This window comes from Pseudomonas sp. IT-P2 (assembly GCF_949767575.1).
Taxonomy (GTDB): Bacteria; Pseudomonadota; Gammaproteobacteria; order Pseudomonadales; family Pseudomonadaceae; genus Aquipseudomonas; species Aquipseudomonas pharyngis.
This window is the reverse complement of sequence record NZ_CATKQA010000033.1, coordinates 282057-337483: the sequence shown is the minus strand read 5'-3', so window position 1 is coordinate 337483 and position 55427 is coordinate 282057. Positions and strand designations below refer to the sequence as shown.

58 protein-coding genes (2 of these 58 cut by a window edge) are annotated in these 55427 nt (G+C 60.5%); 3 read left to right on the top strand and 55 right to left on the bottom strand.

The window, feature by feature from the left end; all coding sequences use genetic code 11:
• The 32 genes from ACM6JM_RS17665 to ACM6JM_RS17510 all read right to left on the bottom strand — a co-directional run.
• Positions 1–355, bottom strand: partial view of a phage tail protein gene (locus tag ACM6JM_RS17665; protein ID WP_103386534.1) — the 5' end (the start) only. The gene continues 683 nt to the left of window position 1, outside the view; 355 of the gene's 1038 nt are visible here — the first part of the coding sequence; its start codon is at positions 353–355; its stop codon lies off the left edge, out of view.
• A gap of 127 nt (positions 356–482) precedes the next feature.
• Entirely contained in the window at positions 483–998 is a 516-nt protein-coding gene (locus ACM6JM_RS17660; protein ID WP_103386535.1) for a phage tail protein, read from the bottom strand.
• Positions 995–2146, bottom strand: a complete 1152-nt coding sequence (locus ACM6JM_RS17655) for a phage tail protein (RefSeq protein ID WP_085612321.1) — start codon at positions 2144–2146, stop codon at positions 995–997. Before ACM6JM_RS17655 ends, ACM6JM_RS17660 begins: the two co-directional genes overlap by 4 nt.
• Positions 2147–2157: 11 nt before the next feature.
• Positions 2158–2757 carry a YmfQ family protein gene (locus ACM6JM_RS17650; protein ID WP_011332730.1) on the bottom strand — a complete coding sequence of 200 codons (600 nt, stop codon included), beginning with the start codon at positions 2755–2757 and terminating at the stop codon, positions 2158–2160.
• Positions 2745–3788, bottom strand: a complete 1044-nt coding sequence (locus tag ACM6JM_RS17645; RefSeq protein WP_414882267.1) for a baseplate J/gp47 family protein — start codon at positions 3786–3788, stop codon at positions 2745–2747. The genes ACM6JM_RS17650 and ACM6JM_RS17645 overlap by 13 nt, the downstream gene beginning before the upstream one ends.
• A complete protein-coding gene (locus ACM6JM_RS17640) occupies positions 3778–4176 on the bottom strand; it encodes a phage GP46 family protein (RefSeq protein ID WP_007954906.1) in 399 nt (132 codons plus the stop codon). The genes ACM6JM_RS17645 and ACM6JM_RS17640 overlap by 11 nt, the downstream gene beginning before the upstream one ends.
• Complete coding sequence (locus ACM6JM_RS17635; RefSeq protein ID WP_414882266.1) at positions 4176–4685, bottom strand: phage baseplate assembly protein V; 510 nt, start codon at positions 4683–4685, stop codon at positions 4176–4178. Before ACM6JM_RS17635 ends, ACM6JM_RS17640 begins: the two co-directional genes overlap by 1 nt.
• A gap of 27 nt (positions 4686–4712) precedes the next feature.
• Positions 4713–5756, bottom strand: coding sequence for a phage baseplate assembly protein (locus ACM6JM_RS17630; protein ID WP_414882265.1), 1044 nt, complete (start codon positions 5754–5756; stop codon positions 4713–4715).
• Positions 5757–5759: 3 nt separating this feature from the next.
• Positions 5760–6995 carry a DNA circularization protein gene (locus ACM6JM_RS17625; protein WP_039771262.1) on the bottom strand — a complete coding sequence of 412 codons (1236 nt, stop codon included), beginning with the start codon at positions 6993–6995 and terminating at the stop codon, positions 5760–5762.
• Complete coding sequence (locus ACM6JM_RS17620) at positions 6982–8877, bottom strand: phage tail protein (RefSeq protein WP_414882264.1); 1896 nt, start codon at positions 8875–8877, stop codon at positions 6982–6984. The genes ACM6JM_RS17625 and ACM6JM_RS17620 overlap by 14 nt, the downstream gene beginning before the upstream one ends.
• 130 nt (positions 8878–9007) lie before the next feature.
• Positions 9008–9304: a phage tail assembly protein gene (locus ACM6JM_RS17615; protein ID WP_003222226.1), complete on the bottom strand. Its 297-nt coding sequence runs from the start codon at positions 9302–9304 to the stop codon at positions 9008–9010.
• A complete protein-coding gene (locus tag ACM6JM_RS17610) occupies positions 9301–9648 on the bottom strand; it encodes a phage tail tube protein (RefSeq protein ID WP_007908779.1) in 348 nt (115 codons plus the stop codon). The genes ACM6JM_RS17615 and ACM6JM_RS17610 overlap by 4 nt, the downstream gene beginning before the upstream one ends.
• A 67-nt stretch (positions 9649–9715) precedes the next feature.
• Complete coding sequence (locus ACM6JM_RS17605) at positions 9716–11212, bottom strand: phage tail sheath subtilisin-like domain-containing protein (RefSeq protein WP_103386539.1); 1497 nt, start codon at positions 11210–11212, stop codon at positions 9716–9718.
• Positions 11212–11391 carry a DUF2635 domain-containing protein gene (locus ACM6JM_RS17600; RefSeq protein ID WP_039771254.1) on the bottom strand — a complete coding sequence of 60 codons (180 nt, stop codon included), beginning with the start codon at positions 11389–11391 and terminating at the stop codon, positions 11212–11214. Before ACM6JM_RS17600 ends, ACM6JM_RS17605 begins: the two co-directional genes overlap by 1 nt.
• On the bottom strand, positions 11388–11972 hold the full coding sequence (locus ACM6JM_RS17595) for a hypothetical protein (protein WP_039771252.1): 585 nt from the start codon (positions 11970–11972) through the stop codon (positions 11388–11390). The genes ACM6JM_RS17600 and ACM6JM_RS17595 overlap by 4 nt, the downstream gene beginning before the upstream one ends.
• 61 nt (positions 11973–12033) lie before the next feature.
• Positions 12034–13062 carry a phage late control D family protein gene (locus ACM6JM_RS17590; RefSeq protein ID WP_414882263.1) on the bottom strand — a complete coding sequence of 343 codons (1029 nt, stop codon included), beginning with the start codon at positions 13060–13062 and terminating at the stop codon, positions 12034–12036.
• Positions 13063–13071: 9 nt separating this feature from the next.
• The gene (locus tag ACM6JM_RS17585; protein WP_007954888.1) at positions 13072–13284 is read right to left on the bottom strand and encodes a tail protein X; all 213 of its coding nucleotides are present in this window, start codon (positions 13282–13284) and stop codon (positions 13072–13074) included.
• On the bottom strand, positions 13277–13660 hold the full coding sequence (locus ACM6JM_RS17580) for a phage tail protein (RefSeq protein ID WP_210711086.1): 384 nt from the start codon (positions 13658–13660) through the stop codon (positions 13277–13279). The genes ACM6JM_RS17585 and ACM6JM_RS17580 overlap by 8 nt, the downstream gene beginning before the upstream one ends.
• Positions 13657–15900 carry a phage tail tape measure protein gene (locus tag ACM6JM_RS17575; protein WP_414882262.1) on the bottom strand — a complete coding sequence of 748 codons (2244 nt, stop codon included), beginning with the start codon at positions 15898–15900 and terminating at the stop codon, positions 13657–13659. Before ACM6JM_RS17575 ends, ACM6JM_RS17580 begins: the two co-directional genes overlap by 4 nt.
• Positions 15901–16028: 128 nt before the next feature.
• On the bottom strand, positions 16029–16610 hold the full coding sequence (locus ACM6JM_RS17570) for a phage tail assembly protein (protein ID WP_102686571.1): 582 nt from the start codon (positions 16608–16610) through the stop codon (positions 16029–16031).
• Positions 16611–16710: 100 nt separating this feature from the next.
• A complete protein-coding gene (locus ACM6JM_RS17565) occupies positions 16711–17217 on the bottom strand; it encodes a phage major tail tube protein (RefSeq protein ID WP_064379035.1) in 507 nt (168 codons plus the stop codon).
• Positions 17217–18383: a hypothetical protein gene (locus ACM6JM_RS17560; RefSeq protein WP_064379034.1), complete on the bottom strand. Its 1167-nt coding sequence runs from the start codon at positions 18381–18383 to the stop codon at positions 17217–17219. Before ACM6JM_RS17560 ends, ACM6JM_RS17565 begins: the two co-directional genes overlap by 1 nt.
• 2 nt (positions 18384–18385) lie before the next feature.
• Positions 18386–18571: a hypothetical protein gene (locus tag ACM6JM_RS17555; protein WP_064593825.1), complete on the bottom strand. Its 186-nt coding sequence runs from the start codon at positions 18569–18571 to the stop codon at positions 18386–18388.
• Between the two features lie 113 nt (positions 18572–18684).
• Positions 18685–19215, bottom strand: coding sequence for a DUF4376 domain-containing protein (locus ACM6JM_RS17550; RefSeq protein WP_414882261.1), 531 nt, complete (start codon positions 19213–19215; stop codon positions 18685–18687).
• 9 nt (positions 19216–19224) lie between these two features.
• Positions 19225–21672 (bottom strand): phage tail protein, encoded by a 2448-nt coding sequence (locus ACM6JM_RS17545; protein WP_414882260.1) that lies wholly within the window; start codon positions 21670–21672, stop codon positions 19225–19227.
• Positions 21673–22308: a phage tail protein I gene (locus ACM6JM_RS17540; protein WP_414882259.1), complete on the bottom strand. Its 636-nt coding sequence runs from the start codon at positions 22306–22308 to the stop codon at positions 21673–21675. It abuts the gene before it with no gap.
• A complete protein-coding gene (locus ACM6JM_RS17535) occupies positions 22305–23300 on the bottom strand; it encodes a baseplate J/gp47 family protein (protein ID WP_414882258.1) in 996 nt (331 codons plus the stop codon). Before ACM6JM_RS17535 ends, ACM6JM_RS17540 begins: the two co-directional genes overlap by 4 nt.
• A complete protein-coding gene (locus ACM6JM_RS17530; RefSeq protein ID WP_007954853.1) occupies positions 23297–23629 on the bottom strand; it encodes a hypothetical protein in 333 nt (110 codons plus the stop codon). Before ACM6JM_RS17530 ends, ACM6JM_RS17535 begins: the two co-directional genes overlap by 4 nt.
• Before the next feature lie 14 nt (positions 23630–23643).
• Positions 23644–24252: a phage baseplate assembly protein V gene (locus ACM6JM_RS17525; protein ID WP_414882257.1), complete on the bottom strand. Its 609-nt coding sequence runs from the start codon at positions 24250–24252 to the stop codon at positions 23644–23646.
• A gap of 3 nt (positions 24253–24255) precedes the next feature.
• A complete protein-coding gene (locus ACM6JM_RS17520; protein WP_039771228.1) occupies positions 24256–24777 on the bottom strand; it encodes a hypothetical protein in 522 nt (173 codons plus the stop codon).
• 73 nt (positions 24778–24850) lie between these two features.
• Positions 24851–25189 (bottom strand): phage holin family protein, encoded by a 339-nt coding sequence (locus tag ACM6JM_RS17515; protein WP_039771226.1) that lies wholly within the window; start codon positions 25187–25189, stop codon positions 24851–24853.
• Between the two features lie 522 nt (positions 25190–25711).
• Positions 25712–26446: a helix-turn-helix transcriptional regulator gene (locus ACM6JM_RS17510; protein WP_085666844.1), complete on the bottom strand. Its 735-nt coding sequence runs from the start codon at positions 26444–26446 to the stop codon at positions 25712–25714.
• 209 nt (positions 26447–26655) lie between these two features.
• Here ACM6JM_RS17510 and mutS point away from each other — a divergent pair, with 209 nt between their 5' ends.
• On the top strand, positions 26656–29238 hold the full coding sequence (mutS, locus tag ACM6JM_RS17505; RefSeq protein ID WP_414882256.1) for a DNA mismatch repair protein MutS: 2583 nt from the start codon (positions 26656–26658) through the stop codon (positions 29236–29238).
• A 163-nt stretch (positions 29239–29401) separates the two neighbouring features.
• Complete coding sequence (fdxA, locus tag ACM6JM_RS17500; protein WP_007908827.1) at positions 29402–29725, top strand: ferredoxin FdxA; 324 nt, start codon at positions 29402–29404, stop codon at positions 29723–29725.
• A 512-nt stretch (positions 29726–30237) separates the two neighbouring features.
• Here fdxA and rpoS read toward each other — a convergent pair.
• From rpoS to ACM6JM_RS17460, 8 genes are all read right to left on the bottom strand, one after another.
• Positions 30238–31245 (bottom strand): RNA polymerase sigma factor RpoS, encoded by a 1008-nt coding sequence (rpoS, locus tag ACM6JM_RS17495; protein WP_007954831.1) that lies wholly within the window; start codon positions 31243–31245, stop codon positions 30238–30240.
• A 106-nt stretch (positions 31246–31351) separates the two neighbouring features.
• Positions 31352–32233 carry a peptidoglycan DD-metalloendopeptidase family protein gene (locus ACM6JM_RS17490; RefSeq protein ID WP_039769692.1) on the bottom strand — a complete coding sequence of 294 codons (882 nt, stop codon included), beginning with the start codon at positions 32231–32233 and terminating at the stop codon, positions 31352–31354.
• A 211-nt stretch (positions 32234–32444) separates the two neighbouring features.
• A complete protein-coding gene (locus ACM6JM_RS17485) occupies positions 32445–33080 on the bottom strand; it encodes a protein-L-isoaspartate(D-aspartate) O-methyltransferase (RefSeq protein ID WP_170844894.1) in 636 nt (211 codons plus the stop codon).
• A gap of 41 nt (positions 33081–33121) precedes the next feature.
• Positions 33122–33871, bottom strand: coding sequence for a 5'/3'-nucleotidase SurE (gene surE, locus ACM6JM_RS17480; RefSeq protein WP_096819612.1), 750 nt, complete (start codon positions 33869–33871; stop codon positions 33122–33124).
• On the bottom strand, positions 33859–34917 hold the full coding sequence (gene truD / locus ACM6JM_RS17475) for a tRNA pseudouridine(13) synthase TruD (RefSeq protein WP_103386551.1): 1059 nt from the start codon (positions 34915–34917) through the stop codon (positions 33859–33861). Before truD ends, surE begins: the two co-directional genes overlap by 13 nt.
• Positions 34914–35387 carry a 2-C-methyl-D-erythritol 2,4-cyclodiphosphate synthase gene (gene ispF / locus ACM6JM_RS17470; RefSeq protein WP_007954821.1) on the bottom strand — a complete coding sequence of 158 codons (474 nt, stop codon included), beginning with the start codon at positions 35385–35387 and terminating at the stop codon, positions 34914–34916. Before ispF ends, truD begins: the two co-directional genes overlap by 4 nt.
• Before the next feature lie 299 nt (positions 35388–35686).
• Positions 35687–36541 (bottom strand): S-formylglutathione hydrolase, encoded by an 855-nt coding sequence (fghA, locus tag ACM6JM_RS17465; RefSeq protein ID WP_414882255.1) that lies wholly within the window; start codon positions 36539–36541, stop codon positions 35687–35689.
• 55 nt (positions 36542–36596) lie between these two features.
• Positions 36597–37709: an S-(hydroxymethyl)glutathione dehydrogenase/class III alcohol dehydrogenase gene (locus ACM6JM_RS17460; protein ID WP_103386552.1), complete on the bottom strand. Its 1113-nt coding sequence runs from the start codon at positions 37707–37709 to the stop codon at positions 36597–36599.
• A gap of 116 nt (positions 37710–37825) precedes the next feature.
• Between ACM6JM_RS17460 and ACM6JM_RS17455 the strand changes: the two genes are divergently transcribed.
• Complete coding sequence (locus ACM6JM_RS17455) at positions 37826–38722, top strand: LysR substrate-binding domain-containing protein (RefSeq protein ID WP_007954817.1); 897 nt, start codon at positions 37826–37828, stop codon at positions 38720–38722.
• Here the strand turns inward: ACM6JM_RS17455 and ispD are convergent.
• The 15 genes from ispD to bamA all read right to left on the bottom strand — a co-directional run.
• Positions 38719–39426, bottom strand: a complete 708-nt coding sequence (gene ispD / locus ACM6JM_RS17450) for a 2-C-methyl-D-erythritol 4-phosphate cytidylyltransferase (protein ID WP_085666847.1) — start codon at positions 39424–39426, stop codon at positions 38719–38721. The two genes, ACM6JM_RS17455 and ispD, sit on opposite strands and share 4 nt — an antisense overlap.
• Positions 39423–39701, bottom strand: coding sequence for a cell division protein FtsB (ftsB, locus tag ACM6JM_RS17445; RefSeq protein ID WP_003222158.1), 279 nt, complete (start codon positions 39699–39701; stop codon positions 39423–39425). The genes ispD and ftsB overlap by 4 nt, the downstream gene beginning before the upstream one ends.
• Positions 39702–39872: 171 nt before the next feature.
• On the bottom strand, positions 39873–41162 hold the full coding sequence (gene eno, locus ACM6JM_RS17440) for a phosphopyruvate hydratase (protein WP_007954808.1): 1290 nt from the start codon (positions 41160–41162) through the stop codon (positions 39873–39875).
• A gap of 156 nt (positions 41163–41318) precedes the next feature.
• The gene (gene kdsA / locus ACM6JM_RS17435) at positions 41319–42164 is read right to left on the bottom strand and encodes a 3-deoxy-8-phosphooctulonate synthase (protein ID WP_007954807.1); all 846 of its coding nucleotides are present in this window, start codon (positions 42162–42164) and stop codon (positions 41319–41321) included.
• Positions 42165–42169: 5 nt separating this feature from the next.
• Entirely contained in the window at positions 42170–43801 is a 1632-nt protein-coding gene (locus ACM6JM_RS17430; protein ID WP_011332696.1) for a CTP synthase, read from the bottom strand.
• A gap of 274 nt (positions 43802–44075) precedes the next feature.
• Entirely contained in the window at positions 44076–45404 is a 1329-nt protein-coding gene (tilS, locus tag ACM6JM_RS17425) for a tRNA lysidine(34) synthetase TilS (protein WP_414882254.1), read from the bottom strand.
• 146 nt (positions 45405–45550) lie between these two features.
• Positions 45551–46498 (bottom strand): acetyl-CoA carboxylase carboxyltransferase subunit alpha, encoded by a 948-nt coding sequence (locus ACM6JM_RS17420; RefSeq protein WP_011332694.1) that lies wholly within the window; start codon positions 46496–46498, stop codon positions 45551–45553.
• A 139-nt stretch (positions 46499–46637) separates the two neighbouring features.
• Positions 46638–50159 carry a DNA polymerase III subunit alpha gene (gene dnaE / locus ACM6JM_RS17415; RefSeq protein WP_085748115.1) on the bottom strand — a complete coding sequence of 1174 codons (3522 nt, stop codon included), beginning with the start codon at positions 50157–50159 and terminating at the stop codon, positions 46638–46640.
• A 76-nt stretch (positions 50160–50235) separates the two neighbouring features.
• A complete protein-coding gene (gene rnhB / locus ACM6JM_RS17410; protein ID WP_039769682.1) occupies positions 50236–50862 on the bottom strand; it encodes a ribonuclease HII in 627 nt (208 codons plus the stop codon).
• An 11-nt stretch (positions 50863–50873) separates the two neighbouring features.
• Complete coding sequence (gene lpxB / locus ACM6JM_RS17405; protein ID WP_414882253.1) at positions 50874–52004, bottom strand: lipid-A-disaccharide synthase; 1131 nt, start codon at positions 52002–52004, stop codon at positions 50874–50876.
• A gap of 2 nt (positions 52005–52006) precedes the next feature.
• Positions 52007–52783, bottom strand: a complete 777-nt coding sequence (lpxA, locus tag ACM6JM_RS17400) for an acyl-ACP--UDP-N-acetylglucosamine O-acyltransferase (protein ID WP_039769679.1) — start codon at positions 52781–52783, stop codon at positions 52007–52009.
• Positions 52780–53220, bottom strand: coding sequence for a 3-hydroxyacyl-ACP dehydratase FabZ (gene fabZ / locus ACM6JM_RS17395; RefSeq protein ID WP_003222142.1), 441 nt, complete (start codon positions 53218–53220; stop codon positions 52780–52782). The genes lpxA and fabZ overlap by 4 nt, the downstream gene beginning before the upstream one ends.
• A gap of 106 nt (positions 53221–53326) precedes the next feature.
• Positions 53327–54382 carry a UDP-3-O-(3-hydroxymyristoyl)glucosamine N-acyltransferase gene (lpxD, locus tag ACM6JM_RS17390; protein WP_039769677.1) on the bottom strand — a complete coding sequence of 352 codons (1056 nt, stop codon included), beginning with the start codon at positions 54380–54382 and terminating at the stop codon, positions 53327–53329.
• A gap of 3 nt (positions 54383–54385) precedes the next feature.
• The gene (locus ACM6JM_RS17385) at positions 54386–54889 is read right to left on the bottom strand and encodes an OmpH family outer membrane protein (protein WP_003222140.1); all 504 of its coding nucleotides are present in this window, start codon (positions 54887–54889) and stop codon (positions 54386–54388) included.
• 45 nt (positions 54890–54934) lie between these two features.
• Positions 54935–55427 carry the final stretch of an outer membrane protein assembly factor BamA gene (bamA, locus tag ACM6JM_RS17380; protein ID WP_074691300.1) on the bottom strand. 1898 nt of this gene lie beyond the right edge of the window, so only the last 493 of its 2391 coding nucleotides appear in the window; its start codon lies beyond the right edge, outside the window; its stop codon occupies positions 54935–54937.

The window sequence follows — 55427 nt, the reverse complement described above, 5'->3', positions numbered from 1 at the left end:
CCCCCAATGTGAGGTTCGCCGGCGGCAGGCTGATGGTGGTCGCACCGCTGCTCGCGTTGACCAGCAGCAGTCCGAGCTCATTTGCCGCCAGCGCTTTGGAGGCCGATACGCTGGTGACAGATGTTGCCATCGGGCTGGCCAATGCCAACAGCGATTGCAAGGCTTTGAGTAATTGCTGGTTGTCACCTTCAGCAGGAGTCAGTCCCGCTCCAGTGACAACGTTGAGGATTTCCTCTGTGACCGCATTGCCCCACACCGCCGGAATCAACGACCCGGGCGTTCCCGCCACCGGGTTTTCATCGACGAAGCGGCCATCGACCAGGCCGACGCTGGGGACACTTTTTGGGTAATCCATGGGTGCTCGTTCCTCTGTAATGACAAATGAAACGTGGCCGCGCGCAAGCTTTCGCCGCGACGCAGACGTCTCTGTTCCTGAAAATAAAAAGCCCACAATGAAGTGGGCTTGGGTGATGCGATTGCGGTTACGAGGCCGGGTTGGCGGTCAGTTCACGAATGGCCTGCAGCGCCTCATCGGCGGCAGCTCGGGCCTGATCCATCTGACCTTTGCCTGCGCAAGCACGAATCTGGGTCTTGGCCTTCAGGCGCAAGGTGCGCAGGGTCAGCAGGCTGTCGCTGAGCTGGGCGGCCTTGTCCAGAATCTGCTCGGCCGACTGCTTCGCCGAACGGCCCTTGGCAACCCACGCGGCGACGGACAGCGGTACTTCCTTTTTCGGGTAGCCGGCGTCCTGGAAGGCCTGAGCGTCAATGGCAGCCTGGGCGTATTCCAGGGCTTTGAGCGGATCGCCGGCCAAAGTCGTGCGCGCACTGTCGGCGACGGCATCGACCCCGGCGCACAGGCGTTCGGTTTCCTGCTGCTCCAGTAACGCGGCTTTGTCAGCGCTGGCAAGCCATTGCTCACCGTCCCAGTCATGGGCGGCAGAAGGTGGTACCGGACGCAAGCCGTCTTCGAATTGATGCAGTTCCTGAATGATGTTCATCGGATCAACTCCCAAGACAAATGCACATTCACGGCCGCCGTGAAATTGACTGCTATGCCGTTCGAATAATCGGTTTGAGAAAAACTTTTGATCCCCATCCCGAATAGCAATTCGTCACTGGCGGCATTCCCTGCGTTCCAGGTGTGCTCGGCTTGGTACACCTGCCACAGCGAACGCAGTTCCGAGTGATCGAAACCGGCCGTCAACGTTGAAAGCGTGGTGTCGTTGACGACGTTACTGGTGAAGATTCCCACCGATGCGCCTGCCGTTCCCCAACCGTCCCAATTATTGGACGTACTGATAGTCGGATTGAGGAAACAGTAATTCCCTCCCAGCCAGCCGCCCGGTGCAAACGACACATCAGTGATAGCCGTCGGGTGTGGGGTCGGATTCCCGACCACCAGACGCGCTGTTCGCGCATGAGGGTCAAGCGGCAGATAGACCACGCCATTGCCATTGACCACTTGAGTCCAGGACAACCGGTTACGGTTGTAGATCTGCCGGACAATCGGCACAGATCCTGGACCCGCCGTGACTACCCACGCGAGACAGATATCCAGCGGTGTCGACTGGAACCCACCCCCCGCCGCACCATTGACCGTCCCCTTCAAGCCATCAGGGCTGGCGTCATAAATCGTCCCGCGCTGCATGTAAAACGTCAGCGCACCACCCACCACCTGCGCTCGCAGAAAGTAACCCGAACTCGGCAACAGATCGGCGCTGCTCCAGGCCTGAGTGGTGAACGTTCGCGAGCGTCCCAACTGCCCCGCCACCACTTCCTGACCGATGCTGACGTAAACACCCGCCGGCACCGACACTCGCCCGCCACTGGTCGATGCGGCCGCTGGCGTAATCGGCATCCGTGCATCCGTCGTGGCAACTGTTGGCAACGGCAACGCTGCCAAAGGCAACGCCAGATCCTGATTCCAGCCCTTGGCCGAAACGCTCTGAATCGCCTGCAACAACTGATCGTATTTCTTCTCGTCCGGGGTCAGATCCCCAGCCTTGATCACATTGATGATTTCTTGCGTAACGCCGTTGCCCCAGTCAGCGGGGATCAGCGACCCCGGCGTCCCGGTCAACGGGTTTTCATCGATAAATTTCCCGTTCACCAGACCGGCGCTGGGGACACTCTTCGGATAATCCATTGCGCTATTCCCTAGTCATAGTTGATGTGCACCTTGGTATGCGCCGGTGCCGCCCGATGAATCAGGCACTCCAGCGCCGAGCCCGGATTCACGCCGAAGCGTTCGCCCCAGTAACTCGCGCCATAACGCCGGCCGAGCAGCAAGCGGCCGCCAGTGTTGAGCGTCCACATGAACTGCGCTTCCCAGGTGCCCCAATGCGCTGCGCCGAAACGCGAACGGCCCATGCGCGGGGCTTCGAGTTCGGTGATGGTGGCGTTGGGGTAACCCTGGCTTTTGGCGATTTCCAGGTAGTAGCCGACGGCCTGGCTGCCGACCGCCAGCAAGCGGCGGCGCACGGCGAGGCGACGGTCGTCGAACAGCGGCGTGGCGCCGAGGCACGGGTCGGGCAGGTTCATCACCTGTTCCCAGTCCGGTACCAGTTCGCTGACGCCGGCCGGGTCCATCTCGTTGAGCAGGTCGGCGGCGCGGGCGTCGAGGCGCGCCAGTTCGACGGCGACGCCTTGCAGCACTTCCTCAAGCTCCGGCACGCGCTCCGGATCCCACGCCGGACCGCTCGGCAGCAAGGCGCGCAGTTGCGCCTGGTATTGCGCGGCGGTTCTTATGGCAGCCATACGCAACCCCCGAAGGTGAGCAGTTCGCTGTCACCCGCGACCACGTTCGCCACCGGCGCCGACAGCACGTGATCGGTTTCACCCGCCGCGCTGCTGATCGCTTCGCGGATGTGGCTGATCAACAGATCCTCGCCCAGGTCGGCTTCGCGGTTATGCAGATCGCGCAGTTGGGTTTCGACGGCGGCGCGCACGGCGGTGGTGTCGGGGGTCAGCTTCAGTTGATAGGTCACCGGCTTCTGCACCGGCGGACGTACATGCACTTCGGCGGTCACCGGGCGCAACGGCTCAATGTAGGCCTGCACTTCGGCCAGTTGATCGGCATTCGGCACCGGTTGCGGATCGTCGTCGCGCATGATGTACACGCCGACGGTGCCCGGCCCGAGGAAGCCGCCTCGGCACCAGGCACGAGTCACGCCCGGCACTTCCAGCGCCCAGGTCTCGTAGTCGCTGGCCGAACCGCCGTGGGGGATCACGCGATAGGAACGAATGACCCGCGAGCGCAACGACTCCAGGCTTTCCCGCGCCACGCCGCCGTTCAGTCCCGGCGCCAGCACCACAAAACTGTTGCCGACTACGCCGGTGATCGGCTGCACCGGCGTCAGCGCCAGCCCGGCCTCGGCATTGCCCAGGCTGCCGGCCTCCAGCGCGGCGATGCTGGTGCTGTTGACGCCATTGACGGTGGTGCGGGTGGCGGTGACTTTGAAGGTGCGACCGTCACTCGACTGCAGCAACGTATCGGCGTCCAGCACCGCACCCGCCGTGGCGCTGAAGCTGACTGTGCCGGTGGCGACCTGCGCCGGTTTGCGCGGCTGGTTCAGGCGCAGTGCGGCGATGCGTTCCAGGGTCGATTCATCGGCGGTGTCGGGCAGGATCTGCTCGGCAATCCAGTCGAGGTAGCCGTACAGACCATAAGCGGCGCCGCCGAGTGTGCGGGCCAGGACTTGCGCATCGGACTGGCGCAGCGAATCGCCGGCCAGGTCGCTTTGGGTGCGCTTGATCAGCACCGGCAGCGAAGGGGTTTCAAACGGCATAGATCACCTGCCAACTGTTATCGGGGTTGATGTCCAGGCGCTCGCCGTCGGCCAGGGTCAGGACCGTGCGCAGGTTCAGGCGCTGGGCGTCGAGGCGTTCGCTGATGATGTCGATGGCGCTGCAATGGCCGTCGTCGATCAGCCATTGCAAGGCTTCGCGGGCATAGAACTCGGCGTCCATCTGGGTCTGGCGGGTCAGCTTGACCCGGCGCAACAGCCACAGCCGTGAGCCGATGCGATCGTCAGCCACGGTGGGAAAGGTGTCGCCCCACCAGCCGAAACGCTCCTCGTCGTCGAGGGCATCGTCGTCGGCGGCACGGCGCCAGGTGAACAGGCTGATCAGCACCGCACGGGTCAGCGCGGCGTGGAGGTTCTGACTGAAAAGCATCACTGACCTCCCGCCGGCGCGCCGGTCTGGCCATTGCCGGCCTGCACGCCAACGTGCACGTGTTTGATCTGGCTGATGCCGCCGGCCACCTGATCGCCGGTGGAGACGATCTTGCCGGTCTGGTTGATTACCGGCGTGTCGAAGTTCACCGCGGTGCTGGCGCGGATGTTGAGCGTGGCGGTTTCGATGTCGATGATCCGCCCCCGCTTGAAGTGAATTTTGTCGCCCTCGTCGGTGTAGATCGCCACCTCGCCGGCCGCCAGCGATTGCAGGCGGTAACGGCGGTCGGCGACCACCAGGGCGATGGCGTGGGAACGGTCGCCGCCGAGAAACGTGACGACGCCTTCGGCACCGGCCAGCGGGTGGCTGGTGAAGCCGTAGGGTTCGAAGTGCTCCATGTCGTCGTTCACTTCACCGGCGGTGAGGCGCATTTGCAGCGATTGCAGCTTGGATGCCGAATTGGCGAGCACGACAGTGCCGCGCGCCAGCAGGCGTGTCAGTAGGCTCATAGGGTTTCCTTGGAGGGAGGTGCCGGCTCAGGCTTTTTTCGGTGGGGTCGGATTGGCGTCGAAGGTATGCGGCGGCGCCACTTGCAGCGTGGTCACCGCGCCTTGTGCCGACAGCGAATACGTCACCTTGGAGATCAGCATGTCGCCATCGAAACCGAGTACCGGATCCTTGACCTTCACCAGCGTGTTGTGGCGCCACAGATCGCCGTTGGACTGGCGCCAGCCCTGCACCTGATACGTGGTGGTCAGCGCCCGGCCCATGCGCGTGGCGCTTTCCCACTGGGCCCGCTGCTGGGCCAGTTCGAACGTCAGTTGCGAGCCTTCGTTGATGATCGTGGTGCGCCGACGCTTGAAGCTCAGGTCGGTGGCGCTGGATTCAACCTCGCTGACCGCCGCCCCGCTCTTCTTGTCGTTGCCCTTTTGCTGGCCGATCACCTTGTATTCGGAGAACACCTGGCTGTGATCCATCGGCGCATTGGCCGAGAGAATGTTCTTGCCCAGCTCCAGCGCATCGCTCGCGCGGCCGCCGCTGCCCGGTTTGGCCAGCACCAGCCGACCTTCGGCGTCATCGGTGGAAAACACCCGGTACAGCGAGAGCAGACGGTCGATCGACTGAAACACGGTTTCACCCGGGACGATGGTGTGTTTGCTCAGGCGCGCGGTCTCGGGAATTTCGTTGACCACAAACTGCGAGTATTCCCCGGCCAGGGCCTGGACGATGTTCAACAGCGGCTGTTCCTGCCATTGGCCGGGGATGTTTCGCGCCGCACAATCGACCAGATCCTGGGTCTTGGAACTGCCTTCGATGCTCAGGCTGATCTGCCGCCCGTCATAGCTGATCGGGGCCTTGAACACATAACCGGTGAGCACCAGATCCTGGCCGATCCGCACTTCGCACGGGTCGCCGGCCTTGATCCGCTGATCCACGGTCTGCCCCGGCCATTGCCAGGTGATGTCGAGTTTGAAGGTGCGGAACTGGCGCTCCAGGTCCGCGGTGATCTGCACGCTTTTCCAGCCGCCGTATTCCATGTTGTTGACGGTCAGCGTGACGCGGTTGTCCATCTCACTCATGGCTCACTCCCTGGAAACTTTGACTTCGTTGGGTGGGAAGCTCGGATGAGACAGACCGTTGCGCTGAATGACCTCGGTCACACGGGTGGCGTCGCCAAACTGTTTGTAGGCCACGACCACTGCCGGAAAGGTTTCCTGAAAGGTTTTGCTGACCAGTCGCACACCGGATGAAGCCACGGCCTTGAGGTGCGCGATCAGCGCTTCCTTCACATCGGCGATGGCCTGGTAGTGCGCGGGGTCGGCCTTGTCCTGGGCCTTTTGCAGCGCTTCGTTCAACTCTTTTTGCAGCGTTTGCAGATCGTCGGTGACCGGCACTTCCTGACGCGTGACCGGCTGCTTCGATTGCTGGTCCAGCGAAGGTGTCGAGGTCAGTTTCACCGGCGTCGACGCCACCGGCATCGAGGCCACCCATTGCGCCACTTTGACGATCAGGGTGTCCTGCACCAGGTTGGCCATCGCCTGCGCGGCGGCGTTGGTGTCCTTGCCGGTGGTGATTTTCGGCGCGTCGGCCTTGCGGATGGCTTCGATCTGTTGGGACACGTCGGCAATCACGCCACGGTAGCCCTCCTTCGCGAATGCTTTCAGCTCCTTGATATCGCCGAGCAACCCCTTGAACTCCGCCGCCACTTCTTTGGGCAATTCCTTCACCGCCCTGACCAGCTCGGTGATCTGCTTGTACTGCGCGATCAGCGGCTTCAACTGCTCCTTGATCACGTCGTACACGCCGGTGAGGCTGTTGCGCAGATTGGCGATGCCGATCCGCGCCGCCTTGATCAGGGTCATCGCCTGTTCGAAGCGCGCCACCGCCGAGCCGAGTAAACCTTCGGCCTTGATCAGCAGGACTTTTTGCGTGCTGACCGTCGCCGTCGGAAACGGCAGCGGTCGGTCCGGGTAGAACTTCAGACTGAACGTCACCATCCCGCCGTCCTGGCGGGTATGGGTCATGTCGCACTCGCCGACCTTGACCTGCAAGCGCCCCAGCCACGGATGCACCAGTTCGCCGCTGCCCTGTTCCAGGGCCTGGAGCAGCTTGTCGCGCTGCTCCAGGCAATCGGCACCGATGATGAACGCCGTCAGGTCGTGGGTCTTGGCCTGCTGGCCGAGGTCCTCGAAAAACGGCAGGTCGCGTTGCGGGTATTCGTGCAACTGCCCCTTGCGACCGACCGGGGTTTTCGCCTGGTCGATCCAGAAGCCGACACCGCGAAAGGATGCCGGCAACAAACGGTCACGCCAGTTCATTGGAACCTCCCATGGACAGCGAGCGATAGCCGATGCGCGAATTGAGCGCCAGCCCCGGTTGATTGGTTTGCGGTTGATCGGTGCGCAGCCCCGCCGGTGCGTTTTCGAAGCGCACCGTCAGGCCGCCTTCGAGTTGCGTACGGTTGTTGGCGGCGCTTTGCTGGATCAGTGCGCTGGAAGATTGCGGCAACGAGCCGCCCTGCAACGCACTGCCGCCCTCGGGTTTCGAGCTGGCACCGAAAAATGCCGGCGCCAGTTCACCCTTGCCTTCGGCATTGGTCTGGCGTTGCGCTTCGGTCAGGGTTTCGACCTTGCCGGTGACCTTGGCGATCAGCCCGGCGAAGCCACCGTCGAACAGTTCCTTGATCGGTGCGATGACGGTTTGCAGCTTTTGCCACAGCTCGCCGAACCACCCGACAATCGGCCCCCAGCTCTCAATGAGCTGATCCAGGGGTTTCCATTCAAACAGGCCGTGCAAAAAATCCACGACCGGCGCGGACAGCGCCAGCACAACACCCCACAGCGCCGAGAAAACCTCACCGATGGGCTGCCAGTACTGCGCAATCTGCTCCAGCGGCGACCACTCGAACAGACCGGTGAAAAAGCCTTTGACCTGTTGCACTGACGTTTGCAGTGCCGTCCAGATCGGTTCGAAGAATCCGACAACACCACCCCAGGCGCTGGTGATCATTTCCATCGGGAAAAAATCGAACAGTGCCCGCAACGTATCCCGGGTGCTTTGCACGGCCGATTGCAGCGTCGTCCACACCGGCTGGAAGTACGCAACAACACCGCCCCAAGCGCTGGTGATCATCTGCATCGGCGAGAAGTCGAACAACGACACCAGGAATTCTTTGGCCGGTTGCGCGGCTTTTCGCAGGCTGCTGAACATCGGTTCGAAGAACCGGACCACACCACCCCATGCACTGTCGATCATCTGCATTGGCGAGAAGTCAAACAGGTTTCTGAGGAACGCCATCACCGGCACACTCAAGGCCTTGAGCAGTTCCCAGATCGCCGAAAACAGTCCCGTCAGCGGTCCCCAGTTTTCCAGGATCATGCCGGCGGGCGACCACGAGAAAACCGACTTGAAGAAGTCGATCACCGGCGCGGTCACGACCTTGACCTTGTCCCAGATTCCCGAGAAGAACCCCGTGACCGGTTCCCACAGCGCCGCCAGTGCCTGCAGCGGCCGCCAGTCGAGTACCGAGCGCAACGTCGCCATTGCACTGGCTCCGGCGTTTTTCACGCCCTCCCACAATCCGGTGAAGAACGCGGAAATTGGTGTCCAGTTGGCCACGATCAAACCGGCCGCCAGCGCAACGCCCATGGCGATCAGCATGATCGGGTTGGTCTTGAGCACCATGCTCATGACGTCCATCACCTGGGTCATGCCGGTGACGGCGGTTTGCATGGTGGAAAACGCAATTGCCCCCGCCGCCAGCCCTTCGACCAGTTTCGGGTTGTCGGCCAGCAGGCTGCCGACCTGGGTCAGCATCGGCTCCAGCCCGACGACCAATGCGCCCACCGCCGGCACCAGTGCGGCGTCCACCGCAGCGGATACCTTCTCCATGGATGCGCTGAACACGTTCATGTTCTGCGCGGCGGCTTTGGGCGTGTCCGGCAGGTCGACGGTTTTCGCCGTCTCGCTGACCTCGGCAAGCTTGCCCTGAAACGCCGCAGCCGATTTGATGCCGTCCACGAACGGCGTAATCACGCTGCCGCCCTTGAACAGACCGCTGATGTCCAGTTTGCCGAGGCCGGTCTGTTCGAGGTTTTTCTTGAAGTCATCGACCTTCACTCGCAGGGCGCCGAGTTTGGGTGACAGTTCGTCGATGCCCGTAAGCAGCACCGACGCTTTAGCTTTGGTTTCTTCTGCCATCACTGCACCTGCTGCATCGCATTGATCCGTTGCGCGTGCTCCAGCGATTCGCGAAGCACATCCAGTGGCCTGGCCATCATCTGTTCGGGGTCAACCTTCCAGAACCAGGCCAGGTCATAGGCGACCGAAATCAGGTCGGTGATGGCTCCGACGCCGCACTCATGAAAAAACTCGCAACGGCCCAGCTCAGCGCGTTGAGGTCAGCCAGATCCAGCTGGTTGACCGACGACGGCGGAATGCCGGCGCACACGGCGATGTATTTGGCCGCCACGTCCATGTCGAGGCTGACCTCTTCGCTCTTGTCGATCTTGTACGGCAGCGCCTTGATCGCTCGCACTTCCTGCACCGTCGGACGGCGCAGGACGAGTTCGGTCAGGGGCTCGCCGTGAGCTTCGATCGCAACCTGAAGCTTCACGGCGCCGCTCATTGCCAGGTCCCCTTGATGCCTTCGAATTTCAGTTCGATGGTGGCGTCATCGCCTTTGGAGACGGGCTCTTCGACCAGGTAGGCACCGGCCAGTACGTAGACTTTGCCGTTGCTGAATTCGCAGGTGACGGTGATGTCGGTGCCTTCGATCAGCTTCTTCAGCGGGAAGTCGGCGGTGTGCAGCGCGGTCACCTTGAACGATGGCGCGATGTCGGTTTCCTTATAGAAGCCCGGCACGACGGTTTCGCGTTTGACGGCCATCAGCGGGGCTTCGCAGCCGCCATTGATAGTCAGTTGTGCACCGTCGACTTTGACGTAGCAGGTGCCTGCAATCAGTTGACCCATGGTGTTACTCCCTTCAAATAAAAAGCCCACGCAAGGTGGGCTGAAATCACAGTGTCAGACGAGCCGATCAGGCGACGTCGTCGTACTGCAGGCGGAACTGGTTGAGCAGTGCGAACACGCGCAGACCGTTGATGTAATCCGGCGGGAACAGCACGTTCACGCGGCTCGGGTCCTGCACGTCGCGCTCGACGATCAGGTGCTCGGCGAACAGCTCGGCGTTTTCCACGTGGCCTTCGAGTTCGAGCTTGGCGTACTGGGCGATCAGCTCACCGCGAATGGTCGCCGGGGTGACGATCGGCTGGCCGGCGCCAAAACGGGTGCCGTCGGAAGCCAGTTTGTGGCGACCGTACTTGCTGGTGATCACGCTTTGCAGACGACGCACGATGAACGCCGACTGGTGCATGGTTTCGCTGTCCAGGTACGAGTTGTCAGCCTGGCCGTAGGCGTTTTTCTGGTAGGTGGTAATCGAGCGCTGGATGCGCACGTAGCCGCCTTCGTAGTACGCGGTGGCGATGCCGTAGTTGAGCAGCGACTGACGTTCGGTCAGGGTGAAGCGCTCGCTCGCCGGGGCCGGATCGACGCCCGGCAGACTGCCGCTCTGGGTCGGACGGCTGGCGTCGGCGGAGATGAACACCGCCGTGCGCGCGGCCAGTGCTGCAGCTTGTACCCACACCGGTTGCGGAACGCCCGGTTCCAGCGCCTGAATGGTCATGTGCTGGTCGTTGCGTGCCTGACCGGCTGCCACCAGCGTGCCGACGGTGCCGCGCTTGGCGCTGTAAACGTGACCGAACAGTTGTTTGGCCCACGACCAGCGACCGGTGCTGTCGTCCATGACCGCTTGCCAGGTGTTGAGGGTGGCCAGGTCGGACCATGGCAGTGTGATGAACTCGAACGGCTCATCACCCAGTGCAGCAACCGCTTCAACCTGGTCAGGCACACCGACGCCGCCGGTCATGGCGGTGATTGCGGTGGTCAGGCCGGCCGGGGTTTCTTCACCGTTGCTCTTGCCCAGGCGATTGAATTGCAGGCTGATGTCGTTGCCGCTCTCGCCGGTCCATTTGGCGTTCAGAGTGACGACGCCTTCGGCCGCTGCTGCGCTCACCGGCAGATCGGCGGTGGCGTTGATTTTCTGTGCCAGGGCAGTCGCCGCTTGTGCCGCAGTGGCACCGTTGACCACAGTGGCCTGAACGCGGACGCCGCCGACATACAGGTTGAGCACGCCGGCCTGAGTCGCGGTGCCGGTCAGGGTCAGCACGCCTTTGGCGATGGCGCCGGTGGCGTTGTGCAGCGGCAGGCACCAGATCTCACCGATCGGGTCGGCCTTGCGGAAGGTCTCGTACATCGAGGCGAGCATCGAGCCCTGGCCGCCAATGCTCTTGGCCAGCGCCACGCTGGAGACCAGCACCAGTTTGCCGACTTCGCTCGGAGCGATGTTGTCGTTGACCTGCGCCACGATCAGGCGACGCATGGACGAGGACGCGCTATTGGCGGCCGAGTTGTCCATTTCGGCATAGAACAGCGGTACACGAATGTCCGCAGGGATGTTACTGAATCCGATCGCCATTATTTGGCTCCCTTTTGTTTGGCTGTTGCGGTTTTGAGGGTGATATCGCCGTCGGCCAGACGCCGGCGCCACCAGGCGCTGTCCAGCACTTCACGGCCTTCCAGTGGCAGCAGGTCGCCGGCTTCCGGGTCCGGCACGGCACGGCCAGGGGCCGGCACTACGGTGATGCGGTTGCTCATGGGGTTACGTCTCCAGAGAAAGTCATTTCCACGCGCCCGTCAGGGCCCGGGCGTTTCAGGTTGGGGTCGGCCGGGTCGATCGCATCGACCCGCACGGTGGCCCCGGTAAAGGACGACAAACCGTCCAGTTCGCGTTCGTGCCAACTCTCCGCAGGCTGACTTGGCAGATTGCGGCCCAGCTGGAACTCGGCAAAAAAGCGCAGCCGGTAGAACGCGCGGCTGCTGTTGATCGAGACCGTTTCGCCGCCGTCATAAACGATGGCGCTGTAGTTGGAATCGGGTTTGAAACCCACCAGTGCACGCCACAGTTCGGCGCGCAGGTCGTGCAACAGATCCAGCGCTTTTGTGGCGTCCGTGGCATCGAGTGCCAGGATGATTTCGAAGCGGTCGCGGATCGGTTGGCTGAGGGAGTTCTGTGAAGAGCTGGCGCTGGCTACGTCCGACAGCGGTAAAACATGGGCCGAGGGCATCGGCAGATTCGGGTCGTCTTGCAGCAGCGCCAGGTCGACACCTGTCGCGATATGGCCGGCAAGGCTTGGGCATTGCGCACGCAGCTGCGTGAGGATCGGAGAGATCTTCATGGGGAGCGTTCCAGGATGTGGGAGTGGCCACAGTGATGCGTGTGGCGGTGAGATCGGAGGATCAGTCCTTGGCTTTTGCCTCGGGATCCCGGCCGGTCGCTTCGATCAGGCAGCGATAGCTTTCCTCGCGCTTGCCGCTGGCCGTGACCTTTTCAATCGACCAGCGACCGCGCATGAAGTCCGGCCAGGTATCGTCGAGTACCAGCAGACCTTCGGCTGCCAGCAGTGGATCGCCCGGGCAGGTGACCTTCAGCTTGTATTTCTCGCGCAGCATCTTGCGCACTTCGGCCTCGCCGATGGCTTTGGCTTCTTCTTCGCTGGCCAGTTTCTGGCGAATGACCTTGTAGGGTTCGGAACCGGTGATCACCTCCCGCAGCTTGCCGAGAGCACCGTCCCAGAATGAGGTTTTGCAACCCTGATTCTGGGTGCGGGCGGTTTCTTCCAGCGTGGCGCTGATGAAGGCGTGATCGCCCGGCCGATTGTTTTGGGTCACCGACAGCCTGACGTCCGGTATCACCTGGCCCGACAGGTTTTTGAGCTGCGCCGGTTTCGCCAGTACATAGAGGTCGTTGAACGGTTTGGCCACCGCGTCGTACTTTTTCGCCAGGCGTGTGATGAAGCCCATGTCGGTTTCGTTCGACTGGTCGACATGAGCGATCCTGATCAGCGCCAGTTCGGGATCCACGCGCGGCGAGAATCCGTGTCTCGAGACCAGCTCGCGAAACAGTCCGCCAAGGGTTATAGGGCCATGACTGGCCGTGCGCCGTTCCTTGAATCCGGTGTCGTCCTTGCCGCTGAAAGGCGCGGCGGTCGCGACAAGCGTCAGGCGCAGTGGGAACAGCGTCGGCGTCAGTCGGGTCACCTTGAACTGGCCCTTTTCGACCAGTCCGGTCTCCAGATAGCCCACCCGCAGGCCGATGGTTCCGCCCAGGGTCGGCAAGCCTTCAAGGCCTTCCAGATCGAGCACCAGCGTCAGTTGATCGGACTCCATCCCGGCGGCATCGATGTGTTCCCAACTGATCAGGCGCTGGTTCAGCAGGTCCTTGTTGGCGCCGTAGATTTCAATCGCCGGCGTAAATCCCTGTGCCATGCAGCCTCCTTAATCCCAGGCCAGAACCGGTTTGATTGCAGCCGGTTTCGAGTCGAGCTCCGGCAGCGTCACCCAGACACCTGCCGGCAGGATCGGGCCGTGCTCGGCCAGGGTCGGGTTGAGTGTCCACAGGGCTTCTTCGGCGCTGTCATCGCTGCGACCGGTTTCGCGGTACAGCAACAGATTCACCGAGTCACCGGCCACGCTTCGTACCTTACGCATTGTTGAACTCCGACAATTCGAGGGTCCAGTCGACCACCATCGCCGTACCATCATCGATGATGCAGGTCTGGGTTTCCTGAACCGTGGTAATCCGCCACAAACCCCAGTTGCGGCCGATGCCATCAATCAGCGGCAGCGGCACACGAAGGGCTTGCAGCGCCCGCAGCTCATCCAGCCGATCCATGGCCACCGCGTACATTGATCTGCCGGTGATGGTCAGGGTCTCGGGCTTCTGTCCCGTCTGGTGCGACTTGGGTTTGCTGGTGAGGATCTGCAGCTCCGTCCAGCCGCCATCGGACTTGCGCAGAAAACTGCTGTAGGCAAAACCGCGTGACAGGCCAAAGATGAAACTGCCCAGTGCCATTTGTTGTTTCATGTACCGGCTCCGTCAGTCAGGGCTGCATCACGACGCGTCCCGAGTGGGTTGCCGCCCATCAGCAGCGGCATGAATTGGCCATGGAATTGACCGGAGATTTGTTGCTCGATAATCGAATGAATCTGTTGGGCAGTGTCGGGGGCAGGACAGGTGACCTGGATCAGCGGCGAGAACGAAACACTCTGGTTCTGTGTCTGCGCACTGGAAAGACTTTTGGCAACTTCAGCCGGTGGGGAAAGCTTGTCTTTGTCTGATTCGGGGGCAAGCTTTTCACCCAGCCACGAACCACCCATGCTGCCCGCGGTGCTGCCGATGATGCCGCCCACCAAGCCGCCGATCGCGGTGCCGATAATCGGAACGAAGCTGCCGATCATCGCGCCCGCCACGGCGCCGGCATAGCCGCCCGCCAGGCTTCCGCCCGCCGAACCGATTGCTCCGCCTACCGCTTTGTTGTCGCCATCCTCTACGCCTTTGATCACATCGGGAACCGCAGTGACCAACGTCAAAAGCGCATTGGACTTGGTAAATTCTTTGGCTGCGCTGTTCGCGTCTTTAAAGCGGCTGCCCCATGTCTGAGGCGACGCCTCCACAGTCGCAGCCAACTTCACATCCGCCTTCGCACCGGACTTTGCCTTCCCTCCCTTCTTCTGCTTTTTCGTCTTTTGCTCAGGCGAATTGGCAGAGGCGTTATCGGTAGATCCAGCAGCAACAGGTTTGCCATCGGGTCCAACGCCGGCTGCACGATCCACCACATCGATGATGGGACCCGCCCCCGCCGTCACCAGAAGCTTCGTTGCTGCATTACGCATGGCCGAAGCCATCGCAACCTTGATTTGCGCCCCCCGGGAAACAGCGATCACCCCTGCCAGTGCGAGCAGGGCTGCCGTGGCCTTTGGTTGCTCTTCGGCAAAGCTGCTTATTCCACCGGCTACAACGTCCAGACCGACCACCACACCATCAAACAGATTGGTCAGTGAGCCACCCAGAGCCGTGGTCAATCGGGTCACAGTCCCGTCGAGCGCATTCCATCGCCCTTGCGAAGTCTCACCCAGCTCCGTGGCCGTTTTGGCCACAGAACCGACGTACCCGGGTTTCGATTCCGACTTCGGGTCTTGGCCAGGAACCAGAGAAAACGCCTTCTGCACGTCCTCAGGCTTGTTCAACAATTTAACGATCGCATCATCGTTACCGAAGAGAGCCTTCGTCAGTGACGCCCGCTCTTTCTCGTCTGATTTGCCCTTGAGCGCTTCCAATAACTGATTGATAGTCGCCGGGGCGTCCGTGCGCATTCCGCTGGCCACGGTCTCAGGTGTCAGGCCTTCAACGCCCAACTGTGCCCAGGCAGCGCGCTGCTCTTGTGTCGCTGCCTCGCCCTTGGCCAGTACCGCGGTGAACGCATTCAGCCCGGCACCGGCACTGGCCTTGTCTGCGCCACTGTTGAGAAAAGCGGCGGCAAATGCAGCAATCTGTTCAGGTTTGAGCCCCGTGGCCATCGCTTTTTCGCCGGAGCTCTGAACAACGGAGCCGATGTCGGCGGCTTTGGCATCCAGCCCGCTGTGTCCCAGAAAGTTGGTCGCATCGGCCAACCGCTGGCTTTGCGTGCGATCAAGTTTCATCGCCGACTGCCACGCCAGCATCATTTCGCTAGCCGTTTTTACATCAACACCGAATGCCGAGGCGTTGATGGCGGCGTCGCGAGCAAATCCGGTCAGAGCGTCGGCTTTCGCCTTGCCTTCAAGACCTTCGCCAACACCGGACCTGGCCGCTGCCAGTTGAACCTTCAGCAGATCCACAGCGGTCGCCCCGCTCGGAGCGACCTGCTTGTCACTGGTCATCTTCTGGGTGTCTTGTGACAACGCCCGAAGTTGATCCTTGTCCAGCTTCACGATCTGATTGAGTTCAAGCAGTGCCATTTGGTTGGCCATTGAGGCCTGCATGAACTTGAGCGGTGAGCGTTGCTCTACCTCTGCCTTGAGTTTGGACTTCGACTCGCTCGTCGCAGGTGCTGCAGTGCCAGCCTTGAATAACGACTGTTGGGCGGCCAGCACTTCTCGAAGCTTGACCTGTTCCTGGGTCAGCAATCGGATATCGGCACTGGCCATAGCCAGTGCCAGACTCAAATCCACCAGCGGTGTGCCGAGACTGTCTGGCGCTATCGATCCGCCCGCCAGTCTGGCGTTGCCGAACGCCATGCTTCCAGTCTCGCTGGCGAGCATCGGCGCATACTTCGTATCTGCCATGCCGCTCTACTCCTGTTTCACGCCAAGGCGAGTGATCGCTATGTCGTAGCGGCGCAACGCCTTTTCGGCGTCCCACTCCAGAATTTCCGCCTCACTTACCGGGTAAATGAGCGGCACGATATCGAGGATTACTTCGATGTCGCGTTCTGAAAGAAGGCCGCCGGCTGGTTTAAAAAATCGTCGATGCGCACCTGCAATTGCGTCCAGTCCGGCACGCTCAACAGGGCCAGATCGGGGATCATCAGGCCGGTGCAATGGGCGGTGATGAACTCGGCGCGTTCCTTGGCCGTTTTCAGTTTCTTCATCACTTTGGTGGCCCGCAGCGCCGGCATTTCCAGACTCAGCGAAGTCACGGTGCGGCCGGTGACGGCGAGCGGCAACAGCAGTTGCACCTGATCGGGATCGTCGGACTGTTCCGCGTCTTCGACCTGGTCGAGAAAGAACGACGCCGGACGGGTCGAGAATTCGTGCACGTACTGCGCGATGGTCACGTAGTCCGGGCGCTTGAGCTGGTCGAGTTCCTTGACCGACAAGCCGGTGGCCAGCAGCGCCAGTTCAAAGAACTGGTCGTCTTCATCGTCGCCTGCGCGTTCCAGCGCTTCTTTCTGGGCGGCGTAGAACAGCGGCTTGAGCTGGATCGATTCGATCTGCGAGCCGTCGTCACCGGTGATCGGCGACAGCAGGTCATGCTTGGGTGGCATCCACGACATGTATGAATTCCTTGGTAATTCTTGAGGGGGTGTTGCAGTCCCTTGTGGGAGCGGGGTTTGCCCACTCCCGCAGGGTTTTGTGATTGCCTTTGGCCGAGGCTTACGGCATCAGCACCGCACGACGGGCATCACCGAGGATGTCGACGCCGTTGAGGACGAACTTCTGGGTACGCACGTCGATGTCGATCACCGGAACGCCGTTTTCCAGGCGGGTGTAAGTCCGGCAGGAGAGCTCCAGCGTGGTCTTGGGTTTCTCGCCCATTTTGATCGTGCCCTCATCGAGGATCTTCAGCTTGCCGCCCACGGTGTGGTAGGTGAACCAGGTGTTGCCGTCCTGATCCTGACCGGCTTCGCGCACGTTCAGCAGGATGTCTTCGCCCAGCTTCACACCCAGTGCAAGCATGATTTCCGGGCCGGTGCCCTGCAGGATCAGCTTGGCGCCGAGTGCCTTGGCGCTCTTGGCCATTTCCTCGACGATGAAGCGCCCGCCCGTCATGTTTTCCACATCGAATTCGATCTTCGGCGGGGTGAATTCCTCCACGGTCGCCGACAGCGGCAGGCCTTGCAGGGTGGCCGCGATGGCCTGGCGATTACGGTTGGTAAACATTAGAGAACGTCCTCCAGGAACTGCTCGATGATTTCATCGCGGGCGTTGAGTTGATAAACCATGTGTTCGTTCGGCGCGTAGCGGCCGTAGTCGATGACCACGTACCAGGTGCCGTTCTTGTATTTCTCGACGCTGTTGAGTTCCGGGTGCAGGTACACGCTGCCGCCGGGAATGGTTTCGTCGGCGACCAGGGTCTGCAGCCAGTCGTTGATGCGCTTGACCTCCTGATCCATGAACGACTTGGTCAGGTTCTTGGCCATGGCTTTCTGGCCGGCCTTCACCAGCTTGCGGCTGATCGCGTCTTCCAGACCGACGTAGCTGATGAACTTGCCGGTGATCGAACGGTTGCCCAGCAGCGAGAAGCCGCCAAGGATGGTGCGGGCGTAATAGCTGACGCCGTAGCGGTTGAGCAGATCGCCTTCGGTGGAGGTGTCGAGGATGTTGTATTCAACGACCCGCGACACGTCTTCGGCGTAGGTCACCTGGTTGCCCGGGCTTTCCCACTGCTTGACCTTGGCCAGCGCGGCAATCGCCAGGCTGGATGGCGCGAGGAACACGTTTTTCTTCGCGGCTTTCGAGTACACGGCAGGCATGTTGTGCACCACCAGGCAACGATCGAAACCGAGGTCAGCGCCGCCCAGTTCCTGGCTGTACAGCACCTGATCGGCGACCGAGACGTCCTTGCCGTCCAGCACCACACGGGCCTTGATGCGCTTGCCGAACGAGGCGAACTCGCTGGCCACAGCTTTGGTGCCGGTAAAGCCCGGCGCGCCGATGATGGTCAGGTCTTCAGGGACGCTGCCCAGTGCCGCCAGACCGAGCTTGCGGCCGGTGGCCGGTTCAACACCGCCGATTACCGCGTTGACAGTATCGGCCGGGGTTGCGCCTGCTTCGACGATCACCACGTACACCGGCACCTTGACCACTTTGAGGATCTGGTAAACCGCGTGGTACAGGGTCCCCTCTTCCGAACCGGTCGGATCGAGCAGTGCGTGGGTGGTGAAGCTGTTGATGCGAAACGGTGCGTTACGCGGAATCAGCGGATCGGCTTTCGGCGCGGTGCCGACCAGACCGATGACGTTGTCGCCCAGGCCACCCATGGCCTCGGGGGATTCGGTGGCATTGACGGTAATGCCGTTGTGCTCGAAGTTCAGAACCTCAGCCATAGTCAGTCAGCCTTCTTGGCAGCGGCCTTCACGGCCTTGGTGGTAGTTGTTTTCAGCTCCAGTCGACCGGCGCTGTGCAGCGCACTGGCCTCGACATCGAGCAGATCGAGTTCCTGGCCGACGCTCGACCAGTGCCCACCGCCGGTGGGGAATGGAACGAGCACGGTGTAGGTTTGGCGGGTTGCCATTTTTCGTTTCTCCATAAACGGGAAAGCCCCTCAAAGGGAGGGGCTTGGCGGGTGTTTAACCGGTAAGAAAACGCCCCGACGGTGCGGGGCGCCAATTGAAATTCAAAGGAACGTTATGGCGTCGGGATTGAATCCGGCCAGCCTTGCAGAACCATTTCCTCTGTGCACTCTCCAGCTTCAACGGCTGACAAAAGGACTCGCTCGCGATCAAAACAATCTTGAACATGGGTGCGAACCAATGTCGCCAGCGCAATGAGCCTCGCAGCCTCCAATTCGACAAATCCCTGAGCAAACTTCCAGGCGCACTTGTAGGCCGGGTCGAGTAACGCCGCTATGACTGCACTGGCAATCAACGCTTGGCCGTCTCGTGTGGTATCGGCTGTATAGCCTTCAAAAAGCACACCAGAACTTTCGCGACGATAACGCTCAGCGGCTATCCGCTGTGCAAAATCAACTTTGACCTCAGCAGAAACCCGGGTAAGGACTCCGTCGATCAGGCACCAACGTCCAGCCGTGTCGTTCGCGGATTGCATCCAGAGTTCTTCACTGATGCGCAACGCCCCTTCAGGAATGTCGCAAACGCCCTGAATCAGGCGCTCTTTGATATGCCCGGACGCATCGAATGTCATGTATTTGTTAGTCATGTTTTCCCCTTAGCAACCGACTGCCAGCCATCGAGTAGAAGTACCGGAAGAAGACCGAACCGTAAAACCAGCCTTGTTCAGAGCCCCCATCGCAACGAATCCGACTGACCCGGAACCGGGGGTATAGTCACTGAGCGCGATAGCCGATAGCGCCGCAGAGGGAAACGTGAGAGGAAAAGCGATCGTTTGGTCAGCCGTACTGGAGACGATGGTGTACACCCCCCACTGAATAATGAATCCACCCAGCCAGGACGGAAAAACGCAGTAACCGATGCCGCTTTTCTGAAACTGAAAGCCCCACGTCAATTTTTTCGGCGTGACAATAACGCTGTCATCGGCACCGGCATTGGTTTGTGCCTGGGTGGCGACTTTCGCTGTGCCTTGATTGGTTTCAGAAGCTTGCTGTGCGAGCACGGCAAGCGCTGCGATATCAATATTTCCCTGATTGATCGGCGCGTTCCAGGCCTTGATGCACCACATGACAGCCAGGTTGCGTGGGCGAGTTTCAGTCGCATTGCCGTAGTTATAGGTTCTCACGCTACCTATAGACAACTCAGCGTTATCGCCCCCGAATGTCGACCTTAGAGCCCAATCGGCTGCTGTGTCCTTCAGCACAACGGAAGGAGTTTCTCCATTGGGATCTATTGCCTGTCCACCTCCGGATCCTGTCGGAAGGTAATGACTATGCGCCTTGAGCGTATCCGTCTGATAGCTTCCGGCAGCTCGCCCTGTATCCACCCCTCGCCCATGGTCCCAGCCACGCAGAAACTCACCTCGAGACTCCGGCAAGCGGAAATTGCCGGTGTCCTCATCGCCTTTGTTGAACGTAGTGCCCAGGTACGCGGAGAGATCGGGATAGGTCGAAGTGCTCTGCACACTGCCATTGAGCTCAAGAAAGCCAGGCGGCACGATCCCCGTCGGAAACGCCATGACGGCACCCACCGGAACCGAAGATCCCAGCCGGGAAACCTCCTTCACCAGTGCCGCTACGTCGATGTTTCCCTGATTGATCGGTGCGTTCCAGGCCTTGATGCACCACATGACGGCGAAGTTGCGGGGGCGATTTTCATCCGCCGTGCGGGCCTGTCGAGCGTTATCGAAATTGACGTTGGTGTATGCATCTACAGCAGCCGTAACGCCCTTTGATACTCCCGACTTGCTGCCGGCATATACGCCGTTAAGCGCTTGAGCAAGGCCAGTAGCGTCAGCAGCAGCAATTCCGCCGGTCAAGCGTTGCATCGCATCAAGTTGAGCGGTTCCGAGCGCGCGTCCGGCGTCAACACCCCGCCCATGATCCCAACCGCGCAAGAACTCCCCACGCGCCTCAGGCAAACGGAAATTCCCGAAACCCTCATCCCCCTTGTTGAACTTGCCGCCCAGATAGGCACTCAAGTCCGGGTAAGTCGCGCTGCTCTTGACGCTGTTGTCCAGCTCCAGGAAACCCGGTGGCGGTGTATCAACGGGGAAGGCAACAATCGAACCCACCGGCAACGCCGACGCCTTGGCAATCAGCGCCTCGACTTCAGCTTTGGTGTAGGAGTCCTTGATACCAAAACCGGCCAGCGTGTCCGGATTCGAGCCGGCAGTCGCACGGCCGTATTCGTCGACGCTCAGACTCTTGTAAGTCCCGGCAGCAATCCCGGTACGCCCCGCGAGCATCTTGAATGTCAACGCAGTAGTGCCGAGGGTAATCGGCGCATTTGTGGTCAGATGCCACAGCGAATCACCGTTGAGCGTGCCCTCTTCCACCATCACCGTCAGGCCCGGTGTGACCTTGGCGCTGACGTTGGCATCGTTGGCCCGAACCCAGTCGCCGTTGGCCACGATCCACAGGCCGTTGTCCTTGGCCAGGGTCTGGTTCGGCAGCAACACGCGATCACCGGCAATCACTGCAACACTGTCGATTTGCTGCGCACCGTTCAACACCACGTTGGCGGTGGCGGCGACACGTACCGATTGTTTGCCATCGAGTTTGCCGAGTTCTTCGGCGAGGTAACTCATGACCCAAGCGCGGGTGGCCTTGACCACCGTGTCATCGATCAGCAGCGTCACCAGCGAAGCATTGCTGGTCTCGAAAATCGAGCGGATGTAGAACTCTTTGCCCGAGCCGGAGGTAGCCAGTACCGGTTTGAACGACTCCGGGTATTTGACGATGGCGTAGAGAATCCCGGTGTCGGTCCACAGCCCCGCTTCACGCACATACCAGCCGCCGACGTCCGGCGGGATGGTGACTTCGGCGAGCAGCCAGCTCGGATTCTTCTCGTCCTGGAACAGCGCGTTGAGCGGTCCGCGCCAGACTTCGCGTTTCAGCGCGGTGGCGGTTGCGGCCGGGTTGTAGACCGAGCCACCGCCGTCGCCGACGGAAATCTGCGTCAGCTTGATCGGTACGCCCGCCGCCTTGCAGGCGGTTTCGTAGGCAATCCCTGCGTTGGTGAGCAGGGTGTAATAGTCAGCCATTCAGGCCCCCTGAGGATAAATAGTGGATGTTTCGACGGTGTATAGCGCCGCCGCCATGAAGGCCTCACCGGATGTCTCGAGCCCTTCGAGGAACACCGGATACACCGTGGTCAGCTCACCGCAGAAGGTCGCGGCACCGATGACGTGATTGCCGAAGGCGCTGAGGCCGACCGACACCGACAGCACGTCCCGTTCGCTCTTGGCATCCGCCAGGCGCCGGTCGAGACGGGCGTCGATTTCTTCGCTGTAGGGTTGTTCGGTGAAAGCCCGCACGGAAAAGCTGTAAGGCTCGCCTGGCGGTGTCTGTTCGTACCAGGCGCGGATTTCCGGCCTGAGCTGCAAACCCTTGGCGGCGTTCTCCAACGCCTTGCGAGTGCCGGCCTGGCGCGCGGTGGGCCAGGCCAGTTCGACGGTCAGGCGCTTTTCCGCTTCCGGTGCGTCGGTGCTCCATTCGGCAACCCCACGATCTGCCGCGAGATACGGCAGGAAGGCGACGGGGGTTGAGGCCGGGTTCATCAGTTCTGGAAACGGCGGCGAGATGCGATCAAGCAGTGCGCCGAAGCCGATGTCGAGGGCCCGTTCCAGCGCCGAGCTGTTGGCCGGCAGCAGAGTTGGACGCGGTGTCTGATCGGTCATAGCGTCTGCACCTCGACTTCGACCGCCGTGCAGTACGGCGCTTGAAACGCCGAGCACACAACGGAATCCAGAGGTTCAAGAATCTGTAATTGCACGGCGCCGGCGCTGTGCAGCGTGTAGTCGATCCAGCTCGGATCGACCCGGCCTTCCAGGCGATGGCAACTGTCGGCGTAGGCCTGCAAATGCTGCTGCGCGGCGACTTTGGTCAGGCCCGAATCCGGACCGGAATTGATCTTCGCCACGACGCGGATTTTGTAGCGCTGAATCTCGGCGCCTTTGACTGTGACCTTGTCGGTCTCCGGACAAACATCGGGCCGGGCAAAGTGTTGGCGTACACCTTCGAGCAGCGTCGTGGACGGCGTACCGTCGCCCTCGCGGGCAAGCACGGTGACTTGCACTTCGCCAGGCGCGGTGCGACGACCATTGCCGTCCTTGACCTGCGCGGCGAGGCCGTCCGGGTCGAAGGTGTAGGTGACGTTCACCACACCGGCCTCGGTGGATTCGACTTTCACTGTCGGCCGCTCGCCGAGGGTGAACACCTCGCGGCGATACTGCATCCGGGACCCCGCCGCCGGCGCATGGGGCGCCAGGTAATAGCGCAGCCGGGCGTCATCGTCGCTTTCGTAGATCGCCGGCACCGGCGGGAATGCCGCCGGGTCGCCCGGATCGAGCAACTGTCGCTCCAGGCCCATGTCCGCCAACCGCGCATCAAGGTTGCTGCCGGTGGCCCACCACGCCAGCATCTGCTTGATGCGGGCGTTGTATTTGCGTTCGTGGGTTTGCAGGCGAACGCAGAAAGCTTCGAGCGCCAGGGTCAGCAGTTCGCTTTCGTTTTCCAGGCTGGTCTTGAGTTTTTCCGCGCTCTGCGGCGAGCGCGCGCTGACGTACTCGATGACGAAGATCTTGAACTCGGCGAGCAGATCCTCGAAGGCATCGACCTTGATCAGGGAGGGTTCGGCCAATTGATTCTGGCCGGGGATCAACATGCTCATGTCACGACCTCGAAAGTCTGTTGGCGGTTTTTCCAGGTACCGGCAAACCGCAGCAGCAAACCGGCGCCCTGTCGGGTGGCGACGATCACGCCGGGCTGGAAATCGCCGATGCCGTTTTGCGGGTTGTAGAACGCCTGGGCCGCGTGGCTCTGGGCGAGCAACAGGATGTCGTCGCCCAGGTTCTGCCCCAGCAGCGTGGGGATCAGCGAACCGTACAAGGGCCGTTTTTGCCGGGTGCCCAGCGGCGTGGTCAGGGCCCGGGTCGCGCGCTGCACGAATTGCAGCCAGTCGTCGACCGTGGCCCCGCTGTCTCTATCGATTCCGATCATGGGAAGCTCTTGATTCAGGGGCTGATGACGCGGCCCTGGTGATCCACCAACGGGCCGCTGAAGTGCACGCCCGAGGCGTCGATGGTCAGGCCGGTGGCGCCCAGTTGCAGGTTGATCGCTTGCGGGGTCATCGCCAGCCGTGCCGGCCCGATGCTCAGCTCAAGCGACTCGCGAGAACCGTTGAAGGCGGCCGGGCCGTTTTGCCAATGCAGCGTGTGCGTGGCGTCGTCGTAGCCGCTTTCGCTGCCGTCCTGATGGACGCGACGAGTCAACGTCGGCACCGTCGAGGTCGGTGGAAAACGGTCACTGTTGAGGCCGAACAACGCCACGCTCTGCGCGCCGCTTTCGCCGCTGCCGTAGTTGAACAGCAGACACTGTTCGCCCACCGTCGGGATCCGCGACTCGCTCTGCGCACCGGCGCTGGGGTTGAAGAACTTGATGGCCGGTGTCAGCAATCCGCCATGGCTGACTCTGCAGGTGTTACTGGCGGCATCGACTTCCTGACAGATGCCGATGCGGCAATAACTTTCGGCACGCCGGTGCAGGTCTTCGATTTCCGCTTCCATCTCGGCCAGGCGTTCGATGATCGGGCCCAGCTGCATTCGCAGTAACGCGTCGAACATCGGTCAGGCCTCCAGCGTGGTGTATTGGTCGGGATCGTCGATGTCGCTGACTTCCCAGGTGCGGGCGAATTTCGGTGTACCGAGCGGGTCGTCCAGCAGGGTCGGGCCCAAGTAGAGGGTCTGGTTGAAAGACAATGTCCAGGCTTTGTTCGGCTGGTCGGCGCGGATGAGCAATGACGGCAATCCATCGATGTTCATCGGCAGATCGCATTGATCGCCGGACAGGCCCCAGCGGTTGTCGGTGACCAGATTCTTCAGGGCGGCGATCAGGTCACAGGCGGCAAACGCCGTGGCGGACAGCGCCGGAATGACTTGCAACGACAGCGTCAGCACATGGGCGATGCGCCCATTGGCGGCGCGCTCTCCCGGTGCATTTCGCTCGATGTCGATCAGCACCCAGGCCTTGTCGCCGGGGGCCGTGAAGTCATCGTGACTGCCGACCTGCACGTTCAGCTCGGAGCTGTTGCGCAAGGCTGTCGCCATCGCCATGAACAGTTGCGAAGGCTGCTGGATCGGTGCGGGCATGCTTGACCTCCTTTTTCTGATGTCCACGCGAAGTCCCGCCGCACGGCGTGCAGCGAGACAGGAAAGTGAGGGGTTATTGCGGATCGCGCGGCGGAACTTCGCAGACGCCGATGCGCTTGGCGGCCCAGCGTTCGTAAAGACCGATGGCCACGTCGGCACCGGCCATTGCGGTGAGACAACCAAATGCCCCAGCGGCCCAGATCGACAGCCCGGCGGCATACAGCAGCATGATCGCCGAGACACCGCAGATCATGCAGGCGCCGGAGCGCAAGGCCAGGCGCCGCAACAGTGACCAGCCGCGAGCGCCCTCCTTGTCGGCACGCCACATTTCGCCGGACACCCCGCCCACGACGGCCAGGAGGATGACCAGCCAGATCGGCATGTCCGCCAACGCTTGTTGCTCGTTTGTCATGTCACGCCTCCGTGGGTGATTGATGAGTGATGTGTGTGGGGTTCAATCGATTTCTCTTGAGGTAGGCATTCCAAAAAGCCCGGCAACTCGCCGGGCTTTTCAGTAATGCGCTCCTTCGCCTTCCTTCAATCCTGTGTACGAGAAGGAAGCTGACTTTTCGGCGCTACTGGCGCGGTACGAGTCCATTCAAATTGTTTTTCCGACCGCGGTCCCTGCCCGCCGGATAACTGCTTCTGGTGCTTTACGCTGCACACCCGGGTCAGTTGCCAACCCTCTGAACCGTTGAGGCCGGTTCATCGCTGCCTGTTCTTGTGGAACTAAAGAGCTGTTGTTGCCAGCCGCTTTGTCGAGCGGCTTGGTGGCAAGAATATGCATGGATGCATATACAGTCAATGCGTAAATGCATTTATTTATGCACAAGAAATGCGCGAATGCATGAAAGCCCCGCGATTCAAGGGTTAGCCGGTTTTCTACAGGCGAAAAAAAACCCGCCGAGGCGGGTTTTGTCAGCGAGGAATCCGGTTACCGGGCGTACATGCCCCACCAGAAGACGTGACCGAGGATGACGATCTGCTCTTCCTGCATGTCCTGAAAGCTGTAGTCCTCATCCGGGTGTTCATCGCGGTTGAAGCTGCGCAGACGGATACCGGTAGGCAGGCGATAGAGCTGCTTCACCCGAAGTTGACCGTTGTGGTTGATCGCATAAAGGTCGCCATCAATGATGTCGCCGATCCCGCATTTGCCGGCATTGACCCCGACCGTGGCGCCGTCGCGCAGCACCGGCAACATGCTGTTGCCCCGCACTGTCACGCATTTGGCCTGATCGAACTGCACACCGTTATGGCGCAGGCTGCGCTTGCCGAAGCGCAGGCTGGAGCGTTCGCTCTCTTCGATGACGAATCTTCCTGATCCAGCAGCCAATTCAACCTCGCGAAGAAAGGGCACCGACACCTCGTCGTCATCGACTGGCGTGTCGTCGTCCCACAGGCTTATGTCCTTGAGTTCGGAATGTAACTCGTCGCGTCCGCCGTTGGCGGCGGGCGCAACATCCGCGCGCCCGCGCAACTGATCGGTGCTCACGGCAAAGTACTCGGCGATCTTCGAGATGTGTTTATCCGAAGGATCGACGATCTTCCCGCTGAGAATCCGCGAGAGCGTGGATTGAGGCACGCCGGTGCGACGGTGGAGCTCCGTGGGGGAGATCCCGTGCTGGTCGAGCAGTGCTCTTAAGACGGTAGATACGTTGCGTTTTTGCATAACGCGCATAGTGCTTGAAGTTTTTCGCGAAGACAAATGCTGATTTGCATAAATCGTGCATACTCGAGCTTTTGCGCCATATAGCTGTCACCCGGCCGCGATGCCTGCGTCCGACAGACCGCCCATGGTAACCTTGCGCCCATCGCGGAAAAGCCCGGCCACTGCCGCGCTTTTGCCCCACACCTTTGAACGAGTTGCCTGACAATCCGATGAATAAAGCCGTCTCCGACCTGTCCTCCCACACTCCGATGATGCAGCAGTACTGGCGCCTGAAGAATCAGCACCCGGACCAGCTGATGTTCTACCGCATGGGCGACTTCTACGAGATCTTCTACGAAGACGCGAAGAAGGCGGCCAAGTTGCTGGACATCACCCTGACCGCGCGCGGGCAGTCGGCGGGTCAGGCGATTCCGATGTGCGGGATTCCGTATCACGCGGCGGAAGGTTATCTGGCGAAGCTGGTCAAGCTCGGCGAGTCGGTGGTGATCTGCGAGCAGGTCGGTGATCCGGCCACCAGCAAGGGGCCGGTGGAACGCCAAGTGGTGCGGATCATCACCCCCGGTACGGTCAGCGACGAGGCGTTGCTGGATGAGCGTCGCGATAACCTGATCGCGGCGGTGCTGGGCGATGAGCGCCTGTTCGGCCTGGCTGTGCTGGACATCACCAGCGGCAACTTCACCGTACTGGAGATCAAGGGCTGGGAAAACCTGCTGGCAGAGCTGGAGCGGGTCAATCCGGTTGAGCTGTTGATCCCGGATGACTGGCCAAAGGATTTGCCGGCCGAAAAACGCCGTGGGGTACGTCGCCGTGCACCGTGGGATTTCGAGCGCGACTCGGCGCTGAAAAGTCTCTGTCAGCAATTCTCCACCCAAGACCTCAAAGGCTTCGGCTGCGAAACCCTGACCCTGGCCATCGGCGCCGCCGGTTGCCTGCTGGCGTATGCCAAGGAAACCCAGCGCACCGCCCTGCCCCATCTGCGCAGCCTGCGTCATGAACGGCTGGACGACACCGTGGTGCTGGACGGCGCCAGCCGCCGCAACCTGGAACTCGACACCAACCTGGCGGGTGGCCGCGACAACACCCTGCAATCGGTGGTCGACCGTTGCCAGACCGCCATGGGCAGCCGTTTGCTGACTCGCTGGCTCAACCGTCCGCTGCGCGACCTGACCGTGTTGCTTGCTCGTCAGACCTCGATCACTTGCCTGCTCGACCGCTATCGCTTTGAAAACCTGCAGCCGCAGCTCAAGGAAATCGGCGACATCGAGCGGATTCTGGCGCGGATCGGCCTGCGCAATGCCCGCCCTCGCGACCTCGCCCGCCTGCGTGATGCACTCGGCGCGTTGCCTCAACTGCAAGTGGCAATGGCTGACCTGGAAGCGCCGCACCTGCAACGCCTGGCGGCCACCACCAGCACTTACCCGGAACTGGCGGCGCTGCTGGAAAAAGCCATCATCGACAACCCGCCGGCGGTGATCCGCGACGGCGGCGTGCTGAAAACCGGTTACGACAGCGAACTCGACGAGCTGCAATCGCTGAGCGAGAACGCCGGTCAGTTCCTGATCGATCTGGAAGCCCGGGAAAAGGCCCGCACAGGCCTCGCCAACCTGAAAGTCGGCTACAACCGTATCCACGGTTACTTCATCGAGTTGCCGAGCAAACAGGCTGAATCGGCGCCGGCAGATTACATCCGCCGCCAGACCCTCAAAGGCGCCGAGCGCTTTATCACCCCGGAGCTGAAAGAGTTTGAAGACAAGGCACTGTCGGCCAAAAGCCGTGCCCTGGCCCGCGAGAAGATGCTTTATGAAGCATTGCTGGAAGATCTGATCAGCCAGTTGCCCCCATTGCAGGACACCGCTTCGGCTCTCGCCGAACTGGACGTGCTGAGCAACCTCGCCGAGCGTGCACTGAATCTCGACCTGAATTGCCCGACGTTCGTCAGCGAACCGTGCATGCGTATCACCCAGGGCCGTCACCCGGTGGTCGAGCAAGTGCTGACCACGCCGTTCGTGGCCAACGACCTGAGCCTGGATGACAACACTCGCATGCTGGTGATCACCGGCCCGAACATGGGCGGTAAATCCACCTATATGCGCCAGACTGCACTGATCGTGCTGTTGGCACATATCGGCAGCTTTGTGCCGGCAGCGAGTTGCGAACTGTCGCTGGTGGACCGGATCTTTACCCGGATCGGATCCAGCGATGACCTCGCCGGTGGGCGTTCGACCTTCATGGTGGAAATGAGCGAAACCGCGAACATCCTGCACAACGCCACCGAGCGCAGCCTGGTGCTGATGGACGAAGTCGGTCGCGGCACCAGCACCTTTGACGGTCTGTCCCTGGCGTGGGCGGCGGCGGAGCGTCTGGCGCAATTGCGGGCCTATACTCTGTTTGCGACGCACTATTTCGAACTGACCGTACTGCCGGAAGCCGAACCTCTGGTGGCCAACGTGCACCTCAACGCCACCGAGCACAACGAACGCATCGTGTTCCTGCACCACGTGTTGCCGGGGCCGGCAAGCCAGAGTTATGGCCTTGCGGTTGCGCAGCTGGCCGGTGTGCCAAGCGAAGTGATTGTGCGTGCTCGTGAGCACCTGAGCCGCCTGGAAGATACCGCGCTGCCGCATGAGGCGCCAAAACCGGCCGCCAAGGGCAAACCGGCGACACCGCAGCAGACCGACATGTTTGCCAGCCTCCCGCATCCGGTGCTGGATGAATTGGCCAAACTGGATCTGGATGACGTCACACCGCGTCGTGCACTCGAAATGCTCTATGCACTAAAGAACCGGATCTAAGCACCGACGAACCGGATATAACGCAAACGGCTTCAAGCTGTTAGAATCTCGCGCGGTTTGGGATGCTGCTGGCTAATAGCCTGGCTGGCAGACATCGCTCCCGAACCTGGCGACCCCAACCGTGAAGGGGCAACGCTGCCGCCGCCTGAGGAGAAAATTAGAAATGACCTTCGTCGTCACCGACAACTGCATCAAGTGCAAGTACACCGACTGCGTAGAAGTCTGTCCGGTGGACTGCTTTTACGAAGGCCCGAACTTCCTGGTGATTCACCCGGACGAGTGCATCGACTGCGCCCTGTGCGAACCGGAATGCCCGGCCGTGGCCATTTTCTCCGAGGACGAAGTTCCGGAAGAAATGCAGGAATTCATTCAGCTGAACGTCGAGCTGGCCGAAATCTGGCCGAACATCACCGAGAAGAAAGAATCGCTGCCGGATGCCGAAGAGTGGGATGGCGTCAAAGGCAAGATCAAAGACCTCGAACGCTGATCTGTCCCGCGTTCGAATGAAAAGGCCCCTCGCGGGCCTTTTTGTTTTTGCGGGTTTGGCTTTTCTTCAGGCAAAAAAAGGGGCGGTTTGACCCGCCCACATTTTTTCCCTATTCCCTGTGTTCCTTTTCATCGTCCTGATGAATCGCGTCCTGCGATGTCCATTCCCCTCTTCCTTGAAGGGCGTGTCTATCCGTCGACACAACCCAGATACTAAAGAGTTCCCCGATACGGGCAACCGGTCGGATCCAGTAAAACCTCGTGTCATAAGCATTTAATAATTAAAAATATTCATATAAATCAAAATCTTATAAATGACTCAACAGACCAATGGATGTCTTCCGCAGTGTAAAAATAACGAACACTTACGAAAGAGTAAGCCAGGGCTTACACCGCGAGACTACAAAACCGGGAAATGACGACCGGTCGTCAGATCCCAGGCCGTACTCCAGAGCCGGGCAACAAAAAGCCCCGAACGGGTCGGGGCTTTTTATTGGTTGGCATGCAGAACGCTTACTGGAACAGCGACTCGCTCGACAGACCGTTTTTCTCGAGGATTTCCCGAAGGCGCTTGAGGCCCTCCACCTGGATCTGTCTCACCCGTTCCCGGGTCAGGCCGATCTCCAGACCTACATCTTCCAGCGTGCTGCTCTCGTGACCGCGCAGGCCGAAGCGACGTACCACCACTTCGCGTTGCTTGTCAGTCAGCTCCGAGAGCCACTGATCGATGCTCTGCGACAGGTCGTCATCCTGCAGCAGTTCGCACGGATCGGTCGGACGGTCATCCGTCAGAGTGTCCAGCAGGGTTTTATCCGAATCCGGACCCAGCGAGACGTCGACCGAAGAAACCCGCTCGTTCAGGCCCAGCATGCGCTTGACCTCGCCCACCGGTTTTTCCAGCAGGTTGGCGATTTCTTCGGGTGAAGGTTCGTGGTCGAGCTTTTGCGTCAGCTCCCGTGCAGCCCGCAGGTACACGTTGAGTTCCTTGACCACATGAATCGGCAACCGGATGGTCCGGGTCTGGTTCATGATCGCGCGTTCGATGGTCTGACGGATCCACCAGGTCGCGTAGGTCGAGAAGCGGAAGCCGCGCTCGGGATCGAACTTTTCCACCGCGCGGATCAGTCCGAGGTTGCCCTCTTCGATCAGATCCAGCAGCGACAGCCCCCGATTGACGTAACGCCGGGCGATTTTGACCACCAGCCGCAGGTTACTTTCGATCATGCGCTTGCGCCCGGCAGGATCGCCACTTTGCGACAAGCGCGCAAAATGAACTTCTTCTTCCGGGGAGAGCAGAGGGGAAAAGCCGATTTCGTTGAGGTACAGCTGCGTGGCATCGAGTGCCCGAGTGTAATCGATGTACTTGTGTTGTTTAAGTGAAGCGGAGTGTTTGGATTTGGCACGAACGGAAGGTGGAGCAGCCCCTTCATCATTCGACATCGAATCCGAATCGATGCCGGTCTCCATCAGGAGAACCTCATCGTCGATGTCAAACTCCGGCACTTCTTTACTGAGAGCCATTGTTATAGTCCTTTGGTGAGTTCGACCCCAAGCTCAAGCGACGCCTTTATCCTTGGCAACGCTGGAGCCTGTCCCCTCTACGTGACGGAACAGGCTGGTCTGCAAATCAACGTCTTGGCAGGAACTGCAGCGGATCTACAGGTTTACCTTGTCGGCGAATCTCAAAATGCAGTTTCACCCGGTCTGTACCCGTTGACCCCATTTCGGCAATTGTCTGTCCGACCTTGACCTGCTGCCCCTCCCGTACCAACAGCCGACGGTTGTGTCCGTAAGCACTGACGTAGGTTTCGCTGTGTTTGATGATGACCAATTCGCCGTAGCCCCTTAAGCCACTCCCGGCGTATACCACCGTCCCATCAGACGCAGCTAAAACAGGCTGTCCCAAATCTCCGGCGATATCAATTCCTTTATTCAAACTACCGTTTGAAGAGAATTTTCCAATGAGAATGCCATTAGATGGCCATCCCCAGCCGGTCGGGGCCGGGCCCGCTGGAGGCAGTGGAGCGGGTGTTGGCTTGTTGGCGACGGACGGTACAACCGTCGTCGAAGCCGCACCGGAACCCGTGGTTGTGGTGGTGGTCGTGCCATTTGCCTGGCGCCGGATAACCGTGGTTTTGCTGGACGAAGACGCTGAGGAACCGGAGTTGCTGACGACCGCAGTCGACGTTGAACCGGTACGTCCGTCGAAGCGAATCGTCTGACCCGGATGTATCGTGTATGGCGTAGGAATATTGTTCCGGGCGGCGAGGGCTTTGTAGTCCCAGCCGTAGCGAAAAGCGATGGAAAACAGGGTATCGCCCGGACGGACTACATACTGCCCGGTCGTCACGACCGGACGCTGGGCCACCGTATTGTTGCGATCGACGACCCGAACGTTGCTCGATTTTGTGCTGGAGCAACCGACCAGCAAGGTGCTCAAGACAAGGCCAGTCACCAGGCGCTGAAAGCTCGTGTTACCCATACGCTGCGCAATGACTGTGAGACTCACCCGCCGCTCCCTTTGTGGTGGCTGAAAAATGTGGAATACCGATTCCGGCATGAAACTTCGCAAGTATAACGGGCGCAACCGGCTTTACCTTTATAGAAGCGCTATCGCTCGGCGCACACGTTTGCTTGTAGACGATCCGTCCTGTTTAAACACTCGCTGCCGCTGTAAGACAGGCACGCGCGAAAGGAATTCAGCGGCTTCGAACAAATGCTCAGGCCAGCGGGCCATTAAGCAATGGCACGAAACGCACCGCCCCCAGAACGTGTCGGGAGAAGCCGTTTTCTTCACGCACGATCAGCATCAATTGCTGCACTTCGCCCGAACCGACCGGGATCACCATCCGCCCGCCCGGTGCCAGTTGATCAAGCAAAGCCTGAGGCACATCGGTGGCCACGGCGGTAACGATAATGCCGTTGTACGGCGCCAGCGCCGGCCAGCCTTCCCAGCCATCGCCCCAGCGAAACACCACATTGCGCAGGTTGAGCTCGACCAGGCGTTCCTTGGCCCGATCCTGCAGCACCTTGATGCGCTCCACCGAGAACACCCGCTCGACCAGTTGCGATAGCACCGCTGTCTGGTAACCGGAACCAGTGCCGATCTCCAGCACTTTATCCAGCGGCCCGGCCTCCAGCAGCAGCTCGCTCATGCGCGCCACCATATAAGGCTGGGAAATGGTCTGGTTGTTGCCGATCGGCAGCGCGGTGTCCTCATAGGCCCGGTGCGCCAGCGCTTCATCGACGAACAGGTGCCGCGGGGTGCGACGGATCACTTCCAGCACGCTGGCGTTGGAAACGCCCTCTTCATACAGACGCTGGATCAGGCGCTCACGGGTTCGCTGGGACGTCATCCCGATGCCGCTGCGCAGCCTGTCGTCTTGTTCACGAGCCATTAATTGAGCCCCTCCAGCCAGCCGTCGAGATTTCTGAAGGCATCATTGAAGGTGCGATCGAGCTGCAACGGAGTGATGGATACGTAACCCTGCATCACCGCGTGGAAATCGGTGCCCGGCCCGCCGTCTTCCGCATCACCTGCAGCAGCGATCCAGTAACCGGCCTTGCCGCGCGGATCCACGACCTTCATCGGTGCCGCCGCACGGGCGCGATGGCCGAGACGGGTCAATTGAATGCCGCGAATGTGATCGATCGGCAGATTGGGAATGTTCACGTTCAGCACCGTGCGCGGTGGCAGGTCGAGCCCGGCATGGGCTTCGACCAGTTTGCGCGCAAAGTAGGCGGCCGTAGGCAAGTTGTCGACCTGCCGCGAAGCCAGCGAGAAGGCAAACGACGGGCGCTCGAGAAAGCGGCCCTCGAGGGCGGCTGCCACCGTCCCGGAATACAGCACGTCATCACCCAGGTTGGCGCCCAGGTTGATCCCCGACACCACCATGTCCGGCTCGCGTTCAAGCAAACCGTTGAGGCCCAGATGAACGCAGTCGGTCGGCGTGCCATTGAGGCTGATAAAGCCGTTGGCCAGGTATTGCGGGTGCAATGGACGGTCGAGTGTCAGCGAACTGCTGGCACCACTCTTGTCCTGTTCCGGGGCGATAACCACGCACTCGGTGTAATCCGCCAGCGCAGCATAAAGCGCGGCAAGACCGGGCGCAGTCACCCCATCGTCGTTAGAAATCAGAATACGCATGGGCTGTCCGTCTGCCCCACCGGCACCAGATCAACGAGTTCGCGCACCAATACGGTGGCGAAGCATCCGGCCGGGAGGACGAATTCCAGTTGCAGAATGTCAGGCTCGGGATAATGCCACGTCAACCCGCCAATGGGCAGCCGCAGGATGCGACGTTCGTGGCTCATACCGGCATTAATCAACCAATCGCGCAGATCCGCCTCGCGTGCGGCAATCCCCTGCTCCAGATCATGGACAACCCCGGCCGCCGGCGAGTCACCTTCGCCCCACTGCGGACCGGTCGGGTGCAGGTCGAGAATCGCCAGACGCGGATCACTGCATTCGGCTTCCCCGGCCGGGAAAAAGCTGCGACTATCGGTGAACGCCAGCAGATCGCCGACCTGGGCACGCTGCCAGGTGCCATCGGCGACCCGTGCTGCGAGCACCTGATTGAACAGAAAACTGCGCGCGGTCGACAGCAGTCGCGAACGCACATTGCGCTGCTCCGGCAGCGCCTTGCGCGCAGCCCACGAACGGGCATCGACCACGTTGCCACCGTCATGGCCAAAACGCTGGGCGCCGAAGTAATTCGGAATACCTTGTTTGGCGATCAGTTGCAGGCGCTCATCGATGGCAGCCTTGTCGCCTTTGAACTGGGTCAGGCGCAACGTGAAACCGTTGGCCGAATGCGCGCCACGTTGCAGCTTGCGCTTGTGGCGGGTGGTCTTGAGGATTTTCAGCGTGTCGTTTTCCGCCGCCGACAGATCCGGATCGGCCTTGCCCGGCAATTGCACGCTGAACCACTGACGGGTCAGCGCCTGACGATCCTTCAGACCGGCATAGCTCACCGTACGCAACGGTATACCGGCAGCCTTGGCGATACGGCGTGCAGCCTCTTCGGTATTCAGGCCGCGCTTTTCCACCCAGATCCACAAGTGCTCTCCGTCTCCGCTGAACGGAATGTCGAGCACTTCATCGACCTGAAAATCTTCGGCGATAGCTTTCAGTACCGCGGTGCCGAGGGCGTCACCATAGGCCCGCGGGCCGAGCAGTTGCAGTTCGTTCATGCGCGCAGCAACAAGGCAACGGAATGCACGGCGATGCCTTCTTCGCGACCGACGAAGCCGAGCTTCTCGGTGGTGGTGGCTTTCACGTTCACTTGATCCAGCTCTACTTGCAGATCCGCGGCAATCAGCGCGCGCATCGATTCGATATGGGGGGCCATTTTCGGGGCCTGGGCAACGATGGTGTTGTCGACATTGCCGACCTTCCAGCCCTTGGCGTGGATCAGACTGACCACATGACGCAGCAGCACACGGCTGTCAGCGCCCTTGAATTGCGGGTCGGTGTCCGGGAAATGCTTGCCGATATCACCCAGCGCAGCCGCGCCGAGCAAGGCATCGCTCAAGGCGTGCAGCAGGACGTCACCGTCGGAGTGAGCGAGCAGCCCGAAGCCGTGTGCGATTCGCACGCCGCCCAGAGTAATGAAATCGCCTTCAGCGAAACGGTGCACATCATAGCCGTGGCCAATACGCATAAAAAAACGCCCCGAATTTTGTCAGGGCGTGATTCTACCTGCATTAACCCGGGGGGTGTTCTCAATTAGTTTCCCCTCCGCGTTGTCGCCTTAAAGCGTGCCAGGCAAGGCGCAGGCCGCTGGGAATGGTTGTTCCCTTCCCAAGGCATGCAACGCAGCATGGCACGCTTTAAGGCACAACCCGAAGGGCCGGGCCTGCTGTTTTGCAGGGCTGCGTTGCTCGAAGCTTATTTGGAACAACCAAACCACGCTTCTCGCGCCTTGCCCTGCAAAACAGCAGACCCGGCGCGGAGTGGAAACTAACTGAGAACCCCCCCCAGAGCGCGTGCGTGATGCTGCAAGTGGTCGTCAATGAAGCTGGCGATGAAGAAATAGCTGTGGTCGTAGCCTGGTTGCAGGCGCAACGTCAACGGATGACCCGCTTGTTTTGCGGCTTGTTGCAGGGCTTCCGGTTTGAGTTGGGTGGCGAGGAAATCGTCACGGTCACCCTGATCGACCAGCAATGGCAGTTTCTCGTCCGCTTCGGCGATCAGTGCGCAGGCATCCCACTCGCGCCATTTCGAACGGTCGTCGCCCAGATAGCGGGAGAACGCTTTCTGGCCCCACGGACAATCCATTGGATTGTTGATCGGCGAAAACGCCGACACCGACTGATAACGCCCCGGATTGCGCAACGCACAGACCAGCGCACCGTGACCGCCCATGGAGTGGCCGCTGATGCTGCGCTTGTCCGAGGCCGGGAAATGCGCTTCAACCAGTGAAGGCAATTCCTGCACGACGTAGTCATGCATCCGATAGTGCCGCGACCACGGTTCCTGCGTGGCATTCAGATAAAACCCGGCACCGAGGCCGAAATCCCAAGCGCCATCGGGATCACCCGGAACGTCGGGGCCACGGGGGCTGGTGTCCGGCGCCACGATGATCAGGCCGAGCTCTGCCGCCATGCGCATCGCACCGGCCTTCTGCATGAAGTTCTCGTCCGTGCAGGTCAGGCCCGACAGCCAGTACAGCACCGGCAGCTTGCCGCCCTGCTCTGCCTGCGGCGGCAGGTACACGGCGAACACCATGTCGCAGCCCAGCACTTCGGAACGATGGCGATAGCGCTTGTGCCAACCGCCGAAACTTTTCTGACAGGAGATGTTTTCCAGACTCATGTAGGACTCCTACGCAACCACGGCCGCGCGGTGGCGGCCATGGCATCGGGATTGATCAGAAATGAATGACGGTACGGATGCTCTTGCCTTCATGCATCAGATCGAAGGCCTTGTTGATGTCTTCCAGGCCCATGGTGTGGGTGATGAAAGTATCCAGCGGGATTTCGCCGCTTTGCGCCATGTCGACATAGCTTGGCAACTCGGTACGGCCACGCACGCCACCGAAGGCCGAACCGCGCCAGACGCGACCGGTCACCAGTTGGAACGGACGGGTGGCGATTTCCTGGCCGGCGCCGGCAACACCGATGATCACCGACTCGCCCCAGCCCTTGTGGCAGCACTCGAGGGCTGCGCGCATCAGCTGCACGTTGCCGATGCATTCGAAGGAGAAGTCGACGCCGCCATCGGTCATGTCGACGATCACTTCCTGGATCGGACGATCGAAATCTTTCGGGTTCACGCAGTCGGTGGCCCCCAGTTGTTTGGCGATTTCGAACTTGGCCGGGTTGATGTCAATGGCGATGATGCGCGAGGCCTTGGCCTTTACCGCACCAATCACCGCCGACAGGCCAATGCCGCCGAGGCCGAAAATGGCCACGGTGTCACCCGGCTTGACCTTGGCGGTGTTGATCACCGCACCGATACCGGTAGTCACGCCGCAACCGAGCAGGCAGACCTTTTCCAGCGGCGCATCCTTGGAGATCTTGGCCACGGAGATTTCCGGCAGCACGGTGTATTCGGAAAAGGTCGAAGTACCCATGTAGTGGAAAATCGCTTGGCCCTTGTAGGAAAAGCGCGAAGTGCCGTCCGGCATCAAGCCCTTGCCCTGGGTGGCGCGAATCGCCTGACACAGGTTGGTCTTGCCCGACTTACAGAATTTGCACTGACCGCATTCCGGGGTGTACAGCGGAATCACGTGGTCGCCGACGGCCACGGATGTCACGCCTTCGCCGATCGCTTCAACGATTGCGCCGCCTTCGTGGCCGAGGATCGACGGGAAGATACCTTCCGGGTCAGCGCCGGACAGCGTGTACGCATCGGTATGGCAAACGCCGGAAGCCACCACGCGCAGCAATACTTCACCGGCCTTGGGCATGGCGACATCGACTTCTACGATTTCCAGCGGCTTCTTGGCCTCGAAGGCAACGGCGGCGCGCGACTTGATCATGCTGACTCTCCAGTGAATCCAATGAATAAAAAACCAGACAGTCAGTGTAGTCCAGCGCTGCTTGATGAATAATCCGGGCAAAAGCAAAACATTATTGCCATACAGGGATAATCCCGATGTCCGAAAACCGCTGGGAAGGCATCGACGAGTTCGTCGCTGTTGCCGAATGCAGCCAGTTCACCGCGGCTGCCGAACGCCTCGGCGTTTCTTCCTCGCACATCAGTCGACAAATCGTACGACTGGAAGAGCGTTTGCAGACGCGACTGCTGTATCGCAGTACCCGACGCGTCACGCTGACCGAGGCCGGCCAGACCTTTCTGCAACATTGCCAGCGCTTGCAGGACGGTCGCGAAGAAGCGTTGCGTGCGGTCGGCGACCTGACCAGCGAACCCAAAGGCATGCTGCGCATGACCTGCGCCGTGGCCTATGGCGAGCGCTTCATCGTGCCGCTGGTGACGCGGTTCATGGGGCACTACCCGCAACTGCGCATCGACATTGAACTGACCAACCGCCAACTCGATCTGGTGCACGAAGGCCTGGACCTGGCGATCCGTCTTGGTCGGCTTCAGGATTCACGGCTCGTAGCGACTCGCCTGGCACCGCGGCGCATGTATCTGTGTGCGTCGCCGTCCTACCTGGAACGATACGGGCGCCCACACAGCTTGTCGGAACTGGGTCGGCACAATTGCCTGATCGGCAGCTCGGACATCTGGCAGCTTGAACAAAACGGGCGGGAATTTTCCCAGCGAGTACAAGGAAACTGGCGCTGCAACAGTGGGCAAGCGGTGCTGGATGCCGCACTGCAAGGCGTCGGGCTGTGTCAGTTGCCGGACTATTACGTGCTGGAGCACCTGCACAGCGGTGCGTTGATTTCTTTGCTGGAGGCGCATCAACCGCCGAATACGGCGGTGTGGGCGCTGTATCCGCAGCAGCGGCACTTGTCGCCGAAGGTGCGCAAACTGGTGGATTTTCTCAAGGAAGGTTTGGCCGAACGGCCGGAGTACCGGATTTAACGACGATTGGCCCAGCGCTGGCGCAACCATTCGAGGTCTTCGGGGCGGGTGACTTTCAGGTTGTCCGCACGACCTTCGATCAGGCGCGGCGCCATGCCGGCCCACTCCATCGCCGAGGCTTCATCGGTGATCACAGCATCAGCCACCAGACTGTCCGCCAGTGCGCGGTGCAAGGCACCGAGGCGGAACATCTGCGGCGTGTAGGCCTGCCAGATCACGCTGCGATCCACGGTTTCCACCACACGACCGTGTTTGTCGACCCGCTTCAGGGTGTCCTTCGCCGGTACGGCCAACAGGCCACCGACCGGATCGTTCGCCAGTTCAGTAAGCAATTTGTCGAGATCATCACGGCTCAGGTTCGGTCGTGCCGCATCGTGCACCAGCACCCAATCGTCATCATCGGCACCTTGGGCATGCAGATGCAGCAAGGCGTTAAGCACCGAGCCGGAACGTTCGGCACCACCGTCAACCCGTTGTATTCGCGGATCGCTGGCGCTGGCCAGGTTCGGCCAATAAGGATCATCAACGGCAAGACTGACCACCAGGCCCTTGAGGCTCGGGTGATCGAGGAAACAGCCGAGGCTGTGTTCGAGAATTGTGCGCCCGCCCAGTTGCAGGTATTGCTTGGGACGGTCCGCGGCCATTCGGGCACCGACGCCCGCGGCAGGAATCACGGCCCAGAAGGCCGGCAGGGAATCGATCATTGGGCCAACTGGTAAAGGGTTTCGCCGTCCTTGACCATGCCCAGTTCGTGACGAGCCCGCTCTTCAACGGTCTCCATGCCCTTCTTCAACTCGCTGACTTCAGCGTCCATCACCCGGTTGCGCTCCAACAAGGCTTCGTTCTCGGCGTGTTGATCAGCAATCTGCTGATTCAGTTCGGCGACTTGCGCCAGACTGCCATTGCCCACCCACAGGCGGTACTGCAGACCGGCCAGCAGCAAGAGCAAAACGAGAAACAACCAGTAAGGACTGCGCATCGAATATCAGGTATCCAGTGAAAAAAGACAGCCACGCCAAAACTTTGAAGCATCTGATAGCACGAAGCCTGGAATATCCAGGCTTGTGCATATAAGGCATCAGATTAGTGGCAAATCCATCGCTGTCACGACTTTTCCGACACAATCCGGTGTCTTTTTACCATTTACAACTTAGCCGCGGAACTCGGAGCGACCGTTGTACTTGGCCTTGCCATTCAACTGCTCTTCGATACGCAGCAGTTGGTTGTACTTGGAAACACGGTCGGAACGGCACAGCGAACCGGTCTTGATCTGGCCAGCCGAAGTACCCACGGCCAGGTCGGCAATGGTCGAATCTTCGGTTTCGCCGGAGCGGTGCGAGATCACAGCGGTGTAACCGGCTGCCTTGGCCATCTGGATGGCTTCCAGGGTTTCGGTCAGGGTGCCGATCTGGTTGAACTTGATCAGGATCGAGTTGGCGATCTTTTTATCGATGCCTTCTTTCAGGATCTTGGTGTTGGTCACGAACAGGTCGTCACCGACCAGTTGGGTCTTCTCGCCGATCTTGTCGGTGAGGATCTTCCAGCCAGCCCAGTCGGACTCGTCCAGACCGTCTTCGATCGAGATGATCGGGTAACGCTCGGTCAGACCTTTGAGGTAGTCGGCGAAACCTTCAGCGGTGAACACCTGGCCTTCGCCGGACAGGTTGTACTTGCCGTCTTCGAAGAATTCGCTGGCCGCGCAGTCCAGAGCCAGGGTCACGTCGGTGCCCAGCTTGTAACCGGCGTTGGCGACTGCTTCGGAGATCACTTTCAGTGCGTCTTCGTTGGAAGCCAGGTTCGGCGCGAAACCGCCTTCGTCACCGACGGCAGTGCTCAGGCCACGGGCCTTCAGCACGGCTTTGAGGTGATGGAAAATCTCGGTGCCCATGCGCAGACCTTCCGAGAAGGACTTGGCGCCAACCGGCTGAACCATGAATTCCTGGATGTCGACGTTGTTGTCGGCGTGTTCGCCACCGTTGATGATGTTCATCATCGGAACCGGCATCGAGTAAACACCCGGGGTGCCGTTCAGGTTGGCGATGTGTGCGTACAGCGGCAGGTCCTGATCCTGTGCAGCCGCCTTGGCCGCAGCCAGGGATACGGCGAGGATGGCGTTGGCGCCCAGGGTCGCTTTGTTTTCAGTACCGTCCAGCTTGATCATCGCGTGATCCAGGGCTTTCTGGTCGCTTGGGTCGGTGCCCAGCAGCAGATCGCGGATCGGACCGTTGATGTTCGCTACCGCCTTGAGCACGCCCTTGCCCAGGTAACGGCTCTTGTCGCCATCACGCAGCTCGAGCGCTTCACGCGAGCCAGTGGATGCACCGGACGGCGCACAGGCGCTGCCGATGATGCCGTTGTCGAGAAGCACGTCCGCTTCCACGGTGGGATTGCCACGGGAGTCGAGAACTTCACGACCTTTGATGTCGACGATTTTTGCCATTGTTGTAAACACTCCAAAGTTGACGAAAACGACGCAGCTAGAGGAAATCTTTTGACCGTCGGCAAGTGGTGTGCAGCGGGCAGCTTGCAGACGACAACGCTCATACCCGAGGGCATGAGCGACAAATCGTGCGGTACTTTACCGGAGAATTGAGGTTTACGCGGTTTCTACCGTCGGAAAACTCTTCACCAGTTCGTCCAGGGCTTTGAGCTGGGCCAGGAATGGCTCCAGTTTGTCCAGACGCAAGGCGCAAGGGCCGTCGCATTTGGCGTTGTCCGGATCCGGGTGCGCTTCGAGGAACAGGCCCGCCAGCGACTGGCTCATGCCAGCCTTGGCCAGGTCGGTGACCTGGGCGCGGCGACCGCCGGCAGAGTCGGAACGACCGCCAGGCATTTGCAGCGAATGGGTCACGTCGAAGAATACCGGGTACTCGAACTGCTTCATGATGCCGAAGCCGAGCATGTCGACCACGAGGTTGTTGTAGCCGAAGCTCGAACCACGCTCGCAGAGGATCAACTGATCGTTACCCGCTTCCACGCACTTGTTCAGGATGTGTTTCATTTCCTGAGGCGCGAGGAACTGGGCTTTCTTGATGTTGATGACGGCATTGGTCTTGGCCATCGCGACCACGAGGTCGGTCTGGCGCGACAGGAAGGCCGGCAGCTGGATGATGTCGCAGACCTCGGCGACGACCGCGGCCTGGTCAGGCTCGTGGACGTCAGTGATGATCGGCACGCCGAAGGCTTGTTTGATGTCCTGGAAGATGCGCATGCCCTCTTCCAGGCCAGGACCACGATAGGAGGTCACAGAAGAACGGTTGGCCTTGTCGAAGCTGGCCTTGAACACGTAAGGGATACCGAGCTTTTCGGTGACCTTCACGTACTCTTCGCAAACCTGCATGGCCATGTCACGGCTTTCCAGCACGTTCATGCCGCCGAACAGCACCATGGGTTTGTCGTTGGCAATCTCGATGTCGCCGACGCGGATGATCTTCTGTGCCATCGGGGTTACGCCTTCTTCTGGTGTTGAGCCAATGCCGCTTTGACGAAGCCGCTGAACAGCGGATGGCCATCGCGTGGCGTCGAGGTGAACTCTGGGTGGAACTGGCAAGCGACGAACCATGGATGATCAGGTGCTTCGACCACTTCAACCAGCGCTGCATCGGAAGAACGACCGGAAATCTTCAGGCCGGCCTCGATGATTTGCGGGAGCAGGTTGTTGTTCACTTCGTAACGGTGACGGTGACGCTCGACAATCACATCCTTGCCGTAGCAGTCGTGCACCTTGGAGCCGGCTTCGAGCAGGCATTCCTGAGCGCCGAGGCGCATGGTGCCGCCCAGGTCGGACGCTTCGGTACGCACTTCAACGGCACCGGTGGCGTCTTCCCACTCGGTGATCAGACCGACAACCGGGTGGCCGCTGGCACGATCGAACTCGGTGGAGTTGGCGTCTTTCCAGCCCAGCACGTTACGGGCGAACTCGATGACCGCCACTTGCATGCCCAGGCAGATACCCAGGTAAGGAACCTTGTTTTCGCGAGCGTATTGAACGGCGGTGATTTTGCCTTCCACGCCACGCAGACCGAAGCCGCCCGGTACGAGGATCGCGTCGACGCCTTCCAGCAGCGCGGTGCCCTGGTTCTCGATGTCTTCGGAATCGATGTAGCGCAGGTTGACCTTGGTGCGGTTGGTGATGCCGGCGTGACTCATCGCTTCGATCAGCGACTTGTAGGCGTCCAGCAGCTCCATGTACTTGCCGACCATCGCGATGGTGACTTCGTGCTCCGGGTTGAGCTTGGCATCGACGACCTTTTCCCACTCGGACAGGTCGGCGCCATTACATTGCAGGCCGAAACGCTCGACGACGAAATCGTCCAGCCCCTGAGCGTGCAGCACGGCCGGGATCTTGTAGATGGTGTCGACGTCTTCCAGGGAGATCACCGCACGCTCTTCAACGTTGGTGAACAGCGCGATCTTGCGACGCGACGACACATCCACCGGATGGTCGGAGCGGCAGATCAGCACGTCTGGCTGCAGACCGATCGAACGCAGTTCCTTCACGGAGTGCTGGGTCGGCTTGGTCTTGGTCTCGCCCGCGGTGGCGATGTACGGAACCAGGGTCAGGTGCATCAGCATCGCGCGCTTGGAGCCGACTTCCACACGCAGCTGGCGGATGGCTTCGAGGAACGGTTGCGACTCGATGTCACCCACGGTACCGCCGATTTCCACCAGCGCCACGTCGGCATCGCCGGCGCCCTTGATGATGCGACGCTTGATTTCGTCGGTGATGTGCGGAATCACCTGGATGGTTGCACCCAGGTAGTCACCACGGCGCTCTTTGCGCAGCACGTGCTCGTAGACACGGCCGGTGGTGAAGTTGTTGTTCTGGGTCATGGTCGTGCGGATGAACCGCTCGTAGTGGCCCAGGTCCAGGTCGGTCTCGGCGCCGTCGTGGGTGACGAACACTTCACCGTGCTGGAACGGGCTCATGGTGCCCGGGTCGACGTTGATGTACGGATCCAGCTTCAGCATGGTGACCTTAAGCCCCCGCGCCTCCAGGATGGCCGCCAATGAAGCCGATGCAATGCCTTTCCCCAAAGAAGAAACAACACCGCCCGTGACGAATATGTAGCGCGTCATGAAAAACCCTAGAAGTCTGCGTTAAAGCGGTCCGAGCCGCCGGGGAAAGCGAAGGAAGGCCGAAGCCCCCGATCACCTGCATTAATCACAGTGCACCTTTCAAAAAAACCGCCGCGTTGGGACAGACCGGAAGTGAAAACACCGGTACGTTGCTCGCTACACATTTTTTGGAATCGCCCAGCAAAGACTGCTTGGTAATCGGCAACTTCTGCAATTCAGGCGAATCCACAGAAGTTGTATCAAGAAGGGAGCGTAGTCTACCGGAATGCCCCCTTCATCTCAAACCTTGATCTTCGTCCAAAGGCTGCCAATGCAATCGCCAGCCTTCCAGCGCATGGCCGTCGAGCCCCGGCAGGTTCGCCACGGCGAGCAATTCTTCACCGCGAAACAGCAGCGGCAATCTGCCACGCACGAAGCCCGGCACCGCGCGTTCATTGAGCAGGCGCTTGAGATCGCGATGACCGCGATCCGCCAGATGCATCACCTCGCCGCCCTGCCGATAGCGGACTTGCAGCGGTCCCACGGGAGTCTGACCGCTGAACATGACACGTCCGTTATCGGGCAAGCGTAGCGCCAGCGACGGCTCGTGCCAGTCGCCGCTGACCACCGGTGTACGCAACCATTGTCCGCTGAGCCACCACAGGCGACCGGCGCTTCGGTGCAGCTCGCCATCCGCCAGACGCCAGATCGGCGAGGCATCGTTACCGGCGTCACGCACATCGACCCAACCCGACCAATGGTCGGTATCCGGCAGTCGGGTCAAAGGTTCAAGCCAGTGGCTGAGTGCATTTCGCTGACGGGCATCGGACAACCCCGCAACGGCCGCAAACTCCAACGATGGCAATCCCGACCACTCGAACTCAGCGGGCAATTTCGCAGTAGCCAGATCGATTTGCGCCAGCTCATCGAGCAAACCTTGCGCCTCACGCAGATGCGCCGCGCTGCGGGCCATGTTTGCATGTGCCTGAGGCCAGCGACCGCTCAGCAACGGCAGAACCTGATGCCGTAGATAGTTGCGCGAAAACTGTCGATCCTGATTCGAAGGGTCCTCGACCCAGCGCAGGCCGTGGTCCTGCGCATAGGCTTCCAGCTCGGCACGCGTAACGTCGAGCAACGGCCGAACCAGACTGCCCTGCCCCAGCGCTCGCTGGACTGGCATGCCTGAGAGACCTCTGACCCCGGCGCCACGCAACAGCCGGAACAACAGTGTTTCAGCCTGATCGTCGCGATGCTGCCCGGTCAGCATCACAGCCTCGGCCTGGGTCGCCGCAATGAACGCTGTGTAGCGCGCATCCCGCGCCGCCCGCTCCAGACTCGCCCCCGGCGGCACCTGCACACGCACCACTTGCAACGGCACCGCCAGTTCATCGCAAACAGCCTGACAATGCGCCGGCCACGCATCGGCCGCAGCCTGAAGGCCGTGATGAACATGGATGGCGCTTAGCGCCGGAATGGATTCGGTTTTGGCGAGATTGGTCAGGAGGTGCAGCAGAACGGTGGAGTCGAGGCCGCCGGAGAAGGCGATGCGCCAATGGGAAGCACCGAGCCAGGGCTTGAGATTGCGCAGAAGCCTGGAAGGCAAATCAATCGAGGGCTGACCCATTTTTCTACCTTTTCACAAACCAAATGTGGGAGCGGGCTTGCTCGCGAAAGCGGTGAAACAGCCAACACAATTGTTGAATGTTACATCGCATTCGCGGGCAAGCCCGCTCCCACAGTGTTTTGCATCGCTGGTTGGAACGGCTCGACTTAGAGACCGTAGCTCATCAGACGATCATAACGACGCTTGAGCAGCGCTTCGTTGTCGAACTTCTTCAGCATCGCGAGTTGCGAGCTCAGCTCGGCGCGGATCGATGCTGCGGCAGCGGCCGGATCACGGTGGGCGCCGCCCAGAGGCTCGCTGATCACCTTGTCGACGATGCCCAGGCCTTTCAGACGCTCGGCGGTGATGCCCATCGCTTCAGCAGCATCCGGCGCCTTCTCTGCGGTTTTCCACAGAATCGAAGCGCAGCCTTCCGGCGAGATCACCGCGTAGGTCGAGTACTGCAGCATGTTCAACTGGTCGCACACGCCGATCGCCAGTGCACCGCCGGAACCACCTTCACCAATCACGGTGGCGATGATCGGGGTTTTCAGGCGGGCCATGACGCGCAGGTTCCAGGCAATCGCTTCGCTCTGGTTGCGCTCTTCAGCATCGATACCAGGGTACGCGCCCGGGGTGTCGATAAAGGTCAGGATCGGCATCTTGAAACGCTCGGCCATTTCCATCAGGCGGCAGGCCTTGCGGTAGCCTTCCGGACGCGGCATGCCGAAGTTGCGGCGTACCTTTTCACGCACTTCACGGCCCTTCTGGTGACCGATCACCATCACTGGCTGGTCTTCCAGACGTGCCACGCCGCCCACAATGGCCGCGTCGTCGGAGAAGTGACGATCACCGTGCAGTTCGTCGAACTCGGTGAAGATGTGCTCGATGTAGTCCAGGGTGTAAGGACGTTTCGGGTGACGCGCCAGACGTGCGATCTGCCAGCTGGTCAGCTTGCCGAAGATGTCTTCGGTGAGCGTCTTGCTCTTGTCCTGCAGGCGGGAGATCTCATCGCCGATATTCAGCGAATTGTCATTACCGACCAAGCGCAACTCTTCGATCTTGGCTTGCAGGTCGGCGATCGGCTGTTCGAAATCTAGAAAATTCGGGTTCATAGGCGTCCGTCTTGGGTCGTGTCCCAAATGAGCTTGGGCCGGCCGGTTGTCTATTCGCGCCCTACCTTAAGGGAGAGGCGCGCTGAGGTCGAGATTAAAAATTCAGGTTGTGGGCAGGCGCTTTGATGGCACCTCCCGGTCAACGGTATTGGAGGAAGACGTTGTCTCGCCCGAACTGGTCACGCAGGGCTTGAATCAAGGCATCCGCCGGGTCAATCCGCCAGGTCTCGCCAAACTGCAGCAAGGTCTTCGCATCGGGACTGGTGTATTCCATGGTGATCGGGCACGCACCGCGATGACGCTTGAGCAAATCACCCAACCAGCGTAGCTGATCGCCTTTCAGATCCTGTGTCTGCAACTTCAGGCGCAGGCTCTCGGCGAGGTTGGTGCGCGCATCTTCCATGCTCATCACCCGCTTGACCCGCAGGCGCAGGCCGCCGGAGAAGTCATCGTTGCTGACCTCGCCTTCGACCACCACCATTGCGTCGGTCTGCAGCAGCGACTGCGCGGAGTGGAACGCATCGGCGAACAGCGACGCCTCGATCCGCCCGGATCGGTCGTCGAGGGTGATGAAGCCCATCTTGTCGCCCTTTTTGTTCTTCATCACCCGCAGGGCGATGATCATCCCCGCCACGGTCTGGGTGTCCCGTGCCGGTTTCAGGTCGATGATGCGCTGGCGGGCGAAACGGCGGATTTCGCCTTCGTATTCGTCGATCGGGTGGCCGGTCAGGTACAGGCCCAAGGTGTCTTTTTCACCTTTGAGCCGCTCTTTGAGCGTCAGCTCTTTCGCCTTGCGGTGAATCGCGTAAACGTCCGCGTCCTCCTCAACGAACAGCCCGCCGAACAGGTCGGCGTGGCCGCTGTCACGGGTGCGCGCGGTCTGCTCGGCCGACTTGATCGCCTCTTCCATCGCCGCCAGCAGCACGGCGCGGTTGCGGTCGATGTTGGCCTGATAGGCCTTCTGCTCGTCATGGAAGTACGGACCGAGGCGATCCAGCGCACCGCTGCGGATCAGACCGTCCAGCGTGCGTTTGTTGATGCGTTTGAGGTCGACCCGGGCGCAGAAGTCGAACAGATCCTTGAACGGACCGGCCTGACGGGCCTCGGTGATCGCTTCCACCGGACCTTCACCGACACCTTTGATCGCGCCCAGGCCGTATACGATGCGGCCTTCGTCGTTCACCGTGAACTTGAACTCCGAAGTGTTCACGTCCGGCGCGTCGAGGCGCAGCTTCATCGTGCGCACTTCCTCGATCAAGGTCACGACCTTGTCGGTGTTGTGCATGTCCGCCGACAGTACCGCGGCCATGAACGGCGCCGGGTAGTGGGCTTTCAGCCAGGCGGTCTGGTACGACACCAGGCCGTAGGCGGCGGAGTGGGATTTGTTGAAGCCGTAGCCGGCGAATTTTTCCACCAGGTCGAAAATGTTACCGGCCAGATCCGCGTCGATATTGTTCGACGCACAACCCTCAATGAAACCGCCGCGCTGCTTGGCCATTTCCTCGGGTTTCTTCTTGCCCATCGCCCGACGCAGCATGTCCGCACCACCGAGGGTGTAACCGGCCATGACTTGGGCGATCTGCATCACCTGTTCCTGATACAGGATGATGCCGTACGTCGGCGCCAGTACCGGTTGCAAACCTTCGTACTGGTAATCCGGGTGCGGATACGCAAGTTCAGCGCGACCGTGTTTACGGTTGATGAAGTCATCCACCATGCCCGACTGCAGCGGGCCCGGACGGAACAGGGCCACCAGTGCGATCAGGTCTTCGAGGCAGTCGGGCTTGAGCTTTTTGATCAGCTCTTTCATGCCGCGGGATTCGAGCTGGAACACCGCGGTGGTTTCAGCTTTTTGCAGCAGCTGATAAGTCGGCTTGTCATCCAGCGGGATGAACGCGATGTCCAGCGGCGGTTCGTTGACCTTGGCGCGGTCACGGTTGATGGTCTTCAGCGCCCAGTCGATGATCGTCAGGGTCCGCAGGCCGAGGAAGTCGAACTTCACCAGACCGGCCGCCTCGACGTCGTCCTTGTCGAACTGGGTCACCAGACCGTCGCCGGCCTCGTCGCAATAGATCGGCGAGAAGTCGGTCAGCTTGGTCGGCGCGATTACCACACCACCGGCGTGTTTACCGACGTTCCGCACCACGCCTTCGAGCTTGCGCGCCATCTCCCAGATTTCCGCCGCTTCTTCATCGACCTTGATGAAGTCACGCAGGATTTCTTCCTGCTCGTAGGCTTTTTCCAGGGTCATGCCGACTTCGAACGGAATCATCTTCGACAGGCGATCGGCCAGGCCGAACGACTTGCCCTGGGCCCGCGCCACGTCACGAACCACAGCCTTCGCAGCCATGGAACCGAAGGTGATGATCTGGCTTACGGCATTGCGGCCGTACTTTTCGGCCACGTAATCGATCACCCGGTCGCGACCATCCATGCAGAAGTCGACGTCGAAGTCGGGCATCGATACCCGTTCCGGGTTGAGGAAACGTTCGAACAGCAGGTCATATTCCAGCGGGTCGAGGTCGGTGATCTTCTGCACATAGGCCACCAGCGATCCGGCACCCGACCCCCGGCCCGGGCCCACCGGCACACCGTTGTTCTTGGCCCACTGGATAAAGTCCATCACGATCAGGAAGTAACCGGGGAACCCCATCTGGATGATGATATCCAGTTCGAAATTCAGCCGGTCAACGTAGACCTGACGCTTGGCCTCGTAGTCCTCGGTGGTGTCCTTGGGCAGCAGCACGCTGAGGCGCTCTTCCAGGCCATCGAAAGAGACCTTGCGGAAATACTCGTCGATGGTCATGCCATCGGGAATCGGGTAATCCGGCAGGAAGTGCTTGCCCAGCTTCACATCAATGTTGCAACGCTTGGCGATCTCGACGGTGTTCTCGATCGCATCCGGCAGGTCGCTGAACAGCTCGGCCATTTCCTCGGCGCTTTTCAGATACTGCTGGTCGCTGTAGTTCTTCGAACGCCGCGGATCGTCGAGGGCCCGGCCCTCACCGATGCAGACGCGGGTTTCGTGAGCGGCGAAGTCTTCCTGCTTGATGAAGCGCACGTCGTTGGTGGCTACCAGCGGCGCGCCGAGCTTGTCGGCCAGGGCCACGGCACCGTGCAACTGTTCTTCGTCGTTCGGACGATTGGTACGCTGAATTTCCAGATAGAAGCGATCCGGGAACACTGCCATCCATTCGCGGGCAAGCGCCTCGGCTTCGGCGGGGTTGCCGCCGATCATGGCCATGCCGATCTCGCCTTCCTTCGCGGCGGACAGCATGATCAGGCCTTCGTTGGCCTCGGCGACCCACTCGCGCTCGATGATGACCATGCCGTTGCGCTGACCGTCGATGAAGCCACGGGAAATCAATTCGGTCAGGTTGCGATAGCCCTGGGCATTCATGACCAACAGGCTGATCCGGCTCAGCGGACCATCCGGGTCCTTGTTCGACAGCCACAGGTCGGCGCCGCAGATCGGCTTGATCCCGGCACCCATGGTGTTTTTATAGAATTTGACCAGCGAACACATGTTGTTCTGGTCGGTCACCGCAACGGCCGGCATGCCCATGCCGGTCAGGGCCTTGACCAGCGGCTTGATCCGCACGAGCCCATCGACCAGGGAGTATTCAGTGTGCAGGCGTAGATGAACGAATGAAGCCGGCATAGTGATCCTGTCCAGTTACATAGAGACAACAAGGCCCGGATTGTACCGGGCCCCGAACAAAACATCAGCCTTGCCGCTAAACCTGCGTCAGGCCTTGCAGCGCTTCGTAAGCCTGACGCACCGGGGCAAACGAACGCCGGTGAATCGGCGTCGGCCCGAGGCGTGACAGCGCTTCCAGATGAACGGGGGTCGGATAGCCTTTATGGCCGCCGATGCCGTAACCCGGGTAGATCAATTCAAACGCCGCCATCTCGCGGTCGCGGCTGACCTTGGCCAGAATCGATGCCGCTGCAATCGCCGGCACCTTGCCGTCGCCCTGCACCACCGCTTCGGAACGCATCGGCAGTTTCGGGCAGCGGTTGCCGTCGATCATCGCCAGTTTCGGCTGGATGTGCAGGCCAGCGACTGCGCGTTGCATCGCCAGCATGGTGGCGTGAAGGATGTTCAGCTCGTCGATTTCTTCGACCTCGGCGCGGGCGATGCACCAGCTGAGCGCCTTCTCGCAGATTTCATCGTAGAGCTTTTCGCGCTTGGCTTCGGTGAGTTTTTTCGAGTCGTTCAGACCGAGGATCGGCCGATTCGGATCGAGGATCACCGCTGCGGTGACGACCGCTCCGCACAACGGACCGCGACCGACTTCATCCACGCCGGCCACCAGCTCTTCGACTTCGGCGACCAGGGTGAAATCCAGGCCCATCTGCATGCTTGTCTTGCTCATCGTGTTTGCCCGATCAGGTTCAGAACGGCGTCAGCCGCCTGATTGGAAGCGTCCAGGCGCAGGGTGCGATGGATCTCGTCGAAGCCACGGGTCTGCTCTTCGCCACCGTCGATCAATGGCGACAGGGTCTGGGCAAGCGCCTCGACCGTCGCATCATCCTGCAACAATTCCGGCACCAGCAGTCGCTGGGCCAGCAGGTTCGGCAGTGAGACGTACGGACTCTTGACCATACGTTTGAGAATCCAGAACGTCAGCGGCGCAAGACGGTACGCCACGACCATCGGGCGCTTGTACAGCAGCGCTTCGAGGGTCGCTGTACCCGACGCGATCAGGACCGCATTGCACGCCGCCAGGGCCAGGTGGGATTTGCCATCGAGCAGGGTCACTGGCAGATCGCGGCCAGCCAGCAATTCTTCAAGCTGGGCACGACGCTCGGGGCTGGCGCACGGGATGACGAAACGCACACCCGGGCGCATGGCCCGCAAGCGTTCGGCGGTATCAAGGAACAACGCACCCAGACGGCTGACTTCGCCGCCCCGGCTGCCCGGCATCAAAGCCACCAGCGGACCGTCCGACAGACCGAGTTCGGCACGCGCGGCGGCGCGATCAGCCTCCAGCGGAATGGTATCGGCCAGCGTATGGCCGACGAACCGCACCGGCACGCCCTTCTCTTCGTAGAAGCTGGCTTCGAACGGCAGCAGCGTGAGCATCAGGTCGCAGCCTTCGCGGATCTTCAGCACCCGCTTCTGCCGCCACGCCCACACCGAAGGGCTGACGTAGTGCACGGTCTTGATTCCGGCCTGACGCAGCTTGAGTTCGATATTGAGGTTGAAATCCGGTGCGTCGATGCCGATGAACACATCCGGTTTTTCAGCGATAAGCGTGGCGATCAGGTCTTTGCGGCGCTTGAGCAGTTCACGCAAGCGTCCCAGGACCTCCACCAGGCCCATGACCGACAGACGCTCCATCGGAAAATAGGAAGTCAGGCCTTCGGCCTGCATCAGCGGGCCACCGACACCGATGAACTCCACCGCAGGGTGCTGTGCCTTGAGGGCCCGCATGAGGCCTGCGCCCAGAATGTCACCGGAAGCCTCCCCCGCCACCAGCGCAATACGCAGATTGGCCATGGTCAGCGGGTGATGCCGCGGGTCGACGACTGGATGGAGTCACGAAACATCGCGACCTCCGGGAACTGGGCGGACGGCTCGGCCAGTTCGGCCAGCGCCTGCTCGACGGTCAGGCCCTGGCGATACACCGTTTTGTACGCACGTCGCAGCGCGTGAATGGCGTCTTCGCTGAAACCGCGACGACGCATGCCCTCGAAGTTCATGCTGCGCGCTTCGGCCGGGTTGCCGAATACGGTGACGAACGCCGGGACGTCCTTGCCGATCGCCGTACCCATGCCGGAAAAGCTGTGGGCACCAATGTGGCAGTACTGATGAACCAGGGTGAAACCGGACAGGATCGCCCAGTCATCAACGTGCACATGGCCGGCCAGCGCGGTGTTGTTGACCAGAATGCAGTGGTTGCCGATGACGCTGTCATGTCCAATGTGGGCATAGGCCATGATCAGGTTGTGATCACCCAGGGTCGTTTCGGAACGATCCTGAACGGTACCACGGTGGATTGTCACACCTTCACGGATGACGTTGTGGTCACCGATCACCAGACGGGTTTCTTCGCCCTTGTATTTCAGGTCCGGCGTGTCTTCGCCTACCGAGGAAAACTGGTAGATGCGGTTGTGCTTGCCAATACGGGTCGGACCTTTGAGGATCACGTGTGGCCCGATGACCGTACCCTCGCCGATTTCCACACCTGCACCGATGATCGACCACGGGCCGACCTCGACGCCTTCAGCCAGGACGGCCGACGGATCGATGATTGCGCGAGGGTCAATCAAACTCATAGCTTGCGTTCCGCACAGATGATTTCAGCAGAGCAGACCGGCTTGCCGTCGACCGAAGCCTGGCATTCGAACTTCCAGATCTGACGCTTGCAGCTGATGAACTTGGCTTCGAGGATCAACTGATCACCCGGCAGCACTGGCTGGCGGAAACGCAGCTTGTCGGAGCCGACGAAGTAATAAAGGGTGCCGTCGGCCGGTTTCACGTCAAGCATCTTGAAACCGAGGATCCCGGCAGCCTGAGCCATGGCTTCGATGATCAGCACGCCCGGCATGATCGGGTGCGCAGGGAAGTGACCATTGAAGAACGGTTCGTTGATGCTGACATTCTTGTAGGCGCGAATGCGCTTGCCTTCCGTATCCAGCTCCACTACCCGGTCCACCAGCAGGAACGGGTAACGGTGAGGCAGGTATTCGCGAATCTCGTTGATGTCCATCATTTCGGGGGGAAGCCTATGTAAAGATTGGGAGCGCGACTGACGCGCACTCCTCTAGCAAATCAAGGAGGCAGTCCAGAGGCTGTGCACACTTGATATGGAAATGGTATCAGCCTTCAGATGAAGCATTACCGTCGGGGGTCACTTCCCCGGACCGCTTTTCCAGCTGTTTCAAACGTCGCGCGATGTCATCGAGCTGACGAATACGGGCCGCGCTTTTGCGCCATTCGGCCGCGGGTTGCATAGCTGTGCCGGAAGAATAGGCACCCGGCTCGGTAATCGAGTGGGTCACCATGGTCATCCCGGTCAGGAATACGTTGTCGCAAATATCGATATGCCCTACCAGGCCAACACCCCCGGCGAGCATGCAGTGCTTGCCGATTTTGGTGCTGCCGGAAATCCCCACGCACGCGGCCATGGCGGTGTGGTCACCGACCTGCACGTTGTGGGCGATCTGAATCTGGTTGTCGAGCTTCACGCCATTGCCGATCACGGTATCGGCCAACGCACCGCGGTCGATGGCGGTATTCACGCCGATCTCCACATCGTCACCGATGGTCACGCCGCCGATCTGGGCGATCTTCTGCCAGACACCCTTCTCGTTGGCAAAACCGAAGCCTTCACCACCAAGTACGGCGCCGGACTGGATCACCACCCGCTTGCCGATCCGCACATCGTGATACAGCGTGACTCGCGGGGCCAGCCAGCCGCCCTCGCCGATTTCACTGCGCGCACCGACGACGCAATGCGCGCCGAGTGTCACGCCAGCACCGATTCGCGCACCCGCTTCGATCACCACGAAGGGACCAACACTGGCGCTCGGATCGACCACGGCGTCCTCGGCGATCACGGCAGTCGGATGAACGCCGGCAACAGCCTTGGGTTTCGGATCGAACAGATGGGAAATGCGTGCGTAAGCCAGGTAAGGATCCGGCACCACCAGCGCATTACCGGCATAACCTTCCGCGTCGGCAGCCTTGAGCAAAAGAGCTGCGGCCTGCGAGCCAGCCAGGTATTTACGGTATTGGGGGTTTGCCAGAAAGCTCAACTGAGCTGGGCCAGCCTCCTGCAAGGTGGCTAGCCCAGTAATTTGCTTCTCGGGGTCGCCACTCAAGGTGGCGCCGAGGAACTCGGCCAACTGGCCGAGCTTGATAGTCACGGTCATGGGTTACTTCAGCTGATTCATGCGCTCGATAACCTGGCGCGTGATGTCGTACTGAGGTTTGACATCGATCACTGCGCCACGCTCGAACACCAGGTCAAAACCACCTTTCTTGATGACTTCTTCCACTGCGCTATCCAGTTTCGGCTTCAGTTGCTTGAGCATTTCGCGGTCGGCAACAGCCTTGGCTTCGTTCAGCTCCTTGGACTGGAACTGGAAGTCACGAGCCTTTTGCTTGAACTCAAGCTCCAGACGCTCGCGCTCGCCTTGCTGCATCTTGTCGCCACCGGCCATCAGACGATCCTGAATGCCCTTGGCACTGCTTTCCAGGGTCTTGAGTTTGGTCAGTTGCGGGCCGAACTTCTTCTCGGCGTCCACGGCGTATTTCTTGGCTGCGTCGGATTCCAGCAGGGCCATCTGATAGTTCAGAACGGCGATTTTCATGTCGGCAAATGCCGGGCCTGCCACCAGTACGGAGGCCAGGAGAACCAATTGAGTCAACTTACGCACGATGCACTCCTACAAAATCCATTGTCGTTGTCTTGGGTCAGACGCTTAGAACGTCTGGCCCAGGGAGAATTGGAACACTTGAGTTTCAGCTTCATCCGGTTTCTTGATCGGCATCGCCAGTGCAAAGCTCAGCGGGCCCAGTGCGGTGACCCAGGTCACACCGACACCGACGGAGCTGGCCATGTTGCTGAGGCTGATGTCGTTGCACTGAGTGGAAGAAGTCGAACCGACAGTCGCGTTGGTAGTCTTCTCGCACTTGGAGTCAAATACGTTACCCACGTCCCAGAATACCGAAGTACGCAGCGAACGCTGATCCTTGACGAATGGCAGCGGGAACAACACCTCGACACCACCCTGGATCAACACGTTGCCACCGAACGGCAGCGGATCCTGATCCGGGTCACGCAACGTACCGGCGTTACCGGTCACACCGGCGCCACGACTAGGGGTACTGCGTGGACCCAGCGTGCTGTCTTTAAAGCCACGAACCGAGTTGAAACCACCAGCATAGTAGTTTTCATAGAACGGCAAGCCGTCG

What these genes read in the sequence shown, in the direction of transcription:
- ACM6JM_RS17660 (WP_103386535.1), bottom strand. Translation starts at nt 998, where the DNA reads ATGAACATCATTCAGGAACTGCATCAATTCGAAGACGGCTTGCGTCCG.
- ACM6JM_RS17655 (WP_085612321.1), bottom strand. Translation starts at nt 2,146, where the DNA reads ATGGATTATCCGAAGAGTGTCCCCAGCGCCGGTCTGGTGAACGGGAAA.
- ACM6JM_RS17650 (WP_011332730.1), bottom strand. Translation starts at nt 2,757, where the DNA reads ATGGCTGCCATAAGAACCGCCGCGCAATACCAGGCGCAACTGCGCGCC.
- ACM6JM_RS17645 (WP_414882267.1), bottom strand. Translation starts at nt 3,788, where the DNA reads ATGCCGTTTGAAACCCCTTCGCTGCCGGTGCTGATCAAGCGCACCCAA.
- ACM6JM_RS17640 (WP_007954906.1), bottom strand. Translation starts at nt 4,176, where the DNA reads ATGCTTTTCAGTCAGAACCTCCACGCCGCGCTGACCCGTGCGGTGCTG.
- ACM6JM_RS17635 (WP_414882266.1), bottom strand. Translation starts at nt 4,685, where the DNA reads ATGAGCCTACTGACACGCCTGCTGGCGCGCGGCACTGTCGTGCTCGCC.
- ACM6JM_RS17630 (WP_414882265.1), bottom strand. Translation starts at nt 5,756, where the DNA reads ATGAGTGAGATGGACAACCGCGTCACGCTGACCGTCAACAACATGGAA.
- ACM6JM_RS17625 (WP_039771262.1), bottom strand. Translation starts at nt 6,995, where the DNA reads ATGAACTGGCGTGACCGTTTGTTGCCGGCATCCTTTCGCGGTGTCGGC.
- ACM6JM_RS17620 (WP_414882264.1), bottom strand. Translation starts at nt 8,877, where the DNA reads ATGGCAGAAGAAACCAAAGCTAAAGCGTCGGTGCTGCTTACGGGCATC.
- ACM6JM_RS17615 (WP_003222226.1), bottom strand. Translation starts at nt 9,304, where the DNA reads ATGAGCGGCGCCGTGAAGCTTCAGGTTGCGATCGAAGCTCACGGCGAG.
- ACM6JM_RS17610 (WP_007908779.1), bottom strand. Translation starts at nt 9,648, where the DNA reads ATGGGTCAACTGATTGCAGGCACCTGCTACGTCAAAGTCGACGGTGCA.
- ACM6JM_RS17605 (WP_103386539.1), bottom strand. Translation starts at nt 11,212, where the DNA reads ATGGCGATCGGATTCAGTAACATCCCTGCGGACATTCGTGTACCGCTG.
- ACM6JM_RS17600 (WP_039771254.1), bottom strand. Translation starts at nt 11,391, where the DNA reads ATGAGCAACCGCATCACCGTAGTGCCGGCCCCTGGCCGTGCCGTGCCG.
- ACM6JM_RS17595 (WP_039771252.1), bottom strand. Translation starts at nt 11,972, where the DNA reads ATGAAGATCTCTCCGATCCTCACGCAGCTGCGTGCGCAATGCCCAAGC.
- ACM6JM_RS17590 (WP_414882263.1), bottom strand. Translation starts at nt 13,062, where the DNA reads ATGGCACAGGGATTTACGCCGGCGATTGAAATCTACGGCGCCAACAAG.
- ACM6JM_RS17585 (WP_007954888.1), bottom strand. Translation starts at nt 13,284, where the DNA reads ATGCGTAAGGTACGAAGCGTGGCCGGTGACTCGGTGAATCTGTTGCTG.
- ACM6JM_RS17580 (WP_210711086.1), bottom strand. Translation starts at nt 13,660, where the DNA reads ATGAAACAACAAATGGCACTGGGCAGTTTCATCTTTGGCCTGTCACGC.
- ACM6JM_RS17575 (WP_414882262.1), bottom strand. Translation starts at nt 15,900, where the DNA reads ATGGCAGATACGAAGTATGCGCCGATGCTCGCCAGCGAGACTGGAAGC.
- ACM6JM_RS17570 (WP_102686571.1), bottom strand. Translation starts at nt 16,610, where the DNA reads ATGTCGTGGATGCCACCCAAGCATGACCTGCTGTCGCCGATCACCGGT.
- ACM6JM_RS17565 (WP_064379035.1), bottom strand. Translation starts at nt 17,217, where the DNA reads ATGTTTACCAACCGTAATCGCCAGGCCATCGCGGCCACCCTGCAAGGC.
- ACM6JM_RS17560 (WP_064379034.1), bottom strand. Translation starts at nt 18,383, where the DNA reads ATGGCTGAGGTTCTGAACTTCGAGCACAACGGCATTACCGTCAATGCC.
- ACM6JM_RS17555 (WP_064593825.1), bottom strand. Translation starts at nt 18,571, where the DNA reads ATGGCAACCCGCCAAACCTACACCGTGCTCGTTCCATTCCCCACCGGC.
- ACM6JM_RS17550 (WP_414882261.1), bottom strand. Translation starts at nt 19,215, where the DNA reads ATGACTAACAAATACATGACATTCGATGCGTCCGGGCATATCAAAGAG.
- ACM6JM_RS17545 (WP_414882260.1), bottom strand. Translation starts at nt 21,672, where the DNA reads ATGGCTGACTATTACACCCTGCTCACCAACGCAGGGATTGCCTACGAA.
- ACM6JM_RS17540 (WP_414882259.1), bottom strand. Translation starts at nt 22,308, where the DNA reads ATGACCGATCAGACACCGCGTCCAACTCTGCTGCCGGCCAACAGCTCG.
- ACM6JM_RS17535 (WP_414882258.1), bottom strand. Translation starts at nt 23,300, where the DNA reads ATGAGCATGTTGATCCCCGGCCAGAATCAATTGGCCGAACCCTCCCTG.
- ACM6JM_RS17530 (WP_007954853.1), bottom strand. Translation starts at nt 23,629, where the DNA reads ATGATCGGAATCGATAGAGACAGCGGGGCCACGGTCGACGACTGGCTG.
- ACM6JM_RS17525 (WP_414882257.1), bottom strand. Translation starts at nt 24,252, where the DNA reads ATGTTCGACGCGTTACTGCGAATGCAGCTGGGCCCGATCATCGAACGC.
- ACM6JM_RS17520 (WP_039771228.1), bottom strand. Translation starts at nt 24,777, where the DNA reads ATGCCCGCACCGATCCAGCAGCCTTCGCAACTGTTCATGGCGATGGCG.
- ACM6JM_RS17515 (WP_039771226.1), bottom strand. Translation starts at nt 25,189, where the DNA reads ATGACAAACGAGCAACAAGCGTTGGCGGACATGCCGATCTGGCTGGTC.
- ACM6JM_RS17510 (WP_085666844.1), bottom strand. Translation starts at nt 26,446, where the DNA reads ATGCAAAAACGCAACGTATCTACCGTCTTAAGAGCACTGCTCGACCAG.
- mutS (WP_414882256.1), top strand. Translation starts at nt 26,656, where the DNA reads ATGAATAAAGCCGTCTCCGACCTGTCCTCCCACACTCCGATGATGCAG.
- fdxA (WP_007908827.1), top strand. Translation starts at nt 29,402, where the DNA reads ATGACCTTCGTCGTCACCGACAACTGCATCAAGTGCAAGTACACCGAC.
- rpoS (WP_007954831.1), bottom strand. Translation starts at nt 31,245, where the DNA reads ATGGCTCTCAGTAAAGAAGTGCCGGAGTTTGACATCGACGATGAGGTT.
- ACM6JM_RS17485 (WP_170844894.1), bottom strand. Translation starts at nt 33,080, where the DNA reads ATGACGTCCCAGCGAACCCGTGAGCGCCTGATCCAGCGTCTGTATGAA.
- surE (WP_096819612.1), bottom strand. Translation starts at nt 33,871, where the DNA reads ATGCGTATTCTGATTTCTAACGACGATGGGGTGACTGCGCCCGGTCTT.
- truD (WP_103386551.1), bottom strand. Translation starts at nt 34,917, where the DNA reads ATGAACGAACTGCAACTGCTCGGCCCGCGGGCCTATGGTGACGCCCTC.
- ispF (WP_007954821.1), bottom strand. Translation starts at nt 35,387, where the DNA reads ATGCGTATTGGCCACGGCTATGATGTGCACCGTTTCGCTGAAGGCGAT.
- fghA (WP_414882255.1), bottom strand. Translation starts at nt 36,541, where the DNA reads ATGAGTCTGGAAAACATCTCCTGTCAGAAAAGTTTCGGCGGTTGGCAC.
- ACM6JM_RS17460 (WP_103386552.1), bottom strand. Translation starts at nt 37,709, where the DNA reads ATGATCAAGTCGCGCGCCGCCGTTGCCTTCGAGGCCAAGAAGCCGCTG.
- ACM6JM_RS17455 (WP_007954817.1), top strand. Translation starts at nt 37,826, where the DNA reads ATGTCCGAAAACCGCTGGGAAGGCATCGACGAGTTCGTCGCTGTTGCC.
- ispD (WP_085666847.1), bottom strand. Translation starts at nt 39,426, where the DNA reads ATGATCGATTCCCTGCCGGCCTTCTGGGCCGTGATTCCTGCCGCGGGC.
- ftsB (WP_003222158.1), bottom strand. Translation starts at nt 39,701, where the DNA reads ATGCGCAGTCCTTACTGGTTGTTTCTCGTTTTGCTCTTGCTGCTGGCC.
- eno (WP_007954808.1), bottom strand. Translation starts at nt 41,162, where the DNA reads ATGGCAAAAATCGTCGACATCAAAGGTCGTGAAGTTCTCGACTCCCGT.
- kdsA (WP_007954807.1), bottom strand. Translation starts at nt 42,164, where the DNA reads ATGGCACAGAAGATCATCCGCGTCGGCGACATCGAGATTGCCAACGAC.
- ACM6JM_RS17430 (WP_011332696.1), bottom strand. Translation starts at nt 43,801, where the DNA reads ATGACGCGCTACATATTCGTCACGGGCGGTGTTGTTTCTTCTTTGGGG.
- tilS (WP_414882254.1), bottom strand. Translation starts at nt 45,404, where the DNA reads ATGGGTCAGCCCTCGATTGATTTGCCTTCCAGGCTTCTGCGCAATCTC.
- ACM6JM_RS17420 (WP_011332694.1), bottom strand. Translation starts at nt 46,498, where the DNA reads ATGAACCCGAATTTTCTAGATTTCGAACAGCCGATCGCCGACCTGCAA.
- dnaE (WP_085748115.1), bottom strand. Translation starts at nt 50,159, where the DNA reads ATGCCGGCTTCATTCGTTCATCTACGCCTGCACACTGAATACTCCCTG.
- rnhB (WP_039769682.1), bottom strand. Translation starts at nt 50,862, where the DNA reads ATGCAGATGGGCCTGGATTTCACCCTGGTCGCCGAAGTCGAAGAGCTG.
- lpxB (WP_414882253.1), bottom strand. Translation starts at nt 52,004, where the DNA reads ATGGCCAATCTGCGTATTGCGCTGGTGGCGGGGGAGGCTTCCGGTGAC.
- lpxA (WP_039769679.1), bottom strand. Translation starts at nt 52,783, where the DNA reads ATGAGTTTGATTGACCCTCGCGCAATCATCGATCCGTCGGCCGTCCTG.
- fabZ (WP_003222142.1), bottom strand. Translation starts at nt 53,220, where the DNA reads ATGATGGACATCAACGAGATTCGCGAATACCTGCCTCACCGTTACCCG.
- lpxD (WP_039769677.1), bottom strand. Translation starts at nt 54,382, where the DNA reads ATGACCGTGACTATCAAGCTCGGCCAGTTGGCCGAGTTCCTCGGCGCC.